64 protein-coding genes (2 of these 64 only partly in view) are annotated in these 56020 nt (G+C 64.5%); 37 read left to right on the top strand and 27 right to left on the bottom strand.

The annotated features are described in order from the left end of the window. The 3 genes from HBA99_RS06565 to HBA99_RS06555 form a co-directional block, all read left to right on the top strand. Window positions 1-406: the final stretch of an MFS transporter gene (locus HBA99_RS06565; RefSeq protein WP_070951364.1), read on the top strand. It extends 803 nt beyond the left edge of the window; the window shows 406 of its 1209 coding nt (coding positions 804-1209); the start codon falls outside the window, past its left edge; it ends in the stop codon at window positions 404-406. 281 nt (window positions 407-687) lie between these two features. After that, window positions 688-1077 (top strand): hypothetical protein, encoded by a 390-nt coding sequence (locus HBA99_RS06560; protein ID WP_070952310.1) that lies wholly within the window; start codon window positions 688-690, stop codon window positions 1075-1077. 89 nt (window positions 1078-1166) lie between these two features. Continuing rightward, on the top strand, window positions 1167-2468 hold the full coding sequence (locus tag HBA99_RS06555; protein ID WP_070951365.1) for an acyltransferase family protein: 1302 nt from the start codon (window positions 1167-1169) through the stop codon (window positions 2466-2468). On the opposite strand, the gene HBA99_RS06550 is transcribed toward HBA99_RS06555, so the two are convergent. After that, window positions 2465-2650, bottom strand: a complete 186-nt coding sequence (locus tag HBA99_RS06550) for a DUF5302 domain-containing protein (RefSeq protein WP_070951366.1) — start codon at window positions 2648-2650, stop codon at window positions 2465-2467. The two genes, HBA99_RS06555 and HBA99_RS06550, sit on opposite strands and share 4 nt — an antisense overlap. A 60-nt stretch (window positions 2651-2710) precedes the next feature. On the opposite strand from HBA99_RS06550, the gene HBA99_RS06545 reads away from it, so the two are divergent. From HBA99_RS06545 to HBA99_RS06535, 3 genes are read left to right on the top strand one after another with little or no spacing between them, the layout of a single operon-like run. After that, complete coding sequence (locus HBA99_RS06545; protein WP_070951367.1) at window positions 2711-3559, top strand: class I SAM-dependent methyltransferase; 849 nt, start codon at window positions 2711-2713, stop codon at window positions 3557-3559. Between the two features lie 2 nt (window positions 3560-3561). Further along, window positions 3562-4083 carry a DUF1697 domain-containing protein gene (locus HBA99_RS06540; RefSeq protein WP_070951368.1) on the top strand — a complete coding sequence of 174 codons (522 nt, stop codon included), beginning with the start codon at window positions 3562-3564 and terminating at the stop codon, window positions 4081-4083. Between the two features lie 13 nt (window positions 4084-4096). Further along, a complete protein-coding gene (locus tag HBA99_RS06535; RefSeq protein ID WP_070951369.1) occupies window positions 4097-4906 on the top strand; it encodes a class I SAM-dependent methyltransferase in 810 nt (269 codons plus the stop codon). A gap of 27 nt (window positions 4907-4933) precedes the next feature. Here HBA99_RS06535 and HBA99_RS06530 read toward each other — a convergent pair whose 3' ends face one another. Further along, window positions 4934-5578: a class I SAM-dependent methyltransferase gene (locus tag HBA99_RS06530; RefSeq protein ID WP_070951370.1), complete on the bottom strand. Its 645-nt coding sequence runs from the start codon at window positions 5576-5578 to the stop codon at window positions 4934-4936. A gap of 57 nt (window positions 5579-5635) precedes the next feature. Between HBA99_RS06530 and tpx the strand changes: the two genes are divergently transcribed. Next, a complete protein-coding gene (tpx, locus tag HBA99_RS06525; protein ID WP_030094739.1) occupies window positions 5636-6130 on the top strand; it encodes a thiol peroxidase in 495 nt (164 codons plus the stop codon). Window positions 6131-6134: 4 nt separating this feature from the next. Then, on the top strand, window positions 6135-6947 hold the full coding sequence (locus tag HBA99_RS06520; protein ID WP_057968177.1) for a nuclear transport factor 2 family protein: 813 nt from the start codon (window positions 6135-6137) through the stop codon (window positions 6945-6947). Here HBA99_RS06520 and HBA99_RS06515 read toward each other — a convergent pair. Both HBA99_RS06515 and HBA99_RS06510 read right to left on the bottom strand, forming a co-directional pair. Beyond that, a complete protein-coding gene (locus tag HBA99_RS06515; protein WP_070917182.1) occupies window positions 6938-7579 on the bottom strand; it encodes a TetR/AcrR family transcriptional regulator in 642 nt (213 codons plus the stop codon). The two genes, HBA99_RS06520 and HBA99_RS06515, sit on opposite strands and share 10 nt — an antisense overlap. Beyond that, window positions 7572-9782, bottom strand: coding sequence for an MMPL family transporter (locus tag HBA99_RS06510; protein ID WP_070951371.1), 2211 nt, complete (start codon window positions 9780-9782; stop codon window positions 7572-7574). The genes HBA99_RS06515 and HBA99_RS06510 overlap by 8 nt, the downstream gene beginning before the upstream one ends. Window positions 9783-10048: 266 nt before the next feature. Between HBA99_RS06510 and HBA99_RS06505 the strand changes: the two genes are divergently transcribed. The 6 genes from HBA99_RS06505 to HBA99_RS06480 all read left to right on the top strand — a co-directional run bounded on the left by HBA99_RS06505 (window position 10049) and on the right by HBA99_RS06480 (window position 16119). Next, window positions 10049-10387: a WXG100 family type VII secretion target gene (locus HBA99_RS06505; RefSeq protein ID WP_064408064.1), complete on the top strand. Its 339-nt coding sequence runs from the start codon at window positions 10049-10051 to the stop codon at window positions 10385-10387. 13 nt (window positions 10388-10400) lie between these two features. Continuing rightward, window positions 10401-12800, top strand: coding sequence for a TPR repeat domain-containing protein (locus tag HBA99_RS06500; protein WP_070951372.1), 2400 nt, complete (start codon window positions 10401-10403; stop codon window positions 12798-12800). 30 nt (window positions 12801-12830) lie between these two features. Then, the gene (locus tag HBA99_RS06495) at window positions 12831-13706 is read left to right on the top strand and encodes a hypothetical protein (RefSeq protein WP_070951373.1); all 876 of its coding nucleotides are present in this window, start codon (window positions 12831-12833) and stop codon (window positions 13704-13706) included. Between the two features lie 108 nt (window positions 13707-13814). Continuing rightward, on the top strand, window positions 13815-14210 hold the full coding sequence (locus HBA99_RS06490; RefSeq protein WP_046252860.1) for a hypothetical protein: 396 nt from the start codon (window positions 13815-13817) through the stop codon (window positions 14208-14210). Window positions 14211-14232: 22 nt separating this feature from the next. After that, window positions 14233-14808, top strand: a complete 576-nt coding sequence (locus tag HBA99_RS06485; protein WP_081347592.1) for a DUF3558 family protein — start codon at window positions 14233-14235, stop codon at window positions 14806-14808. A 27-nt stretch (window positions 14809-14835) separates the two neighbouring features. Further along, window positions 14836-16119, top strand: coding sequence for a hypothetical protein (locus HBA99_RS06480; protein WP_070951374.1), 1284 nt, complete (start codon window positions 14836-14838; stop codon window positions 16117-16119). On the opposite strand, the gene HBA99_RS06475 is transcribed toward HBA99_RS06480, so the two are convergent. Genes HBA99_RS06475 through HBA99_RS06465 form a run of 3 tightly spaced genes read right to left on the bottom strand, consistent with a single transcriptional unit; the run spans window position 16116 to window position 19519 of the window. Continuing rightward, the gene (locus HBA99_RS06475; RefSeq protein WP_070951375.1) at window positions 16116-16604 is read right to left on the bottom strand and encodes a VOC family protein; all 489 of its coding nucleotides are present in this window, start codon (window positions 16602-16604) and stop codon (window positions 16116-16118) included. The genes HBA99_RS06480 and HBA99_RS06475 overlap by 4 nt on opposite strands. Before the next feature lie 30 nt (window positions 16605-16634). After that, on the bottom strand, window positions 16635-18002 hold the full coding sequence (locus HBA99_RS06470; protein WP_081347593.1) for a WS/DGAT domain-containing protein: 1368 nt from the start codon (window positions 18000-18002) through the stop codon (window positions 16635-16637). Beyond that, on the bottom strand, window positions 17975-19519 hold the full coding sequence (locus tag HBA99_RS06465; RefSeq protein WP_070951377.1) for an ArnT family glycosyltransferase: 1545 nt from the start codon (window positions 19517-19519) through the stop codon (window positions 17975-17977). Before HBA99_RS06465 ends, HBA99_RS06470 begins: the two co-directional genes overlap by 28 nt. A gap of 39 nt (window positions 19520-19558) precedes the next feature. Here HBA99_RS06465 and HBA99_RS06460 point away from each other — a divergent pair, with 39 nt between their 5' ends. After that, window positions 19559-20080, top strand: a complete 522-nt coding sequence (locus HBA99_RS06460; protein ID WP_070931017.1) for a DoxX family protein — start codon at window positions 19559-19561, stop codon at window positions 20078-20080. A 118-nt stretch (window positions 20081-20198) separates the two neighbouring features. After that, a complete protein-coding gene (locus HBA99_RS24925) occupies window positions 20199-20324 on the top strand; it encodes a hypothetical protein (RefSeq protein ID WP_044104255.1) in 126 nt (41 codons plus the stop codon). 164 nt (window positions 20325-20488) lie between these two features. On the opposite strand, the gene HBA99_RS06455 is transcribed toward HBA99_RS24925, so the two are convergent. The 6 genes from HBA99_RS06455 to lpqS (HBA99_RS06430) all read right to left on the bottom strand — a co-directional run bounded on the left by HBA99_RS06455 (window position 20489) and on the right by lpqS (HBA99_RS06430) (window position 26012). After that, the gene (locus HBA99_RS06455; protein WP_081347594.1) at window positions 20489-22270 is read right to left on the bottom strand and encodes an ABC-F family ATP-binding cassette domain-containing protein; all 1782 of its coding nucleotides are present in this window, start codon (window positions 22268-22270) and stop codon (window positions 20489-20491) included. Window positions 22271-22277: 7 nt separating this feature from the next. Further along, window positions 22278-23591 (bottom strand): MFS transporter, encoded by a 1314-nt coding sequence (locus tag HBA99_RS06450; RefSeq protein WP_044104251.1) that lies wholly within the window; start codon window positions 23589-23591, stop codon window positions 22278-22280. Further along, window positions 23543-24568: a PLP-dependent cysteine synthase family protein gene (locus HBA99_RS06445; RefSeq protein ID WP_030094724.1), complete on the bottom strand. Its 1026-nt coding sequence runs from the start codon at window positions 24566-24568 to the stop codon at window positions 23543-23545. Before HBA99_RS06445 ends, HBA99_RS06450 begins: the two co-directional genes overlap by 49 nt. A gap of 167 nt (window positions 24569-24735) precedes the next feature. Further along, entirely contained in the window at window positions 24736-25158 is a 423-nt protein-coding gene (lpqS, locus tag HBA99_RS06440) for a putative copper homeostasis (lipo)protein LpqS (RefSeq protein ID WP_109394765.1), read from the bottom strand. A 19-nt stretch (window positions 25159-25177) separates the two neighbouring features. After that, window positions 25178-25600 (bottom strand): hypothetical protein, encoded by a 423-nt coding sequence (locus HBA99_RS06435; RefSeq protein ID WP_081347595.1) that lies wholly within the window; start codon window positions 25598-25600, stop codon window positions 25178-25180. A 46-nt stretch (window positions 25601-25646) separates the two neighbouring features. Then, complete coding sequence (gene lpqS, locus HBA99_RS06430; RefSeq protein WP_030094721.1) at window positions 25647-26012, bottom strand: putative copper homeostasis (lipo)protein LpqS; 366 nt, start codon at window positions 26010-26012, stop codon at window positions 25647-25649. A 179-nt stretch (window positions 26013-26191) separates the two neighbouring features. Here lpqS (HBA99_RS06430) and HBA99_RS06425 point away from each other — a divergent pair, with 179 nt between their 5' ends. The 5 genes from HBA99_RS06425 to HBA99_RS06405 all read left to right on the top strand — a co-directional run bounded on the left by HBA99_RS06425 (window position 26192) and on the right by HBA99_RS06405 (window position 30907). Beyond that, the gene (locus tag HBA99_RS06425; protein WP_070951378.1) at window positions 26192-27715 is read left to right on the top strand and encodes a multicopper oxidase family protein; all 1524 of its coding nucleotides are present in this window, start codon (window positions 26192-26194) and stop codon (window positions 27713-27715) included. Between the two features lie 79 nt (window positions 27716-27794). Beyond that, complete coding sequence (locus HBA99_RS06420) at window positions 27795-28181, top strand: VOC family protein (protein ID WP_070951379.1); 387 nt, start codon at window positions 27795-27797, stop codon at window positions 28179-28181. Continuing rightward, the gene (locus HBA99_RS06415; RefSeq protein ID WP_070951380.1) at window positions 28174-28554 is read left to right on the top strand and encodes a nuclear transport factor 2 family protein; all 381 of its coding nucleotides are present in this window, start codon (window positions 28174-28176) and stop codon (window positions 28552-28554) included. Before HBA99_RS06420 ends, HBA99_RS06415 begins: the two co-directional genes overlap by 8 nt. A 332-nt stretch (window positions 28555-28886) precedes the next feature. Beyond that, window positions 28887-29744 carry a serine/threonine-protein kinase gene (locus HBA99_RS06410; RefSeq protein ID WP_070951381.1) on the top strand — a complete coding sequence of 286 codons (858 nt, stop codon included), beginning with the start codon at window positions 28887-28889 and terminating at the stop codon, window positions 29742-29744. Further along, window positions 29741-30907: a hypothetical protein gene (locus tag HBA99_RS06405; protein WP_131822799.1), complete on the top strand. Its 1167-nt coding sequence runs from the start codon at window positions 29741-29743 to the stop codon at window positions 30905-30907. The genes HBA99_RS06410 and HBA99_RS06405 overlap by 4 nt, the downstream gene beginning before the upstream one ends. 808 nt (window positions 30908-31715) lie before the next feature. Here HBA99_RS06405 and ychF read toward each other — a convergent pair. Next, window positions 31716-32789, bottom strand: coding sequence for a redox-regulated ATPase YchF (gene ychF / locus HBA99_RS06400; RefSeq protein ID WP_070951383.1), 1074 nt, complete (start codon window positions 32787-32789; stop codon window positions 31716-31718). Between the two features lie 3 nt (window positions 32790-32792). Between ychF and HBA99_RS06395 the strand changes: the two genes are divergently transcribed. Continuing rightward, window positions 32793-33179 carry a DUF488 domain-containing protein gene (locus tag HBA99_RS06395; protein WP_064408035.1) on the top strand — a complete coding sequence of 129 codons (387 nt, stop codon included), beginning with the start codon at window positions 32793-32795 and terminating at the stop codon, window positions 33177-33179. Here HBA99_RS06395 and HBA99_RS06390 read toward each other — a convergent pair. The 4 genes from HBA99_RS06390 to HBA99_RS06375 all read right to left on the bottom strand — a co-directional run bounded on the left by HBA99_RS06390 (window position 33169) and on the right by HBA99_RS06375 (window position 34558). Continuing rightward, window positions 33169-33468 (bottom strand): hypothetical protein, encoded by a 300-nt coding sequence (locus tag HBA99_RS06390; RefSeq protein WP_070922653.1) that lies wholly within the window; start codon window positions 33466-33468, stop codon window positions 33169-33171. The two genes, HBA99_RS06395 and HBA99_RS06390, sit on opposite strands and share 11 nt — an antisense overlap. A 66-nt stretch (window positions 33469-33534) precedes the next feature. After that, window positions 33535-33894, bottom strand: a complete 360-nt coding sequence (locus HBA99_RS06385) for a hypothetical protein (protein WP_064408031.1) — start codon at window positions 33892-33894, stop codon at window positions 33535-33537. 88 nt (window positions 33895-33982) lie between these two features. Then, window positions 33983-34204: a PspC domain-containing protein gene (locus HBA99_RS06380; protein ID WP_057969291.1), complete on the bottom strand. Its 222-nt coding sequence runs from the start codon at window positions 34202-34204 to the stop codon at window positions 33983-33985. Window positions 34205-34240: 36 nt separating this feature from the next. Continuing rightward, window positions 34241-34558 carry a hypothetical protein gene (locus HBA99_RS06375; RefSeq protein ID WP_070922654.1) on the bottom strand — a complete coding sequence of 106 codons (318 nt, stop codon included), beginning with the start codon at window positions 34556-34558 and terminating at the stop codon, window positions 34241-34243. A 119-nt stretch (window positions 34559-34677) separates the two neighbouring features. Between HBA99_RS06375 and HBA99_RS06370 the strand changes: the two genes are divergently transcribed. The 3 genes from HBA99_RS06370 to HBA99_RS06360 all read left to right on the top strand — a co-directional run bounded on the left by HBA99_RS06370 (window position 34678) and on the right by HBA99_RS06360 (window position 38119). Then, on the top strand, window positions 34678-36945 hold the full coding sequence (locus HBA99_RS06370; RefSeq protein ID WP_070951384.1) for a carbon starvation CstA family protein: 2268 nt from the start codon (window positions 34678-34680) through the stop codon (window positions 36943-36945). Continuing rightward, window positions 36942-37121, top strand: coding sequence for a YbdD/YjiX family protein (locus tag HBA99_RS06365; protein ID WP_064410186.1), 180 nt, complete (start codon window positions 36942-36944; stop codon window positions 37119-37121). Before HBA99_RS06370 ends, HBA99_RS06365 begins: the two co-directional genes overlap by 4 nt. 62 nt (window positions 37122-37183) lie before the next feature. Then, window positions 37184-38119, top strand: coding sequence for a DMT family transporter (locus tag HBA99_RS06360; protein ID WP_199253011.1), 936 nt, complete (start codon window positions 37184-37186; stop codon window positions 38117-38119). A gap of 6 nt (window positions 38120-38125) precedes the next feature. Here the strand turns inward: HBA99_RS06360 and HBA99_RS06355 are convergent, their stop codons facing one another. Further along, window positions 38126-39124 (bottom strand): 4-hydroxy-3-methylbut-2-enyl diphosphate reductase, encoded by a 999-nt coding sequence (locus HBA99_RS06355; RefSeq protein ID WP_109494146.1) that lies wholly within the window; start codon window positions 39122-39124, stop codon window positions 38126-38128. 60 nt (window positions 39125-39184) lie between these two features. Between HBA99_RS06355 and HBA99_RS06350 the strand changes: the two genes are divergently transcribed. Genes HBA99_RS06350 through HBA99_RS06335 form a run of 4 tightly spaced genes read left to right on the top strand, consistent with a single transcriptional unit; the run spans window position 39185 to window position 42403 of the window. Continuing rightward, entirely contained in the window at window positions 39185-39892 is a 708-nt protein-coding gene (locus HBA99_RS06350) for a lipid droplet-associated protein (RefSeq protein WP_070951386.1), read from the top strand. Beyond that, window positions 39885-41117, top strand: coding sequence for an exodeoxyribonuclease VII large subunit (gene xseA, locus HBA99_RS06345; RefSeq protein ID WP_057969295.1), 1233 nt, complete (start codon window positions 39885-39887; stop codon window positions 41115-41117). The genes HBA99_RS06350 and xseA overlap by 8 nt, the downstream gene beginning before the upstream one ends. Then, window positions 41114-41311 carry an exodeoxyribonuclease VII small subunit gene (locus HBA99_RS06340; RefSeq protein ID WP_070951387.1) on the top strand — a complete coding sequence of 66 codons (198 nt, stop codon included), beginning with the start codon at window positions 41114-41116 and terminating at the stop codon, window positions 41309-41311. The genes xseA and HBA99_RS06340 overlap by 4 nt, the downstream gene beginning before the upstream one ends. A 9-nt stretch (window positions 41312-41320) precedes the next feature. After that, window positions 41321-42403 carry a D-TA family PLP-dependent enzyme gene (locus HBA99_RS06335; RefSeq protein WP_070951388.1) on the top strand — a complete coding sequence of 361 codons (1083 nt, stop codon included), beginning with the start codon at window positions 41321-41323 and terminating at the stop codon, window positions 42401-42403. 11 nt (window positions 42404-42414) lie between these two features. Here HBA99_RS06335 and HBA99_RS06330 read toward each other — a convergent pair whose 3' ends face one another. Continuing rightward, window positions 42415-42987: a DUF4245 domain-containing protein gene (locus tag HBA99_RS06330; protein WP_030094700.1), complete on the bottom strand. Its 573-nt coding sequence runs from the start codon at window positions 42985-42987 to the stop codon at window positions 42415-42417. A 94-nt stretch (window positions 42988-43081) separates the two neighbouring features. Between HBA99_RS06330 and glpX the strand changes: the two genes are divergently transcribed. Next, window positions 43082-44110 (top strand): class II fructose-bisphosphatase, encoded by a 1029-nt coding sequence (glpX, locus tag HBA99_RS06325; protein ID WP_057969321.1) that lies wholly within the window; start codon window positions 43082-43084, stop codon window positions 44108-44110. Between the two features lie 30 nt (window positions 44111-44140). After that, window positions 44141-45535 (top strand): class II fumarate hydratase, encoded by a 1395-nt coding sequence (locus HBA99_RS06320; protein ID WP_030094698.1) that lies wholly within the window; start codon window positions 44141-44143, stop codon window positions 45533-45535. Window positions 45536-45554: 19 nt separating this feature from the next. Here the strand turns inward: HBA99_RS06320 and HBA99_RS06315 are convergent, their stop codons facing one another. Then, complete coding sequence (locus HBA99_RS06315; protein WP_070951389.1) at window positions 45555-46073, bottom strand: hypothetical protein; 519 nt, start codon at window positions 46071-46073, stop codon at window positions 45555-45557. Between the two features lie 71 nt (window positions 46074-46144). After that, window positions 46145-46705: an RNA polymerase sigma factor gene (locus HBA99_RS06310; protein ID WP_081347717.1), complete on the bottom strand. Its 561-nt coding sequence runs from the start codon at window positions 46703-46705 to the stop codon at window positions 46145-46147. Between the two features lie 149 nt (window positions 46706-46854). Between HBA99_RS06310 and HBA99_RS06305 the strand changes: the two genes are divergently transcribed. The 6 genes from HBA99_RS06305 (at window position 46855) to HBA99_RS06280 (ending at window position 49715) form a co-directional block, all read left to right on the top strand. Further along, entirely contained in the window at window positions 46855-47322 is a 468-nt protein-coding gene (locus HBA99_RS06305; protein WP_070951390.1) for an Asp23/Gls24 family envelope stress response protein, read from the top strand. Further along, a complete protein-coding gene (locus HBA99_RS06300; RefSeq protein WP_070951391.1) occupies window positions 47319-47612 on the top strand; it encodes a hypothetical protein in 294 nt (97 codons plus the stop codon). Before HBA99_RS06305 ends, HBA99_RS06300 begins: the two co-directional genes overlap by 4 nt. A gap of 247 nt (window positions 47613-47859) precedes the next feature. Next, window positions 47860-48042, top strand: a complete 183-nt coding sequence (locus HBA99_RS06295; protein WP_070922662.1) for a DUF2273 domain-containing protein — start codon at window positions 47860-47862, stop codon at window positions 48040-48042. A 2-nt stretch (window positions 48043-48044) separates the two neighbouring features. After that, a complete protein-coding gene (locus HBA99_RS06290; protein WP_070951392.1) occupies window positions 48045-48821 on the top strand; it encodes a hypothetical protein in 777 nt (258 codons plus the stop codon). Continuing rightward, window positions 48818-49372 carry a hypothetical protein gene (locus tag HBA99_RS06285; RefSeq protein ID WP_070951393.1) on the top strand — a complete coding sequence of 185 codons (555 nt, stop codon included), beginning with the start codon at window positions 48818-48820 and terminating at the stop codon, window positions 49370-49372. The genes HBA99_RS06290 and HBA99_RS06285 overlap by 4 nt, the downstream gene beginning before the upstream one ends. Before the next feature lie 133 nt (window positions 49373-49505). Continuing rightward, complete coding sequence (locus tag HBA99_RS06280; RefSeq protein WP_070922665.1) at window positions 49506-49715, top strand: CsbD family protein; 210 nt, start codon at window positions 49506-49508, stop codon at window positions 49713-49715. A gap of 51 nt (window positions 49716-49766) precedes the next feature. On the opposite strand, the gene HBA99_RS06275 is transcribed toward HBA99_RS06280, so the two are convergent. The 5 genes from HBA99_RS06275 to HBA99_RS06255 form a co-directional block, all read right to left on the bottom strand. After that, window positions 49767-52124 carry a penicillin acylase family protein gene (locus HBA99_RS06275; RefSeq protein ID WP_081347718.1) on the bottom strand — a complete coding sequence of 786 codons (2358 nt, stop codon included), beginning with the start codon at window positions 52122-52124 and terminating at the stop codon, window positions 49767-49769. Between the two features lie 2 nt (window positions 52125-52126). Next, complete coding sequence (locus tag HBA99_RS06270) at window positions 52127-52993, bottom strand: polysaccharide deacetylase family protein (protein WP_109494150.1); 867 nt, start codon at window positions 52991-52993, stop codon at window positions 52127-52129. Window positions 52994-53015: 22 nt separating this feature from the next. Beyond that, entirely contained in the window at window positions 53016-54371 is a 1356-nt protein-coding gene (locus HBA99_RS06265) for a PhoH family protein (RefSeq protein ID WP_196325608.1), read from the bottom strand. 287 nt (window positions 54372-54658) lie between these two features. Further along, window positions 54659-55465, bottom strand: coding sequence for an acyl-ACP desaturase (locus tag HBA99_RS06260; RefSeq protein WP_070951395.1), 807 nt, complete (start codon window positions 55463-55465; stop codon window positions 54659-54661). A 127-nt stretch (window positions 55466-55592) separates the two neighbouring features. Continuing rightward, window positions 55593-56020, bottom strand: the 3' portion of a protein-coding gene (locus HBA99_RS06255; protein ID WP_109494323.1) for a glycine hydroxymethyltransferase. 1030 nt of this gene lie beyond the right edge of the window; the window shows 428 of its 1458 coding nt (coding positions 1031-1458); its start codon lies off the right edge, out of view — the gene reads right to left on this strand; it ends in the stop codon at window positions 55593-55595.

The following is a 56020-nucleotide window of genomic DNA, read 5'->3' as shown; positions in this document are numbered from 1 at the left end:
ACCGGCCGCCAAAGCGCTGATCCTTGGCTGCGCCATCCTGCTGACCGGGATGCTGCTCGTTGTGGTGGCCCTGCATACCTCGTCACTGCCCTGGTATCTGGCCAGCGCCGTCGTGGTGGGCATCGGACAGGGCATCAGCTTCAGCCGCGGACTCGCCTCCATCGCCGACCGGACCCCCGAGGACAACCGTGCCGAAGTGACCTCCAGCTACTTCGTGGTCGCCTATGTGGGAATCGCGCTACCGGTCATCGGCGAGGGCCTGGCCGCCCAAGCATGGGGACTGCGCACCGCGGGCGTCACGTTCGCACTCGCCGTGGCCGCCCTGGCCGCGCTGTGCCTGATCGCCGTCATCTGGCAAGAACGCCCGCGCCGGGTGGAACCGGACGCACCGGTGAGCACCGGCTAATCAAGATCTGTTGCCCCCACACCCCATGACCACAGCTGTACTGCCGAAAAGGTTGGTAGCACAGCACAGTTCGCACACCCCCGCCTAGACACTCGGATCAGAAATCGTTCATCCGATAGGGGTTGTCCGGGCTGTGGATCGGCGCTAAGTTGTCGGCGACCCCCGCCTACTTCGGGGTCATTACCGGTCTTTTCAGAAGGAGTCGATGGGTCGTGCCTGAAGTCGTGCCGGATGACGGCGAAGCCCCAGTCATTGTCAGCCTCGTCGATGCGGCGGTGCACATGTACGCCTCCGCCATCGACACCCTGCCCGAACCCAACGACGCCGAATACGGCGAACGCGTCGCCGTCGTCCTGAGCGGACTGCGCAAGCTTGAGGGCGCGATCTCGAAGGCCGCCGGCCGCAGCCGCGTGACGCCGTCGGTGATCGTCGCGCTGAGCGGGGTGCGCCATCGCTACGACGATCTGATGAAGGATGCGGCCAACAGCCCCAGCGCAACGCTGGGCCAGCGTCTGTACACCGCACGTCGGCGCGCCCGGCTCACCGCACAGGAAACCGCCAATGGCGCAGGCCTCAAGGTCGGCTTCCTGACGGCGGTCGAGTCCGAGGAGCAGGTCACCGAGGACGAGGCCGCCAAGATCAAGGACCTCATCGCCGCGCTCGGCGGCTAGTCCTACGCGGCGGGCCCAGGGGAAACTACCTAGCGAGATCGCGTAGCGACGCGCTGTGTCGGTGATCGGCACTCGGCGACGCTAGGTGCATGACGATGACTCTGGGCCTGCCCACCGCCGATGAGGTGGGCGCCGCCACGGCGGCAACGCGCGACCGCGCACTCGACGTGATCCGGATCGTGTCGCTGGTCGGCGTGGTCCTCGGGCACACCGTCATGGCGGTGAGCGCCATCGACAACGGCGTGTTGTTGTGGGGCAACCTGCTCAACGGTCGCCCCGTTTTCCAGGCACTCACCTGGGTTTTCCAGATCATGCCGCTGTTCTTCTTCGCCGGGGTTGCCGCGAGCGTGGGCTCCTGGAAGCCCGGAACCAGCTGGGGATCCTGGCTCATGCACCGCTGCACCCGCCTGTACCGCCCGGTGTTCTACTACCTGGGCTTCTGGGCGGTGGCGCTGCTGATTCTCCGGCAGATCCTGCCGCTGCACGTATACGAGCCGGTCGCGGGGGTAAGCACCCAGCTCCTGTGGTTCCTGGGCGCCTACGTGCTGGTGCTAGCGGCGGTTCCGCTGCTTGCCCGCATCACGACCGCGCGGAGCATGCTCGGCGCGCTGGCCGGGATCTATCTGGGTATCGCGGCAGTTGACGTGCTGCGGCTGGGGCTGGGGGCTCCCGCCGGCATCGGATACGTGAACTTCGTGGTGTGGCTGCTGCCGGCGGTTCTAGGCGTGGGGTACCGCCGGCAGCTGATCACCCAGAAGGCGGCGCTGATACTCGCCGCAGCTGTTTTCGCGATCAACATCGCGCTGGTGACATTCGGCCCGTACACCATCAGCCTGGTCGGGGTGGCCGGCCAGAAGGTGCCGAACATGATCCCGCCGTCGCTGGTGTTGGCCGGGCACGCGATCGTCCTGTCGGCATTGGCCATCGCAGCGATGCCTGCCATCAATCGATGGGCTCAGCGCCCACGGGTCTGGTGGGCCGTGGCCATCGGCAACTCGGGCGCGATGACGCTGTACCTCTGGCACATGCCCGCGCTGCTGGGCATGCACCTGGTGTTCGATTTCCTGGGATTCCCCCGATACGACACCACGGCAACGAATTTCGTCTTCTTGTCAGTGCTTCAGGTGGTGACGATGACCATCCTGGTGACGGGCCTCTTCCTGGCCCTGCGGCCGCTGGAGAACAACCCCTTGCCCGGCTGGGACGGCGGCTACGTCGCGCATCCCGGTGTGCGCAGCGCGGCCGTCGGGGTAGCGCTGATGGCCGCCGGCGGGTTCACCCTGGCGTCAGTGGTGTGGGGGCTCAAGGGCTTTGGCCTCGTGTGCTGGGTGGTGGTGCTGGCCGGGCTGATCATCGCCCGGTCACTGGCCAGCCAGAGGCGAGTGGCTTAACCGCTCTTACGGCGGAATTCGCGATGCGAGCCGGCCCGGCCATGTGCATGGGTCGGCTTCCTTGCGGTGTCCTTGTGGTCGGCGGCGGCGTTGGCCTTGTTGTTCTTGCGGTCAAGGGCCTCGCGGAACTTGCGCTTGGCATCATCCGCGGCCGAGTCTCCGCCCGCCTTCGATTCGGTCATACCGGTCAGCCTAACCAAGGGGCAGTCCTATCGTCGCCCCATTTCACTAGCATCAGCGTCATGACCGAGTCTGATGCTCTTCGCCCCAGCGGCTCATCGAGGATCAGCGGAGACAGCCTGGAGGGCGTCTCGGCTACCACCCTGTGGACTCTGCACAACCGCGGAACCGAAGCCAAGCGGCCGGACGGTGTGATCAAGGATCCGCTGGCCGCGGAACTCTTCGATGCCATCGAGTACGACTACCGCAAGTTCGGGCGCCCGTCGCAATCGCACGGGCTGCGGGCACTGGCCTTCGACACGCAGGCACGTGTGTATCTGGCGACGCATCCCCGGGCAGCGATCGTCGCACTTGCCGAGGGCCTGCAGACCAGCTTCTGGCGCCTTGGCGGCGCCGAACCCACAGCCCAATTCACTTGGTACTCAGTTGATCTGCCGCCGGTGATGGAACTGCGCAACAAACTACTGCCGGAGAACCAGCGGATCGTCGGGCTGGCACAGTCGGCCCTGGACCTGAGTTGGATCGATCGGGTCGACGCCTCAGAGGGCGCGTTCATCACAGCCGAGGGCCTACTTATGTACCTGCAGCCGGAGGAATCTCTGGGGCTGATCGAGGCCTGCGCCAAGCGTTTTCCCGGTGGCCAGATGATGTTCGACAACATTCCGCACTGGTTCAGCAGGCGCACCCTGCAGGGGCTCAGGTTGTCGGACCGCTATGTGGCCCCGCCGATGCCGTTCGCGCTGACTCCCGACGAAGGCGAGGCCCTGACGTCAATTCCGGGAGTGGTGGCCGCCGTCGACATACCGCTGCAGCCCGGCCGTGGTCTCTGGAAGTTCGTCAACTCCAAGCGCCTTGATCGTGGATTTCTGCGCCGGACACGTCCCTCCATGACGCTGCTGCAGTTCGGATAGCCGTGACCAGGTACGCCGCCCTGCTGCGCGGAGTGAACGTTGGTGGCATCACCATGAAGATGGCCGATGTCCGCGACGCCCTCACCGCTGATGGATTCGCTGGTGTGACAACAATTCTCGCCAGCGGCAATGTGCTGCTGGACTCTAGCGATACCGCCTCCGCGGTCAAGGAACGGCTACAGCGGGTACTCGGCGATCGCTTCGGTTACGAGGCCTGGGTGCTGGTGTACGACCTGGACACGGTCGGCCGCATCATCGATGCGTTCCCGTGGGAGCCTGATATCGAGGACGTGCACTCCTACGTGATGTTCTGCAGCGACCCTGCGGTGCTCACCGAACTGGCAGCCCTTGGCGGCGAGCTCGATGACAGTGAACGCATCGCCGCCGGTGATGGCGTGCTGTATTGGCAGGTGCCCAAGTCGCAGACCCTGGCCAGCCCCGTCGGTAAGACGATGGGCAAGAAGCGGTACAAGTCGACGACGACCACCCGCAACCTGCGGACGTTGCACAAACTCGTTCGCTAGTACTGTGGCTGGCATGGCTGCCATTGATGCCCGCCACCTCGACGGGGTGTCGGAGACCGCGCTCATCACGCTGAATCAGCGGGCCACCGAGGCGAACCGGCCCGACGGCGTTCTTGAGGACCCGATGGCTATCGTGCTGCGCGACAGCCTCGATTACGACTACCACCACTTTGGTCGCACCCACCAGGGAATCGCGCTGCGGGCGTTGACCTTTGACAACATTTCCAACGACTATCTCGCGGCTCACCCACGTGCCACGGTGGTGGCGCTGGCCGAGGGTCTGCAGACCAGTTTCTGGCGCATCGACAACGGCGAGCTGAACTGGTTGTCCGTCGACCTGGAACCCATCGTGCGGTTGCGTCAGCAGTTGCTTCCGCCCTCTGATCGGCTCCGCTACATCGCGCAGTCCGCACTCGAGCACTCCTGGATGGACCAGGTCGACGACTCCAACGGCGTCCTGATCACCGCCGAGGGGCTGTTTATGTACCTGGAGCGCGATGTGGTGTTCGACCTCATCGCCGCCTGCGCTAAGCGCTTTCCCGGCGGGTGGATGGTCTTCGACACCATCCCCTGGTTGATGAGCGTCTATTCGCAGCGGCGCGGCTGGAAGCTCAGCGAGCACTACACGGTGCCGCCCATGCCGTTCTCCTTCACCGCGCACCAATACGGACAGCTACGGGCCCTTGACGGCGTGCGCACGGTGCGTGAGGTGCGGATGCCTCCCGGACGTGGAAACTTCCTGAAGCTGGCCACGCCCCTGTTCTACGACCTGCCGTTCTCTGACCGGATCAGGCCGGCGATGACGGTCGTCGAATTCGGTTGATCCGCGGGCGCTCCCAGCGCGTCTGCACTACGCGGGTTTGACCGCGCGGCCGATCACGATCGACGAGGACGGCATCGGGATTCCGAATATCTTCAGCCAGTCGTCGCGCCGTTCCTCGATCTGGAACCCGGCCCGCTCGAGCGCTGCCAGCGTGTCGCGGTGCGTATGGCAATTCCCGAACAATCGGGGCCAGAACGTCGCGTCGACCACGCGCTGAGCCACTCCGAGCGCGCCCCCGTGGGCGACGTGCTCAAAGAAACGCACCTCACCGCCGGGCTTGAGCACTTCGAATGCCTGCGCGGCGGCACGATCGGGGTCACCGACCGAACACAACACCAGCGAGCACACCACCGCATCGAATCGGTCCTCGCCGGTGACGGTGAGATCCTCGAACACGCCGGCGGTCACCGTCACCGGGATCGCAGCGGCAGCGGCCGCATCCTCGGCCTGCGGACGCAGCCCGGATTCGGGTTCCAGGGCCGTCACCGACGTCACGGTGTTCGGGTACAGCGAGAAGTTCGAGCCGGTGCCCGCGCCCACCTCCAGGACGCGTCCGGTCAGGCCCCGCAGATTCTCGGCGCGCAGCTCCTTGATCTCTGGAGGTTCGCGCCGCGCGATGGCGGACCACGTTGCCGAGAAGAACCGGTTATCGAAGCTGACGGGCGTCGTCATGCCTCCAACCTAACCCCGCTGATGCAAACAGCACACGAACTCTGGAACACTGGACCCATGGCACAGATCACGTTGCGCGGAAACCCCATCAACACGGTCGGCGAGCTTCCCGCTGTCGGCTCTCCTGCCCCGGCATTTGAGCTGGTAGGCGCCGATCTCGGCCCTGTGACCAGCGATCAGTACCGGGATAAGCCGGTGATCCTCAACATCTTTCCTTCGATCGACACCCCCGTCTGCCAGACCAGCGTGCGGACCTTCAACCAGCGTGCCGCCGAAGCGGGCGCGCCGGTGCTGTGCGTGTCCAAGGACCTGCCGTTTGCCCAGAAGCGTTTCTGCGGCGCCGAGGGCATCGAGAACGTGGGCACCGCCTCGGCATTCCGCAGCGCGTTCGGTGAGGACTTCGGCATCACCATCGCCGACGGCCCGATGACCGGGCTGCTGGGCCGCGCGATCGTCGTGATCGGCGCCGACGGCAACGTCGCCTACACCGAGCTGGTGCCCGAGATCGCGCAGGAGCCCGACTACGACGCGGTGCTCGGGGCACTGTCCTAAACCGGTGTCCAGCGCACCATTCGCCGACGAGCTGCTGGCGACCGTTCAGGCGTCGCCCGCAGCTGTCGGTGCACACGACAAGGACAGCTGGGTCGGCCTCTTCGCCACCTACGGCCAGGTCAACGACCCGGTGGGTTCGCGGCCTCATATCGGTGAGGCCGCGATCAGCAAGTTCTACGACACCTTCATCGCGCCCAACACCATCGTGTTCGAGGTCGAAAACGATGTGGTTGCCGGGATGTCGGTGCTGCGCGATCTGACCATTCACACCACGATGTCGACCGGCGTCACCATGCACATCCCGATGCACCTGCGCTATGACGTGGTGGAGGACGGGCCGGCCGCATCGCTCAAGATCGATCGGTTGTTCGCGTTCTGGGAATTGCGCGCCATGATCGGCCAGCTGTTGGGCGCCGGTAGCGACGGGCTACTGGCGAGCGCGAAGCTGGGACCGCAGCTGCTGAAGAACCAGGGGCTCAACGGGGTACTGGGGTTCATGCGCGGCCTCAAGGGCGTTCGCGAGACAGGCAAGCAGCGCGTCCAGGAACTGGCGGGCGCCCTGGCTGCCCGGGACGTCCCGACGGTCACCCGGCTGCTCTCCCCCGACGCCTCCCTCTCCCTGGACGGCGTTACCGACGCATCGCTGGCCGAGTTTGTCTCGGCAACAAGTTCATTGACCGTTAACAAGCTGCTGGCCGCGGGCTCCTCGGTGTCGGCCACCGTGCATCTGGGTGATCGGCGCGGAGTCGGGCTCTTCGAGTTCTCCAACAACTCGGCGGCACCGGGCACGTTGGCGTCGGTGCGGCTCTACTTCTGACGCGGCAGCACTGCGGTCAGATCGACATCACTGACCGCCTGTCCCAGGCACGCTGCGCGTAAGGCGTTGTCGGCGAACAGTTCCGCATCACCCCACGGCAGATATGGTTTGGTGACCAGCATCGAGGCCACTCCATGCGCCGCCGACCACAGCTGCAGACCCATTGCGACGGTGTCGCCGTCGGGGTAGAAGCCTTCTTCCACGAGTTCTTGAACCCCCTTGTGCAAGTGCGCAAATGCCGCACTCACCAGCGTTTCGTCCAGTTCGCTGTCATCGCGGGGCGGCGCCGAGGTGGCCAGCCGGTACATCAGCGGGGTCGCGACGGCGAAGCGCACGTACGCCATACCTTGCGCGTGCAGGCGCTCCAGCGTGGTCTGCTGATCAACGGCCGCGGCCACCATCTCATCGTCCAGCCGCTGGTAGTACTGCCCGCACACCGCGTCCATCAGCTCATCCTTGTCCGCGAAATGCAGATAGATCGACGGTGGGGTCACACCGATCTTGCGGGCCACCTCACGGATCGACGGCGCACGCAGCTCCTTGGCCTCCAGGACAAGTTCGATTGCGGCGTCGATGATTTCGTCGCGCAGTTGGTCTCCTTCACCGCGCGACGAACGCGGACGCTTAGTCACTGAATCCGATTCGGTCATGGAGTTTGACGAGCGGTTTAGGTGCCCACCAGTTGTAGCGCCCGAGCATTCGCATGAACGAGGGCACCAGCAGCATCCGGATGATGGTGGCGTCGACCACGATCGCGATGGTCAGTCCGGTGCCGAACATGCGCATGAAGGACACCTGCGCGGCTATCAGCGCGGCAAAGGCGATGGTCATGATCATCGCTGCGGCGGTGACGACCCGCCCGGTGCGGGCCACGCCGAGCGCCACGGCCTCGTCGTTGTCGGCGCGGGTGCGTCCGGATGCCATCCAGTACTCACGGATCCGGGAGATGAGGAACACCTCGTAGTCCATCGACAGCCCAAACGCGATACAGAACAACAGCATCGGCATGGTGGCGACGATCGTTCCGGTGACCTCGGTCCCGAATCCGCCCAGGTGCCCCTCCTGGAAAATCCAGATCAGTGCGCCAAAGGTAGCCGTCAGCGACAACACGTTGAGCACAAGTGCCTTCAGGGGCAGTACCACCGAGCCGGTCAACAGGAACAGCAGCGCAAAGGTGACGATCGCGATGATGGCCAGCACCAAGGGCAGCTTGTCCACGATGCCGTCGACGGCGTCACGGTCCAGTTGCGCTCCCCCACCGATCTTCACCGTGGTATCGCCCGGGCCGGGTAGGGCATGGATGGCGTCGAGCTGACGCTCGGCATCTGCCGTGTAGGGCTTGGCACCCGTCTGCACCGTGAAAAGTGCTGTCCCATCTTTGATCCCGGTTGCACCGGAGGGCGGGCCGACCTTCATGCCCCGGATGAAGGCGCCGGTGGGTGCGGCCACCTCCTTGACGTCCTCGATCTTCGACAGGTCCGTCGCGTACTGATCGATTCCCGACGGCGGCACCGCCCCGATGCCCTCGGCGATGACGGACAGGTTGGTGGAGCTGTTGTTGTTGAAGTTCCGGCGCATCTCGTTGCCGACCTGGTGCACCGAGGCCGACGCGGGCAGCACCCGGTCGTCCGGGAACCCGAACTTGCCGTCAAGGAATGGCAGGCCGAGAACCACCAATGCCGTGACGATCACGACGGCGATCGGAACCGCGCGGGCCATAACGCGTTTGGTGTTCCGATACCAGAACGTCTCGGTGACGTCCTTGGCGACAGGTTCTGGCCTGCCCAGGATCTTACGGATGAGACGGCGCACATCGAGCGCATCGATCCGGTCGCCGAGCAGCGTGACCACTGCTGGCACGATGACCAGTGCCGCGATGGCTCCGACGAAGACCACGGCGACACCCGCGTAGCCGAATGACTTGAGGAAGTACATCGGGAACAAGATCAGCGCCACCAGCGCGAGAGCGACCGTCAGCGCCGAGAACAGCACCGTGCGCCCCGCCGTGGTCATGGTGAGCACCAGCGCCTCATCGCGCGGCTTACCGGCGTTCACCTCTTCGCGATAGCGGCTGATGATCAACAGCGAGTAGTCAATAGCAAGCGCCAATCCCATTGCGACGGCGAGGTTCAACGCGAACACCGATACGTCGGTGACGAACGTCAGGCCCCGCAGGATCGACATCGCCCCCACGATCGAGAACACCCCGACCACCAGGGGCAGTAGCGCCGCGTAGAGGCCACCGAAGATCCAGACCAGCACCACGAAGCTGATCGGAATCGCGATCGATTCCATGACCAGCAGGTCCTTCTCGGACTGCGTGACGATCTGGTTGTAGAGGGTGGCGACTCCTCCGGCCTTGATCGAGACGCCGTCGCGATCGACGGCGAGCGACTTAATGAGAGTCGCGGCGTGCTTTTGCGCGTCGTTCTCGCCACCGGTCAGTCCAGCGACGATCAGCCCGGACTTGCCGTCCGTGCCGAAGAGGTCCTCGGCGACGGGCGGCGGCGCCGTCCACGCCGAGGTCAGGTTGAGCACGTCGCCGGATTCTTTGAGCTGGCGCTCCAGATCGCTTGCGACGGCGCGCATCTGCGGGCTCTTCACACCCTGCTCGCTGGTGAGCATGAAGACCAGGGACTGGTCGCTGATGCCGAATTTGTCCGCGAGAACCCGTGTCACATGGGCAGACTCGGAGTTGGGGTCCTGCTGCCCGCCCGCGGCGAGATGCTTGGTGACCGGTACGCCGAAGATGGCGGCCGCTATGGCGATAAGTAGTGCCGCACCGAGTACGAGGCGAGGTGCCGCGATAACCGATCGAGCCAAACGTTCCAGCATCGCAACGCCTTCCTCCAGAGAATAACGGCGTTAAGTTATCAGCGATAAGTTAGGCGGTCAAGGTTCCGAGCGTCCCCGCCGACCGCATACCGCACGCAGGCCTTTCGGGCGTTTCACCTGCGTGCAGTATGCGCTCGGCGAAGGATGGGCCAGGGGTCGCCTTCCGCTCACGCGCGGCTCCCCCGAAAAACATGGAACCAAATCGGGCCTTGCCCCGTCGGATCTCTATATAGGGGCATGTATGCCACAAACGAGGAGAGTCAGACATGTCGAGCGTTTCGGGTTCATCAGGTGACTACCTACATCTGGACCCGGCCGAACTGCAGATTCACGCAGACCAACTCCATACGCACGCCTCCGATCTGAAGGACGCACACGATGCCGCCCACCGGGCATTGACCGATGCACAGGCAGGCTTCGGATCGGGGCGCGCATCCAAGGCGCTGAGTAGCAAGATTTCCGATTGGGAGAAGGAGACTGCTGACCACCACGCGGAGCTCAGCAGTCACGGCGAGAACCACAAGGCGTCCGCGGCTAAATTCGTGACCCGGGATGAGATCAATCGGGCGGGTATCGAGCAAGCGGGACCAAGCAGCACTGTCTGAGGGGGAGTAACTAATGGGGATGACGCTCGACGAATTGCAGCACTGGCCACCACAGATAAAGGCACTCGCGGATGCCGCATCTAAACGGGGTGATGCCAGTCAGCAGGCCGCGGACAAGGTACAGGCCATCATCGATATGTCGACCTGGAAGGGTGATGCCGGCGACGCCGCGAGGGACGCGATGAAGCGCTCAGCCGCCCGCTTCGAGAACTCCGGGTTTGAGGCGATGTATGTGGCGATGCATGCCAACAAGGCCTACGGAGAGTCGCAAGCGCTGGCCGACGACATCGGCTCCTTCTTGGCATACGCTGCCGCGCCCCCGAAGGTGGACATCGATCCCAAGACCAACGCGGTGACACCCCCGGACATCACTGGTTTGAACAAAGACCAATTACAGAAGGTCATCGACAAACTGAAGGAACTTCACCAGCGGGTGACGGGCCTCGTTGCGCGCGGCGAAATGTTGGACGACTCATTGGCTCGCGTACTCGACGAGGGCACCGGCGGTCACACCATGGCCGAGAAACAAATCGCCGAGGGGAGCCCCGAACAAGCCGAACGCGATGTCCACGACGTTCTCGCCGGTACCGCCACGGAAGAGCAGAAGGCGCGCGTCCAGGCGGCATCGATCCTGAGCCCCGAGCAGATCGCGGATCGTGATGCGGGTAGACCGGTGCAGTTGACGCGTTCGCAGCAGCAGGTATTGGGGCAGCTACAGGCGCAGATGAATGGGATGTCCGTAGAGGACATTCACCGGGCCGAGCGACGCTTGGGCAACAACAAGAGCATCATCGGTAACGCGCTGCAGATGATGGGCTCGAATCAGTACGGCTACGCAAAGACCGAATTACGCCCCGGCGCACAAGGTTCCACCACAGAGCTCACGACGGGAGGGTATGACAAGCTGCCCACCTCGGTACAGAACGCGTTGAATGACAAGTCGCCTGGATACAACTACGTCCCGCTCGAACACGGCCAGGGGCGCGGGGTAGTCACCGAGGGGTCAGTGCTCGGCAATCTGGACAGGTTGTCGGACGTCATTAAGGACGGAGACAGCGGTTTCCAGCACGGCACCGAACTGGACCAGAAACTGATGCAACGCGGCGCCGACATCCTGCATTTCGAGAACGAAAACAAGAGCGCACACTTAGGTCCCGCAGACTCGACGATTCAGAACATCTTCTCGGCGGCTGGCCGCGATCACATTGTCGATCACAACATGATGGTCAGCCCTGACGGCAAACGTAACGATCAGTTCCTGGGTGATCTGACACACCATCAGTTCCCTGATGGTGGCACCGCCGCGGGCAGCCTGATGAGCTGGACCCACGACTCTGCTCATGTAGGACCAGGGGTTTCGCTGGAACAAGCACGCATGTCAGGCGAGACAGCCCGTGCATACTCGAGCTACGTAATGGACCACCCTGAGCTGAACTCGCTGCCCTCCTCAGACGACCAAGGATTCGGCAACAGAGGAGTCAAGACATTCGGAGAACTCAGCCCCGGTCTCGCGCGTGGCATGGCCGACGGCTTGGTGCCGTATGCGGGAATAATCGCCGGTGGCGACCACAAAATACTTGGTGACACACCGGGTTTCGACGATGTTCCGGGGGGCGACCAAAAGTTCGATTCCCAAACTGCCGTTGATGACGGCACGATGCCCAGGGCTAAAGCGCTATTCAGGGTGCTCGACACTGACACGGAAGCGGCCAAAACGCTGGGTAGTGCGCTGTACGGCGATTCAATTCTCGCAACCAACCACTACGCCGAGGAAGTCAAACAACACGGAGTCGGACCGGCCGGCGACCTGGACCAAGCCGGCAGGTTCCGCGGCCTGGCGGATGCGGGATTGGCGGCGGCACAAGACGTGAAACATTACGACGCATCCGTCACTGCGGAGCAGAAAGCCAAAGATCTTCAGCAGATGAAAGAAGCGGCGTATGGCGCCATAACGAAGATCCTGCCGGTTCCCGCGGACCTGTCTCCAGGATTCGGAATCATGACCGACGCACTCAAATCGACCATAGTCGGACCTGCTCCCGATCCCAGTCAGCTCACGACCAGCATCGTCCCCGACCTAAGCGAAGCGAGAGCTCAGCAACAACTCGTCAGCGCCTATGTCGCTACGGGGGTGCTCCGAACAGATCAGGTCCCTTCAGATCTACTCATACCCGCTGGTCCGGAAAACCCAGGTGCCATGAAAATTGGCACCTTGGAGGAAGTGAGGAGCATGAAACTTCCTGACGGCACATATCCACACGCTGGACTGCGCGCCGACGACTACCACACCATGGTGGACCGAGCAATCCAACAGGTACCACCAGACGCCCGCAGATGGACGACGATTCAAGACGCGTACAACAGCGCCGCTAAGGATATAAACGCCAAGCCCGCAGGGCCGAAGGGTAGCTAATTGAACCTCATCCAAGTTCCGCGAGAGCCAGTGTTGCGAACATGCACGTTGGCCTTTGTCATCGCCTTGGTGTTAGCGGGATGCACGCCCCACCGCGATGACGCCGACACCACGCTTAACGGCCCGAGTCAGCCACCAATACCGTTCACCGGACTGACGCAGGACATGCGAATCCGGTGGAGCGCGGAACCAGGTATTGACCTGCTGACCGGCCCCGCCGTCATCATTCGCGCCTACCGCGAGTCGTACATACTTGGCGGACTGATGGCCAGCCCCAGCTATTATTACCCGGGCTTCGAACGTGCCGTCCCCCCAAACACTCCCGACTCCAATATGGCGGTTCGCCCACTGATTGCTGGCGATGCAGAGCTAGCGAGCAGTGGGTTCCAGACCACGGCACCCATCGTTGGCACCTGGAGACAACATCTACTGGCTCTGACTGGCGATCCTTCGTCCGGCTACACCGCAATCGTCTGCGATTGGAGCTACGCCACCGCAGTTCAACAACCCGACAACCAGTATCGCTATCCACACCGGCTGCCCCCCGAACCGTTCGATACTGCTACACCAGTAACAGGCACTCTGCCCGTACGAATCACCCTCACACCGCCTCCATCGGCGGAAGCAGGTCACACAGCTATACGCCAACGCGGCGACGCTCCTAGTCCTGCGGCGGACGTTTTCGGCGGGTGGAAGATTCGCAGCGCGATTCACCTACCAACGGAGTTCTACCCAGACGAGCCCAACGACTGGCCGAAAGCACAGTACGGCCGTGATCAGCTCGCCTGCCGTGACAAAGCCCCAGACTCCTACGAAAAGCGCAAGGTCTACCTCACCGGCGAACATCCCAGATCCGACTACCCGACTCTGCCTGCCGACCCCGGCTGGCCAACGGCAGGCACCTGACCACCCGAGTTCCTCGTCATCCGAAAAACATGGAACCAAATCGGGCCAGCTGACGTCAGAGGTATATGTAGGACAAACATGTCTGCTTGACCAGCGAGGGGAGCGTCCATGCCCGGAGAATCAGGGCTCGATATGAACGAACTGCACCTGGCTCCCGGCGCCGCGACGAAGGTGTCGCAGGAGTTCAGCGGCGCCGTGGACAAGCTGGAGAGTCTTCGACTGACTGCGGCAGCGTTCAACGCGGATGTAGGTATGGGTAGTTGCGCAGAGGGCACGTCGTGGAACGATGCTCTAACTGAGTTGGTAACCGGCCCCTCCGAATCGGTCGTCTCGGTCATTGAAGCGCATATCAAAACAGTGAAGACCTGGGCAGAGTGGGCCAAGGTCGCTCAAAACGAGTACGACAACATGGAGCATCGAAACGCCGAATCATTCGAGCAGCTCAGGGGCGACACCATCGACAACAACGGCCTGGGCGTCTACCCGCCGCCCACCACGAGCTGACGAGTCAGGAAGACTCAAGCGCATGAGATGGATCGCCGTGGTTACCGCTTCGACTGCACTTATTGCGGGATGTACGCATGACAGCATCCAGGGGCCACCGACCTCCGGATCGACTTCGTCTCCGATGTCCTCCGCCAGCTCCTCCGCCGCTGCCACAACCACGCAGACAAGCGGTGATCCGGTCAAGGGGACCACTTTCGATGGCTGTGCCGCAGTGACAAGTGACGAGCTAAACAGCTGGGAAGTCGATCCTGCCAGCAAGCAGGATGCTCACACTATCGCTTTTGGTCAAAATGTTCGCGGTTGTATGTGGGTTGGCCCAAAGTGGGGCATCAAGATCTACGCGGTCGATGCCAACTTGGATCAGCTTGGGCAACCGCAAAAGCGATTCGATCGGCAAGAGCGAGTACAGATTGGTTCGCGGTCGGGTTGGCTGGTTCACACTACTAGCGCCATAAGTTGTTCGATCGCCATCCCTTCTCAGCAAGGTGTCGCGTCCGTGCAAGTGGACTTGAAGACCGATCTCACCGAGCAACGCTACGACCAATGCCCCTTGGCCCTGCAGATCATGAAGCAGATCGAGCCGAAAATACCTTAGAGCCAATAGTTTTCAGGAGGAGAAGACATGGGGAAGAAGCAGATCCAGAAAGAACACTGGGAAGGCCACGATCACCAGTCGATCTACAACGCTGCCCAGGCCTTCCAGACCGGTAGCCCGCAGGCAGCCCAGGAATCGATCAATAGCATCGCGGAGCAGCTGGGCGATATCATGCACACGCTCGGCGGCAAGGTGCAGGGCATGCTGGTCGAGGATTGGCGCGGCGCGGCCGCGAAATCCTTGCAGACCAACATGTCCGAGTATTTCCGGGCCTCAGAACGAGGCATCATCAGCATTCGGCACGTCGCGGACAGGATGCCACCACTTGCCGACGCGATGAGCGCCGCCAAGTCGAGTATCGAGCCGCCGATGTCCGATGCCGAGGTCGCACAGAAGAAGAAGTCTGGATCGTCGGATGCCGAGATACAGCAGCTGAAGAACCAAGAACAGTTCTTCGCGCGCCTTCAGATGGTCGGACTGTTCAGCGAGCCCGTGGTTCGCGAGGGCGACAACGTCACCGACGTCCAGCCACCGAAAGGCAACAACCCCGGCAACATCACGCTTCAGCAGCCCACCAACGGAACCGAAACCGGTACCGGCGGTGGCGGTGGTCAGAACGGCGGCGGTGGCAGCCAAAACCCAAGCTCCTCAAACAATCTGGCCAACAGCCTCGCCGATAAGAACACCAAGCCTGCCTTCAGCGACGGCTCGGGTAGCCAGAGCGGACAAGGCCAGGGCGCGGGTTCAGGCGGCGGCAGTGGCGCGGGCGGTGGCAGCCCCCAAAGCGGCTCCGGCGGTTCGGGTAGCGGCCTGGGCAATGCACTCAGTGGCCTCGCGGGCGGCCTAGGCAAGGACGGCGCCGGCCTGGCACCGGGCAACACGACCGCAGCAGGCTTCGGCTCTCCCTCGGGCTCCGGCTCAGGCTCGGGCACCGGAACCCTCGGCGGCCCAGGAGCATTGCGCGGTGGCGCGGGCGTTCCCGGACCAGGCGGCGCCGGAACCAACGCTGCCGGCATCGGCGGTGCCGGGGTCCGTGGTGGCGCAATGGGCATGGGTGGCATGGGCATGGCCCCCATGGGCGGCGCCCACGGCCGCGGCGGCAAGGGCGAAGACGACGACGAACACCAGACCCCGGAGTTCCTCATCAACTGGGACAACGGCAACGAGCTGTTCGGCGATCTACCAAAAGCATCCCCCGGCGTCATCGGCGACTGGTCCGAGCACGAACGTGCCGAGAAGCAGCGCCGCGAGTCGGAAAAACGCCGCTACAAGTCCATGGGCTGGAACGTCGACTTCGGAGACGACGACTAAGACCCGGACTGCGCTGCGGCCACCGCCTCCTTGGCGACGGCCACATCGAGCTTGCGCATGGTCATCATGGCCTGCATCGCCGCGTTACCGGTCACCGGATCGGAGTGGAAAATCAGGTCGATCAGCTCGCGCGAGACCACCTGCCAGGACACCCCGAATTTGTCCTTGAGCCAACCGCATTGGGACTCTTCTCCCCCGTTAGCCGTGAGCGCCTCCCAGTAGCGATCGACCTCGTCTTGAGACCCGCAGTCGATCTGAAATGAGATCGACTCATCGAACGTGAACTGGGGTCCACCGTTAAGCGCGGTGTACCGCTGCCCGTCGAGCTCGAATTCGACGGTGAGCACCGTGCCCTCCGGCATGGGAGTGTTCGGTCCGTAGTGGGTGACCTCGAGAATCCGGGAGTTCGGAAACACGGACACATAGAAGTTGGCGGCCTCTTCGGCGCGAGTATCGAACCAGAGGCATGGAGTAATCGTCGGCATACCTGTATCGACCCGCGCCGATCAGAAAACTCATCGCAGCCGGGCAGATACCTCGGTAAGCGCGTCGGCCAGCAGGTCTTCGTAGTGATCGGCATCGGGCATCACTGCCGCGCTGGTGTGCACGCTCACCGTCACGGTGTCACCGATCCCGTGCACCCCATGGGTCAGGCCCATCACCGGCGACAGCGCGGGGAACCCGGCCGTGAACACCACCCGTCCACCGCCCAACATCAGATCGGCAGCACCGCGCACCACGCTCGACACCACGGTGTTACCCGCGACGGTGGGCGGCATCAGATCGGTGTTGAAGGCGTTGACACCCGCCCACATCATCGGCGCGGGCAGCGCCGCGCCTCCAGCACGTTGCGCGACCAGCACCGGGTGCACGGCGCGACGGCGCCTGCTCTCGATACCGTCCGCGATCTTCCGCGCCCGGGCGCGTAGATCCGTCTCACCCCAGCACAGGTCGACGCCAACATTCCGGAAATTATTGCGCGCCAATGATTCACCGGCGGATGCGACGGTTAACTCCGCGCCCAGACGTTCGGGAACCCACTGTCCGTGGTCGCGCAGATACTGCGGCAGCGCGATGCCGATCGCGGTGAGGACCGCGACGGTCACGCTGACGTCGTCGGCGCGAAGCTCATCGCGTGGCCGCACGATCATCCGGATCTCCCGATGCTCATCGGGCCGCGCATTCAGTGAAATCAGTGGGAATCCCTGCGGTTCCGGCTCCAGCTCACCCGCCGCGACAAGCTCCTGCTGCTGACGGTAGGCCCGATAGCCATCGCGGCTCGCACTCAGCAGCCGACCCAGCTTCACCGGAAAGCCTGCCAGCCCCCGCAGTGCGGCATAACCGGGTACCTCCGGCAGCGGCCCGGCCTCCCCCGCCGCATCGCCGAACAATGCCCGCGCGGCCGCGGTGGCCCGCTGACCATCAGCCAATGCGTGCGATACCTGCAATACCGCGACAAGCGCCGGACCCGATGACCTCGGTGCGCCGTGCACTCCCGGGAAAAGGTGAAGATGCCAAGGGCTTTCGCGGATGTCGACGGTGCTCGTGAGCAGTGCGGCGATCGCGGATCGGCACTGCATCCAGCCGGAATCCGGCAGCGAGTGCACCGTCAGGGGCACCCGGGATTCGTCACGCGGCGCCCAGTACGGGTAATCGAGGTGTCCGGCGACGTCGACGGCCCGCACCCGCAGATCCGCGATGCGCGACGCGCGCGCGGCGAGCGTGTTCCGCAGGGTGGCGACATCCTGCGTCGGCGAATCGAAGCAGAACAGCAGGAACTGATCGTTCGGGATTCTGGTCGACATCCAGTACATCTGGGCGTCGCGGGGTGCCATCTGTTCGACGGATGAGCCGCCTACTTGTAGGTGCGCCACTGGTCCCATAGCTGTTGCCACGGCGCAATTCTGCCGTAGTAGCGGTAGACCTGTGTCTCGTCCTCGCCGGAGGCGTGCAGCAGCTCGATTCGCTGCACCCCGCGAAACCCTTGGGCAAGTGCGGAATCCGGAGCATCGACGCCGATGTACATCATGTCCGTCATCGATTCCGGCGGCGCCCCGAAGTAGTAGTAGCCGCGGTGGAAGCTGTAGGCACGGGAAACGCCCTCGCGCCCGGCCTCGACGTCATAGGCGGCGGCCATGGGATAGATCTGCAGCACCAGAGCCGTACGGGCACGTACCTCGGGCGGCATCGAATCGTAGGTGTCGCGCGCAACCTGGCGCAGGCCCTCCGTGGAGTGATCGCCACCGGCAAGCATGGTGGGCCCCATCTCGCCCGCCCAGGAAAACCAGCGTGCGGCAGCTGTTTCGGACACGATGGGCAGCCTGACGATCGCCATGATCACCGATGCGGCCGTCACCACCCCTATGAGCCCGTAGACCACGCCCCGTACCGCGGCCCGGGAAGGGCGCCACCAGGAAAGTCCCACCGCGCCCGCGGCGATCAGCAAGGCGTACAACCCCATGGCGTAATAGGCACGTCCATGAGAGGCGAACATGAACGCTCCCACCAGCACCGCGGCCACGCCCAGGTATCGGTAGGCGCGCAGTGACGGCGCTGCCAGCAGCGCCACAACCCCGGCCAGCAGCAGCACCAGTCCGATGAACACCGAACCGATGAGCATGCCCGCCAACAACGCCGCCCCGCGTTCGGACTCCGCGGCCACGATCCCGGCCATCCGCAGGTATGGCCAGCCGCGGGTGCCCTGCCAGAGGAGGGTCGGGATGGTGGCCACGAGGGTGAAACCCGCCCCGATCCACAATTGCCGGCGGCGCAGCAACACCCGCGGGCCGAGGACCGCCGCACTCACCAGTACCGCAAGCCACAGCGCCGGGATCAGGAATTTGGTCTGCATGCTGATCGCGGTGACGACTCCCGCCCACAGCAGCAGCCGATCGTCGGGCAGTCGTTCCCGGAGACTGCGAGTCCAGCGCACCAACAGCCAGCACACCACCGACCACAGCGCCGGATCGATGGCCGGTGTCTGCAGCCAGTGGGCCAGGATCTGGAACATCGCGGTGGCGTACGCGATGGCCGCGAGGGATTGCGTAAGGCGGCCGCCGCCGAACTCAGCGGCGATCAGCCCGCACATCAACGTGCCAATTACCACCGCAGCGGTCGCCGCCAGGCGCAGCACCCAGAGGGAGCCGGGCGCGATGTTGTCGGCGAGGCCCGCAATGAAGGGCACCAACGGGGGCTGGTCAAAGTATCCCCACGACAAATGGTCGCGGCCCGCGACAACGAAGTAGGCCTCGTCGAAGAAGTACCCGTACCCCCTGCTGGCCCACCCGAATACGAGAGCGGTGATCGCGGTGATCGCTGTCAGTTCGGCGCGCGCCACCCGCACTGACGGTATGCCGGGGATGTCGTTGCCGTCGTCATACCGGGAATGGACCGCCGCCATAGCGAATTCACCATAGCCCTCATGCCATAGACTTCCGGCGTGCCGAGCACCAAGCAGTACAGCGATCCGTTGACCCGCAACGATATTGGACTCTTGGTCCTGCGTGTCGCGGTGGGAGTGACGCTGTGCTGGAGTGGGCTGAACATCGTGTTCGCCTCCGAGCAGTTCGCACACCTGGGCTCCTCGCCGATCCTGGCGCATCCCGATACGGCGGCTCGTGTGCTCGCGGGTGTCTACAGCATCGGGGGCGCCATGCTGGTCGCCGGACTTCTCACTCCCTTTGGCGCCAGTGCCGTGCTGGGTTCGATGCTTTACGTCGCAACCCAGACCTATGTGGCGCGAAACGACCTGCTGCAATCGGGCCCGGCCGTGCAGTTCCCCCTTGTGCTCGGCGCCGCAGCCATGGCGCTGCTGCTGTTGGGTCCGGGACGCATCTCTGTGGACGGGCGATTTGGCCGCGACGAGTGGCCTTCCGCGGTCTCATCGGTGCTGCTCATCGCCGGAATCGGGGGCGCGATCGCCGCGTGGGTGCTCATTAAGGGCACGAACCCGTTTTCTTAAGAGTTCAGCAAGGTCGCTCATGGTCTATGACCTGCGCCGATGCGTCTAGCGAAAATTGCCAGACTTTTCCGATTCGTAACTCAATGATTTCTTAATAGTGACCCCTACTGTTCAGTACATGACGAACGAGGAATTCGGTGCCACGGTCATCGAGATCGACTTCGAAGCCATCTACAGCGGCGAGATGCTGGTTGAGGGCGACAACTCGGAGCAGACCGATGAGTGGTTCCCGCTAGCCGTATAACGGCAGGTAGGCGAACCCCATAGGGGGGACGCATCGGCGAGGCGCGTAGCGCATCGCATGCCGGGCCAAGTCCCGGATGTTTCTCACTCACCCATTCAGTTCTAGAGCGAGGGCAGTCACACCGACTGCCCTCGCTTTTTTATTGAGGATCACGCCCGCGTGGGCTACTCAAGCTCTTCGGCGAGTTCCATCCACTGCACCTCGGCCGCGTCCTTCTCGGCGACGACGGCATTGAGTTCGGCGGTCAGCGTCACCACCCGGTCCGGGTCGGTGGCATGTTCGGCGAGCCGTTCATGCAACACGGCCTCTCGCTCCCCCAGCTTGGCAACGGACCGTTCGAGTCGTCCGAGCTCTTTGTGCGCGGCGCGCAATGCCGCACCATCGCGGCCACGATCGGGTGCCGGTTTGGTGGGGGCCGCGGTGGGTTGGACGTGCCGGCGCAGATACTCCTCGATGCCACCGGGCAGATTGGTCAGCTTGCCGTCACCGAACAGCGCCCACGTCGAATCGCACACCCGCTCGATGAGATACCGGTCGTGGCTGACCACAACCAGGGTGCCCGCCCAGCCGTCCAGCAGATCCTCGACCTGCTGCAGGGTTTCGATGTCCAGGTCGTTGGTGGGCTCGTCGAGAAGAAGCACGTTCGGCTCGGCCATCAGCACCCGGGTCAGCTGCAGCCGGCGACGCTCTCCACCGGAGAGGTCGGCGACCGGCGTGCGTTGACGTGCCGGGCTGAACCCCAGCATCTCGGCAACCTGTGAGGCAGAAAGCTCTTTGTCGCCCAGCGTGATCCGCAATGCGATCGACTCGATCGCATCGAGCACCCGGATGTCACCGGGCAGGTCGTCGAGTTCCTGGCGCAGCCAGCCGATGCTGACCGTCTTGCCTTCCTTGCGGTGTCCGGCCGCCAACGGCACCGCACCGGCAAGCACGCGCAGCAGGGTCGTCTTTCCGGATCCGTTGACGCCAACCAGGCCAATGCGCTCGCCCGGAGCCAGGCGCCAGGTCAGATCGCGCACCAGTTCCTCACCGGCGGGTGTCGTCACCGTCGCGTCTTCAAGCTCGATGACGATACGGCCCAGGCGGCGACGCGCAAATGCGCTCAGCGCCACCGAGTCTCGCGGCGGCGGCACATCGGCGATCAGGGCCTCGGCCGCCTCGATCCGGTATCGCGGTTTGGACGTGCGCGCGGGTGGACCGCGCCGCAACCAGGCCAGCTCCTTGCGTGCGAGATTGCGGCGGCGCGCCTCCGCGGCATCGGCCTGCCGCCCTCGTTCGGCACAGGCGAACGTCCAGTCGGCATAACCGCCTTCATACGATTCGACGCTGCCGTCGACGACCTCCCAGGTGCGGGTGGCCACGGTGTCCAGGAACCACCGATCGTGGGTCACGACGACCAGCGCGGTGCGCCGCGCCAGCAGATGCTCGGCCAGCCACTGAACGCCTTCGACATCCAGGTGGTTCGTCGGCTCGTCGAGAATGAGCAGGTCCAGATCGCGAACAAGTGCGGCGGCGAGCCCCACGCGCCGCCGCTGACCTCCGGACAGCTCATCCACGCGCCGGTCGAGGCCGAGGGCCGCCACTCCAAGCCCTTCGAGGATCGAACGGATGCGCGCATCCCCGGCCCATTCGTGTTCGGCGACGCCCAGGGGCGCGATCACGACGTCGAATACCGTCTCGCCTTCAAGATCGTCGCGCTGGGTGACGACGGCTTGGCGCAGGTCACCGGTCCGGCTCACTCTGCCCTGATCCGCCGGTTCGACACCGGCGAGCACCTCCAGCAGCGTGGTCTTGCCGCCACCGTTGAGGCCCACCACCCCGATGCGGTCTCCCGCTTGCACCCCCAGGCTGACGTTCGAGAGCAGCGGCTTGACGCCGTATGACTTCGAAACACTCTCGAGGTTGACGAGGTTGATGGGTTTAGCGGGGCTGGTCATGGCCTCCACAAACTACTCAGGCATTGGCAGCCCGCGCCACTTCCCTGCCCTGGTCCAGCAGACCTGCCCGCCGCAACGCGAACAGCGCCGCGGCACACACCAGCCCGATCCCGGTCAGCGACACCCATAACAAGGCCGGCTTACCGTGCTGCTGGGTGTAGCCGAATATCGAGCCGGTCAGCAGGTTCCCGGCCAAGATGCCGACGCCGACAATCGTGTTGTACAGCCCATAGTGGGTGGCCACCAACCTGTTGCGCGCCAACCTGACCACGGTGTCCATCTCGAAGGGGAACGTCGCGATGGTGCCCACGGCCAGCAGGGCCGCCGCCAGCAGCAGCGCACCGACGGCAGCGAGTTGCCCTGCCGACGCCGCTGTCGGTAGCAGCATCAGCGGCACAAAGGCTGCCGCGATGACCAGCATTCCGAACACCAGGCTGCGGCTGGGGCCGAATCGCGCGGAAAGCCACCCGGTGAGTCGCACCTGCCCGGCGATAGCGACCAATCCGGACACCACGAAGATGCTTGTCACCAATACCGTTTCAGACTTCTTGTCGCCGGTCAGCAGAGCCGCCTGGAACGGCAGCGCGAGGTAGACCTGGAACGTCAGCACGTAGGACCCGATCATGGCGCCGGAGAACAACAGGAAGGCCCTGTTGGACACCACCGAACGCCAGTCGGCGAGCACCGGCTGGCGTTCCGCTTCCTGCTCTGCGCGGTTCGGCGGCAGCGCCATCAACTGGATCACCGTCAGGACCGCGAAGACCGCTGCGGCGACGGCGCAGGTGATCCGGAAGTCCCATGCCGTCAATGCGAGTCCAACAATCGGCCCGAAAAGGATTCCCGCCTGGTAGAAGACGTTGAAGACGGCGAAGGCCTCCACCCGACGTTCCCCGGAATCTGCTGCCAGGTAGGCGCGCACCGCGGGGTTGAACAGAGCACCCGCGAAACCCGTTGCCGCCGAGGCGATCAGTATCGCCGGCAGGGAGCCGACGAAGGCCAACATCAGGAATCCGCCGGTACGCAACAGACATCCCGCCACAATCAGTGGTTTGTATCCGAACCTGTCGGCCAGCGTGCCGCCGACCAGAAACATGCCCTGCTGAGAGAAGTTCCGGACACCCAGCACCAGCCCCACCATCCATGCGGCCAAGCCCAACGGCCCGGCCAGGTATCCGGCGAGGTAGGGCATCAGCATGTAGAAGCCGACGTTGATGGCGAACTGATTCACCATCAGAATCTGGCTGGGCCGATCGAAAGACCGGAACTGACGGAAGGTTTCGATCACGCCATTCTCCCGATTGGGTCGATCACGCGGGTCAGCCTGGTCCATCGGTCCACTACCCGATCCGACGGATCGTCGATCACGTCAGGATCCTGCGCCGGTGGACGGTCCAACAGATCGTGGCTGCGGCAGTAATCGTCATCGTAGATGGTGCCGTGGTAGCGCATCGGACCGTCGGGGAAGATCGCCGCGACACGGGATCCGGGAGCCGATGTCCGTGCCACCCACCCCGCGACCAATGCCACTGCCCCGACGCTCCACCCGCCGCTGGCGTGGTACGCAGCGGCCAGCGTCCGGGCCGCCCAGACGGCCTCATTCGGTGCCACCCAATGCGCTTCGTCGAATGCGGCGTAGTCGACATTGCCCGGATAGATGCTCGACCCGAGACCGCGCATCAGGCGTGAGCTGGCGGGCTGCCCGAAAATCGTGGAGCCGATGGTGTCGACCCCTACCAGTCGCAGGTCCGGATTATGTTCCCGCAGTACACGTCCCACACCCGAGGAATGTCCGCCGGTTCCCACCGAGCAGACCAGGGTATCCACTGTTCCGAGCTGGTCGATCAGTTCTTCCGCGAGCCCGCGGTAGGCATCGACATTGTCGGGGTTCTGATACTGATCGGGGCACCACGAATCCGTTTCGGCGGCAAGTATTTCTGCGACACGATCCTTACGCGCCTGCTGCCATCCTCCGATCGGATGTGGTTCTGTGACGATCTCGACCCGAGCGCCGTAGGCGGTCAACATGCTGCGCACGATGGGCTCCAGGCCCGGATCGGTGACGAGGGTGACCGGGTGCCGGTAGATGATTCCGGCCAGCGCCAGTCCCAGCCCCAGCGTCCCGCTGGTTGATTCGACGATCATGGCACCGGGCTTGAGTTCTCCGCGCGCCCTGGCCTGTTCGATCATGTGCAGCGCGGGCCGGTCTTTCATGCCGTTGGGGTTATGACCTTCGAGCTTGGCCCAGAAGCCGGTGCCCGGCGTCGCGAACGGCTCCGATACCCACAGCACCGGGGTGTTGCCCACCAGCGTGTTGGGGTCGTGGAACTTAGGCCCTAGGTGTGTGCAGCTACGACGAGATGACAGAGCAATGCTGTTGTTCATTGAGAATCCCTGCGTGGGGGCCGCACGGCGCGGCCGGGAAGCTGATGACGGCGTGCGGGCATGGCGGAACTCCGCTTTGCCCGAGGGGCCGATCAGCGCCGAATGACGCAGAGTTTGGTGAGAATGTCGCGGCCCGTTCGGGCCCCGTGATAACCGATAGCACGTGGTGGACCGCGCGAGAGTTGGGCAGCCACGGGCTGGAACACCAACATGGCGAGAGCAAACGCGGCCAGCACGAAGAGAATCCGCAGTGGATTGAAACCCCGGGCCAGTGCGACCAGCCCGTCCGCGGTCTGACATGCCATCTCGTGGACCGCGTTGTCGAGGTGCGCATGGGTAGCCGATGGCCCGTGCCCCTGGAGTGCGGCGTGCGTCGCCTTATGGTGCGGCGCCTCGCCGCCACCATGACCGACGGAGACACAGTGCAAGACCGGCAGGGTCGCGACCGTTGCGACGAGGACCGCGACCAGCCACAGCCGCCCACGGCGACTCGTGCGGCGCGCTCCGGTCAGCATGACGCGAGGTTAGCACGATTTAACATACCCTCATGGGGTATGTGACCTGATCGCTATCTAACTGTGGCCAGCACTCAACGCTGACATGCATGACCCGGTAGTCCAGCACCTGGACCAGCGGACTGGTGGGATCGGCCACACGGATGCGCTGCCAGCGGTACTCCGACCGCCCCTCGCGCACGGAGGTCGCAACGCACTCGCTCAGCGGTGCGCTGCCGCGCCGATTGATGACGACCTTGTCTCCCCGGGCCTTCAGGGACGTGATGACAACGTCGGCGTTCCCATGGTTCTTGGGACCGGCGTCGGCACGCGGCGTGCCAACAGCCATGAGTGCACCAGCAGCGGCCGCGGCCACACAGAGGCCGCCGAGGCGGTGGAAGATGAGGCGTCCGTACATAACGATTCCCAACGTCTGCGCCACTTCGGTGTGGCGAGTCTTCACTGACAGCCGTATGCGGCAGCAGGACATATCCGCCGCAAGGGATTCATCAGCGCCGACTCACGCAGATCTGATGCAGACGGGCCCTGCCGCCAACGACCGTGACACACGCAGGACGACGCGGCGGCGCGCGTGTGACCACCACCCGCAAAGGGAGCAGCGAAACAGCCAGGGTCACGACCAGCGCCGCCGCCCATAGCATTCGGAATGCGTTACCGGATCGGACTTTTCCGGCGATCACATCGAAGATCTGGCTGGTGAAGTCCTGGGAGGCCCGGCCGATGTGCTGGCCCACACCCTCAACCGCGTCAGACGCGGACGCAGCGAGCTGGTGCGAAGCGACCGGGAGCGCCGCATCGGCCATCACCGTGCAATGCAGTACCGGCAGTGCGGCGATCACGCCTGCGACAAACACGGCTATCCATCGAGATCCCGACGAACCCCTGATTTTCACCACGTCGCCTCGGCCAGGACACGGGCACCCGACACGACGCGGACCCGCCACACCGGTTGCAGTTCACCACTGGACGGCAACACACCCCGACCGTAGCACGCGATTCGCTTTAAATACCCCTACGGGGTATACATAGCATCATGACAACGGGCAATTCACCACTGCTTGGCCGCCGCGAGCTCCTCCGTCTGGGCATGACCGTGGCCGCAGCCGGGTTTCTCGCGTCCTGCACCAGGAGCCCCTCCGGAACCGCGACACCACAACGCGTTACACCTGATTCAGCCCGAGTCGCCGCAGTAGAAGCGGCCCGGCGACCCCAAGGGGCCGCGATCAGACAGTTCGCTCTGAACGCCGGGCCCACTCAGCTCGACCTCGCCGGCACCCAGGTGCAGACGTGGGCATACGGAGGGCGGGTACCCGGCCAGGAGATCCGTGTTCGAAAGGGTGAAATCCTGCGGGTGCAAACTGTCAACAATCTCCCGGCGCCCACCACCGTGCACTGGCACGGGCTCGCCCTGCGCAACGATATGGACGGCGTGCCCGGCCTCACCCAGCCGGAAATACCGCCCACCGGAGTGTTCGATTATGAGTTCGCGGTGCCTCACGCGGGGACGTACTGGTTCCACCCCCATGTCGGTACACAGATCGATCGCGGACTGTACGCGCCGCTGATCATCGAGGACCCCGATGAGCGCACCGAGTACGACGAGGAGTTGGTGGTGGCGCTCGATGACTGGATCGACGGCACCGGTACCGATCCCGACCAGGTGCTCGAAGGGCTACGCGCCAAGGGCATGCCCCCGATGGATCATTCGATGATGGGAGGCATGGGATCTGACCCGACCGCGCCGCTGGGGATGGACGCCGGCGATGTGAAGTACCCCCACTATCTGATCAATGGGCGGGTGGCTGCCGATCCGCAGGCCACTACGTATCCCGCCGGACAGCGGGTGCGGTTGCGCATCGTCAACGCCGGCGGCGATACGGCGTTCCGGGTCAGCATTCCCGGCGTGCCGATGACGGTTACCCACACCGACGGCTTCCCGGTGCAGCCCTTCCAGGCCGACACCATCCTGGTGACCATGGGCGAGCGAGTCGATGCCGTCGTCACCATCCCGGGTTCGTCGGTGCCGCTCGTGGCAGTGCCGGAAGGGAAAGATGGCTTCGCCCAACTGATTCTGCGTTCCGGAGATACCGCGGTGCGCGGGCGCGCCGAAGATGCCGCGATGCTGATGAAGTCCCAGGTGCCACTGGACACCGCGACACTCAGCGCTGCCCCCGAGGTTCAACTGAGCCAGCGCAACACGGACATCGTTCACGATGTGCGGTTGGCCGGTCCCGTCGGCAAGTACACCTGGACCATCAACGGCAAGACCTACGATCCACGCGACGGGCTGCCCGTACGTGAGGGCCAACGGGCACGGCTACGTTTCGTCAATGACTCGATGATGTTCCACCCCATGCATCTCCACGGGCACACCTTCTCGGTCCGAGATGCGAAGGGGACGTACCGCGCCCGCAAAGACACGGTCCTCGTCGCCCCCATGAAGACCGTCGAGGTGGACTTCGATGCCGACAATCCCGGGCAGTGGCTTACCCACTGCCACAACATCTATCACGGCGAAGCCGGAATGATGGCGGTCGTGTCCTACGTGCAGGACTAACGCGCGGCAGATTGTCCGACACACCACGAAGTGCCCGGGTTTATGCGACAACTCCGGTTGGTCGGTCAACAATGGGCTGGTGACGAATCGTTGGATGGGGCTCACGATCGACTGTGCGGACCCTGCGCGGCTCTCGTCGTTCTGGGGTGCACTCCTGGCCCTCGCACCCACCGCCGAGCACGGTGACGATCCGGGATGGGCCACGCTGGGCACACGCACCGGCAATCAACCGCGACTCACCTTTCAGCGTGTACCGGAGGCGAAGACCTCGAAGGTGCGGCTTCATCTCGACGTTGAAGTCGACGACATCGATGCTGCGCGCACTCAAGTCGAGCGCCTCGGCGGGGCGTGGTCCGGCGAGCGTCATGACTATGACGAGGGCGTGACGCTCATGATGCTCGATCCCGAAGGAAATGAGTTCTGCCTCGTCCAGTTCTACGATTCAGAGAAGGGCCTCCATGACTGACACGGATCCGCGAGGTGCGCTGGAAGCCCACTGGGCAGCCTCCGACGCGAACGACTTCGACGCGGAGCATCGTGTCTATCGAGATGATGCGGTTCTCGAGTACCCGCAGTCTGGTGAGCGAATTCGTGGCCGCGCCAACATTCAAGCCTCGCGTGAAGCTCAACCGAACAGGAAACGGTTCACTGTGCGACGGATAACCGGTGGTGGCGATCTGTGGGTCAGCGAGCTAGTCGCGACGTACGACGCACAGCCCTTTCATGTTGTGAGCATCATGGAGTTCGAAGACGGCGAGGTGATCCGCGAAACGCAGTACTTCGGCGAACCCTTCGAAGCCGGACCATCCCGCACTCAGTGGATCGAACCCATCGGGTGATCAGATGCTGTCGGCACTAGATTCCGCCTCGGTTGTCACAAATCTCTACGGTGACCATGAATCACTACATGTTGACATCAGTGCTATCGGGGACAATCGAAATGAGAGTCGAGCCGCTTTCATCCACGTGGCTCGCGAGGTGAACGCAGTTCACCAACACGGGTGACAGCGATGGACGAGCACTTGCACCGGCGCCTCCTGGACGACAGCCGGGCCGCTGGCGAACCGTCAGGCCGACGCATCACGCAGGTTCCCCCCTACGGTGATCCGCGCCCGATATGATTCGCTGGTCGATACTTTGCCGGGTTCACATTGCCCGGGCGGGAGGGTATATGGGGGAGATCATGTCGGCACGCGAACTCATCACCGATGCTGCTGACCGCCTCGGACTGGAGGACGTAAAACCGCTGACTACAGGCGGCCAGAAGATCGTTTTGAGCGGCACACTCGCAGGCGCCCCCGCTGTCGCGAAGATTGTGATCGTGCCCGACGGTCCTAGCGGCCTCGAAGTGATCAGACGTGCTGTTCGCGAAGTTGACCTGTTGGGCGCGGTTGACTCACCTCACGTTGTACGAGTACTTACCGACGCCGTTGAAGTTGGTAACAAGCCAGATGCCATCTGCTGGGCAGAAGAACGGCTGTCTGGAAGTGACCTGTCGGCTAATCTCGACCCACCCTGGACTGAGGACCGAGCGTGGCAGCTCCTCACCGATGGCGCACTCGGCCTGAGCGCCTGCCACGAACTGTCGGTCGTACACCGAGACCTTTCTCCGGGTAACGTCCGGCTGACCGATGAAGACCGTTTCGTACTCATGGACCCTGGTCTGGCGCGGCATCTCGAGAAGACCGCACTAACGGGTGTCTTCCAACCGGGCACTGCGGGGTTCATGTCACCCGAGCACGTACCAGGAGGAAAACCCCTCCCTGCGAGTGATGTTTTCGTGCTTGGCGTGTTGACATTCAGAGCCCTCACGGGCGTCCTACCAATCCAGGTCGGTGCGAGTGGCGACGAGTACTTCAACCGGTTGCGCGACCAGTCCTGCCCTGATCTTCACGACCACCGGGCCGACCTGTCAAACGACCTCCGACGAGTCGTCAATGAGTGCCTCAACAAGCAGCCTGCCAGGCGATACCTTGATGGCACGGAGCTGTTCGGAGAAATTCGCAGGATTCGGGGGGACAACTCATGAGCGGCGTACTTATCCATGACAGTCGGGTAGTCGGACACAGAAAATGGGCAACGACGGCGGTGTCGTCGGGCTTCGCCGATGGCATCATCGCTACCCCGTTCTCAACGCCGCGCATCGCAGAAGATCGACACCCGAACGCCGCCACGCTTGCTGACGACATGCAAGACCTCAGTAGCACTTTCGTGTTCGACCCCATGACACACGCAAGGCTGTTACCGAGCACGAACAAACTAGAGTTCTACGACCAGTGGGACCTGTGGCCAACTGGCGACATGGACCTTTCGAAGGTGAGCACGCGCACAGCCCACGTCGAGCGCGTGTTTCAGGTTCAGGCAAGCCTGCAAGCGCCGTCGTTAGCCCCGACCGTTCAGCTTTCAACTCCTGTGTCGTCCGAGGCCACCATCGCTCTCGACATAGGGCGAATTGCTAGTGGCCTCGCGCCAGGCACGTGGCAGTCGCTGGTCGGTACGAGACAGTTTTGGGCGTCCGGCCCCGATCTCGATGGATACGTTGGCAGCCTCGCAACCCTGCGTGCCAAAGTATGGGTGGTCACCGTCGCCAATGAAGTCGTCATTGACTCCGAGCCCGACCTCACGGATGTCGCGGCCTTCGTTGGGCTTTGCCGCACTGTGCGCTCCCTGTCTCGGCGATCTCGAGTAATCGTCGGCTACTCCGACTATGCCGGGCTTCCGGCGGTCGCAGCAGGCGCCGATACCGTCGGCACTGGGTGGCACCGCGCCCAAAAGACCTTCGACCCGAAAGCGAGCTCGTTTCACATCGACTCTGATCCGGGCATCCGACGCCAAGCCGAGTACGTCACCCAGGGAAATATCCATGCGATTCTTCGCCGCGACACCGCCGACCAGATCGTCAAATGGAACAGCGCGCAGGCCGATGTGATTCGCGGCGGCCCGCTCCCCCCATCTGCAAATCTCGAACGAATGCATCACCTAAACCAGCTGCAAAAAGTCGTCCACGATATCAATGCTTGCAACCCCGGACGAGATCGCTACGTCGCACTTCGCGATCGGTACGCCGTCGCCGACACACATTTCAATGCGTTGATCTCAGGCGTGCCAGCAGTGAGGAGACACGACAAGGAGGTGTGGCGCGATGCCATGTCGGACGTACTAGAGGCGTATGCCGCTGGGGAAGGCTTCTGAGTTCAACCGGCTAACCTCCGAAGCCAAACGTTCTGATGCCTCCAGCCTCAACGAACGATGTGGCCTCCCTATGCGGGGCCTCCGTACCCAGGTGTCGCGAATAGCCAAACCAACATTCAACGCCTCGCACCGACGCTCTAGCTCGTCAGTATCACGCGGCGCCCGAAGCAGCACTAACACGGACGCATCAGCCCACGAAGAGTAGGTCAGCGCCTGACTCAACCCACGGCGCCAGTCTGAGACTTTCGCCTCGAAGGCATACGTTCGGCCAATTGGCTCGACACTTGGATGCCGCCGGTACCCTGCCCCCTGCGGAACGGTGGCACCGGTCAGTGCGAGGGCTCGAAGCCTCCGCTCGACCTGGCCGATACTCATGCCGGATGCTGCGGCCACACTCGCCGCAGTCCGAGTACGGTTCAAGCTAAGTTCTGCCACGACCGCACAATCGGCCGGGCTGTCGATGTACGGAACGTCTGCGGACAAGCGCTGCCCCAACGCCTCAAACCCGCGTGAAACGACGAGCAGATCGGGCACGCCACGCGGTCCCGGAAACTCGACCACAGCCATGAGTCCGTCATCGGCACCTGGCAAACGCTCCGCCAACGACCGAAGATCGGCATCCAGTTCACGCTCTATGGTCGGCTGGAACCGCTGGCCACGCCCTGCATACGCCTCGAACTCAGTCACGAACTTTCTGTGAGGAGCGAGGGATGCCATGAACGGAGCCTATCGCTCGGCTAGATCCTGCGACCTTACGCGTCACGATCAAGCGGGTGCACGCATCTGCGACACGTCAGTCACCAGGTGATCAGACGTTGAAACGGAATTCGACCACGTCGCCGTCGACCATGACGTACTCCTTGCCTTCCATCCGGACCTTCCCGGCCGCCTTCGCCGCGGCCATCGAACCGGCTTCGACGAGATCCTCGTAGGACACCACCTCGGCCTTGATGAAGCCCTTCTCGAAGTCGGTGTGGATGACCCCGGCCGCCTTGGGCGCGGTGTCTCCTTGGTGAATCGTCCACGCCCGCGCCTCTTTTGGCCCGGCGGTCAGGTAGGTCTGCAGCTTGAGCGTGTGGAATCCCGCATGCGCCAACGCATCCAGGCCCCGTTCGCTCTGCCCGATCGACTCCAGCAGCTCCGCAGCGGACTCCTCGTCGAGCTCCTGCAGCTCGGACTCGATCTTCGCGTCCAGGAACACCGCATCGGCGGGGGCCACCAGCTCCCGCAGCTGAGCGACCCGCGCCTCGTCACCGAGCACCGATTCATCGGCGTTGAACACGTACAGGAAGGGCTTGGTGGTCATCAGGTTCAGCTCCCGCACCACCGACCAGTCCTGCCCCGTCGAGAACAGCGTCTTGCCGCTGTCGAGGACCTCCTGAGCGGCCTTGGCAGCGTCAGCGAGCGGCTGACGGTCCTTCTTGGTCTTGGCTTCCTTCTCCAGCCGCGGCACCGCCTTCTCCAGCGTCTGCATATCGGCGAGAATCAGCTCGGTCTCGATCACCTCGATATCGGCGGCCGGATCGACGCGGCCGTCCACGTGCACGACGTCGTCATCGGCGAACACCCGCACCACCTGACAGATGGCATCGCATTCACGGATGTTGGCCAGGAACTTGTTCCCCAGCCCGGCCCCCTCGGAGGCACCCTTGACGATTCCGGCGATGTCCACGAACGTCACGGTCGCGGGCAGGGTCCGCGCCGAGCCGAATACCTCCGCCAGCTTGTCCAGGCGCGGGTCCGGCAGCGGCACCACGCCCTCGTTCGGTTCGATGGTCGCAAACGGGTAGTTGGCCGCCAGCACGTTGTTGCGCGTTAGCGCGTTGAACAGCGTCGACTTTCCGACGTTCGGCAGACCAACGATTCCCAAGTTCAGGCTCACGAGATGGTGAGTCTACGGACCCCGGCAGATAAGAATGCTCAGGTGACCTTTTCCACCAAGCGGATCTACGAGACTCCCGACCCCTCGGACGGTTATCGCGTGCTGGTCGACCGGCTGTGGCCGCGCGGCGTGAGCAAGGCTGCCGCGCAGGTCGACCTCTGGTTCAAGGACATCGCACCGAGCCCCGACCTGCGGGTCCGCTGGCATCACGCCCCTGCTGAGGAGTGGGCCACCTACGCCGACGAGTACCGCGCCGAGCTGGCCACCAATCCGGCGGTGGACACCGCTCACGAGCTTGAACGCGAACACGGCACCGTCACACTGCTCTACGCCGCCAAGGACCCGGAGCACAATCACGCGATCGTGCTGCGGGATTTCCTCAGCACTTGATGTCGACGTGCATCACGCGATGAGTCGACAGGATCGATCCACCCCAGCTAGTCCCCGGCGCATTGATCGACGCCCCCGGCGCCAATAACCTGCCGGGCCGCACGGCGGTCGCCTTGCAGTCCGCCATGGGCCCACTGCCCACACGGTTGATCACGACGACGTTCCCGCGCGCCTCCAAGTCGGCGATGACGTCGGCAGCAGGATCGCCATCGGGACCGGCCTGCGCCGTCGGCGCAGTGAGAAGTGTCGCTGCTACCGCCAGCGTGGATACCGCAAAACGAGAAATCATGGATGCTCCTGTGTAGAACCGCGTTATCGCGGCATGACTGATATGGGGTCGGGTTAACCGACCCCATCAGCACCGATTCACACAGCCTTTGAGCAGCACCATCCGGCCTGATTGGCCGGTAATTCTTTGCAGCACAGGCGATCCCCGTGTCGCGGTGAGCAGCACGTAGCGCACCACGAACCCGAGCACCAGCAGCATCGCCCCTGCGAGAACCCCGCGGCACATCTTGGCGATCTGCACCACCTGCGCGAAGGCATCGACCTGAGGTGCATCCGCCGGCGCCGCACTCGCACCGTCCGGGTCGACGGCGTGCGTCATCGCCGTTGCCTGGCCCATGACACTTCCGGGATTCACTCCGACGAAGCACACCACACCCAAGACAACGGCTAATGCGATAACCCTTAGGGGGTAATCGTATGACCGCATGCCCCGCACACTAGCTCATGATTTGCCCCCGTGCCGAGATCTATACACCCGGTGGTTACGAGAAATTAACTTAACGCCCGCCGTCGGGCTATTGCTCCCGCGGAATAAGAGCCCACAACACCAGGTAGGCCAGCACCTGCGGCCCGGGAAGCAGGATCGACGCGACCGTGAGCACCCGGACGATCGTCACGTCCCATCCGAAGCGCTGCGCGATTGCCGCGCACACCCCGCCGATCATCTTCCCCGCGCGGGGCCGTCGCAGTGCAGTAGTCATAAATTCACCGTAGACGGCCGAAACGTCCAGGCGCATCAGGGAAGCCCCTGATCTTTCCCTGGTCTTCGCGGCTCAGCATGCCAGGTCCACGTAGTAGGTTCCGTGGTCCAGCACCTTCTGAACCGACTTGCGGTGGGCGCCGACAGGATGCTCTTCTCGGTACACCGAGGTGCCCTGCCGCACCCCAGTTACCACGCAGTCCTCCAATGGCCACGTACCCGTTCGATTCAGCATGACGTAATTTCCTTGTTCTTCAAGGGAACTGATCACGGTCTCGGGGTCGCCATAGTCCTGCGGGCGCGCCTGCGCGACGGCCGCCAGTGCCACCGCCGCAATCGGCAACACCATGACGGCACCCAAAGACCTTGTAAACCACTCTGTTTTGGTCATACCCAACGCTATGAACCAAGATCACGAGCCACATCAGGGATGGCCCCGATCTTTCCCTGAACTTGAGCAGACACTCGATGTACGACAGGGCGCCACAGCGGGGACCTAAGGTAACGCGCATGGCCACCGCCGCAGAGCCCCAGGACCTGACTCCCCCACCCGGCGTCGAACTGCTGCGGACCGACCCCGACCTTCCACCCGTCGGCGTCATCGACAACCGGGCACCCTCACCCACGTCGCGCGTGGTGCTGGTGTTGGTGGCATTACTGGGAGCCTTCGCCTGGACGATGATCGCGCTGCTGCGCGGGGAACACGTCAACGCGGTCTGGTTCGTCGTCGCCGCGATCTGCACCTACCTCATCGCCTACCGGTTCTACGCCAAGCTGATTGAACGCAAGCTCGTCAGACCGCGTGATGACCGCGCCACCCCGGCCGAGACGCTCGACAACGGCAAGGACTTCGTCCCCACCGACCGGCGGGTGCTGTTCGGTCACCACTTCGCCGCCATCGCCGGAGCGGGCCCGCTTGTCGGCCCGGTACTGGCCGCGCAAATGGGGTACCTGCCCGGAATCATCTGGATTGTCGTCGGCGTCGTACTGGCCGGGGCCGTCCAGGACTACCTGGTGCTGGTGATATCAACCCGGCGCGGTGGCCGCAGTCTGGGCCAGATGGCCCGCGACGAGATGGGCACCGTCGGCGGTGTCGCCGCGATGGTGGCCATCTTCGTCATCATGATCATCCTGATCGCGGTGCTGGGCTTGGTCGTCGTCAACGCCCTCGGCGAAAGCCCCTGGGGCGTGTTCTCCATCGCGATGACCATCCCCATCGCGCTGTTCATGGGCGTGTATCTGCGTTACCTGCGGCCGGGCAAGGTCAGTGAGGTGACCGTCATCGGTGTCGCACTGCTGCTCGCCGCGATCATCTCTGGCCGCTGGGTTGCCAAATCAGGCTGGGGTGAAACACTGTTCAGCCTCGACAAAACCACCATCGCCTGGCTGATGATGTTCTACGGGTTCGCCGCCTCGGTGCTGCCGGTATGGCTGCTGCTCGCGCCCCGCGACTACCTGTCGACCTTCATGAAGGTCGGGACCATCGCGATGCTGGCCCTGGGCATCCTGATCGCCCGGCCAGTGGCGCAGCTGCCGGCGGTCAGCGAGTTCGCCTTCAATACCTCGGGCCCGGCCTTCGCCGGATCGCTGTTCCCGTTCCTGTTCATCACCATCGCCTGCGGGGCACTCTCGGGCTTTCATTCGCTGATCGCCTCGGGGACCACACCCAAACTGCTGGAGAAGGAGAGCCAGGCCCGCTTCATCGGATACGGCGGCATGCTCACCGAGTCCTTCGTGGCCGTCATGGCGCTGGTCACCGCGGCGATCCTCAACCAGCACTTGTACTTTGCGATCAACGCACCCACCGCAGCCACAGGCGGCACCGCCGAAACCGCGGCCGCCTACGTCAACGCATTGCCGATCGGCGGGCCCGACATCACCGGTGCGCAGCTGACCCAAACCGCCAAGGACATCGGCGAGACCTCGATCGTCTCGCGCACCGGCGGCGCCCCCACTCTGGCCATCGGGATCTCGCACGTCATGTCGGATGTATTCGGTGGCAGCGGGTTCAAGGCGTTCTGGTACCACTTCGCGATCATGTTCGAGGCGCTGTTCATCCTCACCACCGTCGACGCCGGCACCCGAGTTGCCCGGTTCATGCTGTCGGATTCCCTGGGGAACCTGGGCGGCCCGCTGCGCCGCTTCAAGGACGCCTCCTGGCGGCCTGGGGCGTGGATCTGCTCGGCGGTCGTCGTCGGCGGCTGGGGCTCGATCCTGCTCATGGGCGTCACCGACCCCCTGGGCGGTATCAACACCCTGTTCCCATTGTTCGGCATCGCCAACCAGCTGTTGGCTGCGATCGCTTTGACGGTGGTGCTGACGGTCGTCGTCAAACAGCGGCTCTACAAGTGGGCCTGGATTCCCGCTGTCCCACTGGCTTGGGACCTGATTGTCACCATGACCGCGTCCTGGCAGAAGATCTTCTCGTCGGATCCCGCGGTGGGCTACTGGAAGCAGCACCAGCTGTACGCGGACGCCCGCGACGCGGGTTTGACGACGTTCAAGACCGCCAAGACGCCCGAGGCCATCGACGCCGTGATCCGAAACACGTTTGTGCAGGGAACGCTGTCGATTGTCTTCGCCTCGTTGGTGTTGGTGGTCGTGGCGGCCGCCGCCTGGACGTGTCTGCGCGCGGTGCGGGCCGGAGGTCTGCCAACCACCGAGGACGACGATGTTCCGTCCCGGCTTTTCGCACCCAGCGGCTTCCTGCCCACCGATGTGGAGAAGGAAGTCGAGAAGCAATGGGCAGCACGTGAACTCGCCGGGACCCGGACATGAAGCTGATCAAGGGGCTGGTGTGGTGGTTCACCTCCGTCATGGGCGACCACGACTACCAGCGGTATGTCGAGCACCTACGGCGCCGCCATCCGGGCGCTCCGGTGCCCACCGAGGCCGAATTTTGGCGCGCGCGGTACGCCGATGCGGACGCGAATCCGTCGGCGCGATGCTGCTGACACAAGCACGCTGACGGGCACCGTTACCGAATATCCGGCTCGGCACCGGTACCTTTCAACATGTGACAGGTCAACGCGCCCGCTCATCGGTGGAAGCCGATCACCGGTCGGCGCACCCCGATATCCCGGGTGTGCCATGGTGGGGCGCAATCCTGATCGCGGTCGCTGGCACCGCGCTCGGTTTCGCAATTGACGCGATGGCCAATGGTGAGAAGCTGACCGGCGCGTTCGCCGGCTGCTACGCGGCGGGATGCGTCCTGGCGGTTTTCGCGGTGCGGTATTCATCGATCTTCACCGCCATCGTGCAGCCGCCGCTGATCCTGTTCGCGAGCATCCCGATGGCCTACATGATCATGTCGAAGGGACCGGCCGATGGCATCAGGAACATGGCCATCACCACCGGGTACCCGCTGATCGAACGCTTCCCGCTGATGATCAGCACCGCGTTGGGCGTGCTGATCATCGGAGTGGTGCGCTGGTACTGGGGAATGTTCACCAGTAAGCCCGCCAAAGAAAAGACGGCCAAGCCCAAGGCCGCGAAGACCACCAAGGCCGCCAAGCCGAGGACGTCGTCACGGACCCGGGTACAGGCGCTGGTGGATGCCGAGGCCGACACCACGGGCAGGAACGCGGGAACAACCACGCGGACCCGCCGCCCCCGCCCCGATGAGGCCGCCGCGCGGACACGCCACGGACGGCACGAGTCCGGCACGCGGCGCCGTCCCGCCCCCGATTCCGAACCCGTCTCGCGGCGGGCATCGGCGGTCGGCACTCCTTGGGAAGACGAGCGCCCGATGCGGACCGAACGCCGTCCCGCGCGTCGGGCCCGCGACGAATACGACGACTACGGGTATGAACCGCGGCCCCGCTACCGGGAGCCCCGCGCAGAACCCACGCGTGAGCCGCACCGCCCCGCGGTCAGGTACAGAGATGAGCGTCCACCGGCCCCACGGCGCCGTCCAGAGCGATACGACGACGCCTGGGACTACGACCGCTAGCGGGACCTAGCGCCGCGAGGCCCGCAGCTCGCGCGGCAGCGCGAACACCAGCGTCTCGTTCGCGGTGGTGACCGGCTGCACCTGGCCGTATCCGTGCTCCGCGAGCCGTTCCAAGACCCCGCGCACCAGCACCTCCGGCACCGAAGCACCCGAGGTGACGCCAACCGTCGTCACGCCCTCAAGCCAGGCCGGGTCGATGTCCTCGGCGTAATCGACCAGGTAGGACGCGTTGGAGCCCGCGCCGAGCGCGACCTCAACCAACCGCACCGAGTTCGACGAGTTGCGCGAGCCGACGACAATCACCAGTTCACATTCGGGAGCCATCGCCTTCACCGCCACCTGGCGGTTCTGCGTGGCGTAGCAGATGTCATCGCTGGGCGGGTCCTGCAGCGTCGGGAAACGCTCGCGCAGGCGCTGGACCGTCTCCATGGTCTCGTCGACGCTCAGCGTCGTCTGAGACAGCCAGATGACCTTGTTCTCGTCACGCACGGTGACGTTATCCACCGAGCTGGGGCCGTCGACCAACTGCACGTGATCAGGGGCCTCACCGGCGGTGCCGATGACTTCCTCATGGCCCTCGTGACCGATCAGCAGGATGTCGAAGTCGTCGCGGGCGAACCGCTTGGCCTCCTGATGCACCTTGGTGACCAGCGGGCAGGTGGCATCGATGGTCTTCAGATTGCGCGCGGCGGCGTCCTGGTGCACGGTCGGCGCGACGCCGTGCGCAGAGAACACGACGATCGCGCCCTCGGGCACCTCGTCGGTCTCATCGACGAAGATCGCACCCGCCTCGGCCAGCGTGTCCACCACATATCGGTTGTGCACGATCTCGTGCCGCACGTAGACGGGGGCGCCATGCTTCTCCAGCGCCCGCTCGACGGTCTCCACCGCACGATCGACCCCAGCGCAGTAGCCGCGCGGCTCAGCCAGCAGCACGCGCTTGCTCGTCGCCGGGCCGACGACGGTGCTCACCATCCCCGGAGTGCCCATATCGACTGCAGCCATAGTCACCAGCTTACGGCCCAGCCTTTCGCTGCACGACCGACGTAAGGCAAGCTTGGACCTATGATTCGTCCTCCGTTCGGCGTCCGGTTGCTTCTTGGGGTCGCCGCCACCGTTCTTGAAGAGACCCGCAAGCTGCCGCAGGCGGTGCTGACCTATCCCATGACGGCTGCCAGCCAGACCGTGCAGAACTTCATGCGGTTCCAGCAGACCGTCACGGAATTGGCCATCAAGGGCGACGAGACCTGGGAAAACATCTTCCCACCCACCGAGGAGCAGCCGGAGTGGGCGACCTTCGACGAGGACATCGACGAGCTCGATGCACCCGAACCCGACGAGACGCAAGCCAACGCCGTCTACGAGGACGCGGCCGAGCGGATGACCCAGGGCCGGTTTGCGCTGTACTCCTCCGAACCCGCAGCGCCGTCGGATTCCGAACCCGAGGTAACCGCACCGGCCCCCGAGGCCGCGCCGGTAGCCGCGAAGGCCGCACCGCGTAAGGCGCCTGCGAAGAAGGCTGCCGCCAAGAAGGCCCCGGCCAAAAAGGCAGCCCCGGCGGCACCGTCCGAGGCGGCGGACCCGAATGCTCCCGATGTCGTCGTCGAGCTCGGCTATCACGACCTGACGCTGGCGCAGCTGCGGGCGCGGTTGCAGTCGCTGTCCGTGAGCGAGCTCGAAGAACTGCTGACCTACGAAGACGCTCACAAGGCACGCGCGCCGTATCAGACCTTGCTCGCGAACAGGATCACCCGCGCCGCTGCCCGTGGCTGATCCGGGGACAAGCCCCGAGAACCCGTGGCCGGTCCGGGCCGTTGCCACCCGGGTGGCCAAGTGGATCGACCGCCTGGGCCAGGTGTGGGTGGAAGGTCAGCTGACGCAGATCGATGTGCGGCCCGGCAGCAAGACCGTGTTCATGGTGCTGCGCGACCCGGCCGCCGACATGTCGCTGACCGTGACCTGCCCTCCCGACATGGTGCGCAACGCCCCGGTGAAGCTGACCGAAGGCACCCAGGTGGTGGTGTGCGGTAAACCCACCTTCTACACGGTGCGCGGCTCGTTTTCTTTGCGGCTCAGCGAGATCCGTGCGGTAGGTATCGGTGAGCTGCTGGCCCGGATCGAGCGGCTGCGTCAGCTGCTGGCCGCCGAGGGACTGTTCGACGCGCGACTCAAGCGCCCGGTCCCGTTCCTGCCGTCCCGCATCGGCCTAATCACGGGCCGGGCCAGCGCCGCCGAGCACGATGTGACCTCGGTGGCCTTGTCACGTTGGCCCGCAGTGCAATTCGCGGTACGCAACACCCCTGTGCAGGGCCCACACGCGGTGGCCGAGATCGTGGCCGCGCTACAGGCACTGGACGCCGACCCCGCGGTGGACGTGATCGTGCTGGCCCGCGGCGGTGGCAGCGTGGAGGATCTGCTGCCGTTCTCCGACGAGACCCTGTGCCGCGCGATTTCGGCGTGCCGCACCCCGGTGGTCAGCGCCGTCGGGCATGAGCCGGACAACCCGCTCTCCGATCTGGTGGCGGACCTGCGCGCGGCGACGCCCACGGATGCGGCCAAGAAACTGGTACCCGACGCCGCGGCCGAACAGGCGTTGATTCTGGACCTGCGGCGCCGTTCGGCTCAGGCATTGCGCAACTGGGTGCAGCGCGAGCAGCGCGGGCTGGATCAGGTACGCAGCCGGCCGGTGCTGGCCGATCCGCTCCGGATGGTTACCGTGCGCCAGGATGAAATCGCCGTCGCGCGAACGGCATTGCGCCGCGACATGAAGCGGCTGGTGGAATCCGAATCGCAACGGGTGGGCCACTTATCGGCACAGCTGGCCACGCTGGGACCGGCCGCTACCCTGGCCCGCGGCTACTCGGTGGTGCAGCGGGTGCGCGACGATGGCACGGTGGAGGTGCTGCGGACGGTGACCGATGCACCCGCAGGGGCATCGCTGCGGGTGCGCGTTTCCGATGGTGCCGTGACTGCAACCGTGACAGGAGAATCGTCATGACCAATCCCGCCGAACTCGGTTACGAGCAGGCGCGCGCCGAGCTCATCGAGGTCGTGCAGCAGCTCGAACAGGGCGGCCTGGATCTGGACACCTCGCTGGCGCTCTGGGAACGCGGTGAGGCACTGGCCAAACGCTGCGAGGAGCACCTGGCGGGCGCACGCAAGCGCATCGAGGACGTGCTGGACTCCGAATAGTGTCAAGACATGTCTGACACGACGCAACCTTGTGGTCTGGACGATATCGACACCCCTTTCCTGGCCATCGATCTGGCGGTGATGGACCGCAACATCGAACGGCTGGCCGGGCGCCTACGCGGCACCGGGGTCCAGCTGCGGCCACATGCCAAGAGCCACAAGTGCGTTGAGATAGCACAACGCCAGATCGACAGCGGAGCCATTGGCCTCACCGTCGCCACCATCGGCGAGGCCGAGGTGTTCGCCGACGCAGGATTCACCGACCTTTTCATCGCCTACCCGCTGTGGCTGACTCCGCAGAAGGCCGACCGGATACGGAAGGTGACCGCCCGCGCGCAACTGCGGGTCGGGGTCGATTCCATCGCGGGTGCCCGGCAGTTGGCCGAGTATCTCGCCGATCTACCCATCACCGTCGTCATCGAGGTCGACTCCGGCCATCACCGCACCGGGGTCGATCCCGCCGAGGCCGGTGACGTTGCGGCAGCAGCGCGCGCCGCCGGACTGAATGTCGTGGGTGTCTTCACATTTCCGGGCCACGGCTACACACCGGGCCACCGCGCAGAGGTCGCCGCCCAGGAATCGCACGCGCTTGGAGCGGCCGCAGAAAGCCTGCGCGCACAGGGGATCGAGCCGTCGGTGATCAGCGGCGGCTCCACCCCCACCGTCGATGCCGCCGACAACACGGTGCTGACCGAGGTGCGACCCGGTGTCTACCCGTTCAACGATGCCCAGCAGTTCGAGTTGGAGGTCTGCACGCTCGACGACATCGCTCTCAGTGCCGTCACCACCGTGGTGCACACCCGCGACCGGACCGCCGTCGTGGACGCGGGCAGCAAGATCCTGGGCGCCGACCGGCCGGGCTGGGCCACCGGTTTCGGACGGGTAATCAGCGAACCGGATGCGCGCATCGTCGCGCTGTCCGAGCATCACGCAACCATCGAGTTTCCCGGGGCGGCACCGGATGCCGGCACCCGTCTGCGGATCGCGCCGAACCATCTCTGCAATGCCGTGAACCTGGTCGACACGCTGGTGGTGGATGCCTCGGGCGGCCCGCGCCGCTGGGCGGTGGCCGCACGGGGCGCCAACACCTAGATGCGCGCCTCCTAGCGCGGCAGCGGCTTAGCGGTTTGTACCGCCCGCGCGACGGTCCGGAAGTCTTCGGTGTTTCCGGACCCGGTGAGCGCGACGGTCACCGAGTTGTCCAGCCGCGTGGCCCACAGCGGCTCCGCACCCTCACCACCCTCGTACGCCACCCAGCTCACGCCGTCGACATTCTCCGGCCCGCGGGGCACCAGCCCACTGTTGAGCTTCGGGACCAACTTCTCCTCGGGGGCACCGCTCTGCACCACCGCCATGTACGTACCGGTCGGGCTCAGGTAGCCCACCTTGGACAGCGGCATCCCCTCGACGCTGTCGCGCCCGCCGGAGTTGGCCCGCCAGCCCGCGGGCAGCGACGGCTCCCGGACCGGAAACGAGAACTGCCGGGCATCGGCCTGCAGCGCGGCGTGCGCGTCATACGAGGGCGGCTCACCGACCGTCGGCCCATTCGGCGTGAAGGAACACATCCCCAGCAATCCGGCCAGCACGATGCACGCGACTACCAGCGGAGCCATCGACCAGAACATGTCCCGGCCGTCCTGAAACAACCGCGGCTTGGCCGGACGGGGTGCGGGCACGGCGATGCGATCGTCGGGTCCGGAATCTTGGTCCGGATCAGGTGCGCCTCCCACGCCCCCATCCTTGCAGGCGCGCATGAAACAATCACAACCCATGAGCCCGTCGCGCAGAGAAGCCCCGGACCGCAACCTGGCGTTAGAGCTGGTCAGAGTGACCGAGGCGGGTGCCATGGCCGCAGGTCGATGGGTCGGCCGCGGTGAAAAGGAGAAGGGCGACGGCGCCGCCGTCGACGCCATGCGCGAGCTGGTCAACTCCGTTTCCATGCGCGGTGTGGTCGTCATCGGAGAAGGCGAGAAGGACAACGCCCCGATGCTCTACAACGGCGAGGAAGTCGGCAACGGCGACGGCCCGGACTGCGATTTCGCCGTGGACCCGGTAGACGGAACCACCCTGATGAGCAAGGGCATGCCCAACGCGATCTCGGTGCTCGCGGTCTCCGAGCGCGGCACCATGTTCGACCCCTCAGCCGTCTTCTACATGGAGAAGATCGCTGTCGGCCCGGACGCCGCCGATGTCATCGACGTCACTGCACCCGTCTCGGAGAACATCAAGCGCGTCGCCAAGGTGCGTAACTGTTCGGTGTCCGATATCACCGTGTGCATCCTGGACCGGCCCCGCCACGGCGAGCTGATCCAGAACGTGCGAGACACGGGTGCCCGCATCCGTCTGATTTCCGACGGCGACGTGGCCGGCGCCATCTCGACGGCCCGTCCGAACTCGGGCACCGACATGCTGCTGGGCATCGGCGGTACTCCCGAGGGCATCATCGCCGCGGCTGCCATGCGGTGCATGGGCGGCGCCATCCACGGCAAGCTCGCCCCGCGCGACGACGAGGAGCGCCAGAAGGCCATCGACGCCGGGTACGACCTGGACCGGATCCTCACCACCGAGGACTTGGTGTCCGGCGAGAACGTCTTCTTCTGCGCGACCGGTGTCACCGACGGTGATCTGCTGCAGGGTGTCCGGTACTTCGGCGGCGGCTGCACCACGCAGTCCATCGTGATGCGCTCCAAGTCCGGCACCGTCCGGATGATCGAGGCGTACCACCGCCTCACCAAGCTCCGCGAGTACTCCGCGGTCGACTTCACCGGCGACGACGACGCCACGCACCCCCTCCCCTAATTCCATCATCGACGACGAGAAGGAAGACCATTGTCTGAACAGCAGTACCGCATCGAACACGACACCATGGGCGAGGTTCGCGTACCCGTTGAAGCACTGTGGCGCGCGCAGACTCAGCGCGCCGTCGAGAACTTCCCCATCTCGGGGCGCGGCCTAGAGCGCACACAGATCCGTGCACTCGGCCTCCTCAAGGGCGCCTGTGCGCAGGTGAACAAGGACCTGGGTCTGCTGGACCCGGCCAAGGCCGACGCCATCATCGCCGCCGCCGCCGAGATCGCCGACGGCAAGCACGACGACCAGTTCCCCATCGACGTGTTCCAGACCGGCTCGGGCACCAGCTCGAACATGAACGCCAACGAGGTGATCGCCTCGATCGCTGCCAACAACGGCGTGACGGTGCACCCGAACGACGACGTGAACATGTCGCAGTCCTCCAACGACACCTTCCCGACGGCCACTCACCTGGCCGCGACGGAAGCCGCTGTGCGCGACCTGATTCCCGCGCTGGATTACCTGCAGCAGGCGCTGGCCACCAAGGCCAAGGCCTGGAAGACCGTGGTCAAGTCGGGCCGCACCCACCTCATGGATGCGGTGCCGGTGACCCTGGGCCAGGAATTCGGGGGCTACGCCCGCCAGATCGAAGCCGGCGCGGAGCGCGTGAAGGCGACGCTCCCCCGTCTCGGTGAGCTGCCCATCGGCGGTACCGCCGTCGGCACCGGCCTCAACGCCCCTGACGGCTTCGGCGCCAAGGTGGTCGAGGAACTCAAGAAGTCGACGGGCCTGTCGGAGCTGAAGACCGCCGCCGACTCGTTCGAGGCGCAGGCCGCTCGTGACGGACTGGTCGAGGCGTCGGGCGCGCTGAAGACCATCGCCGCGTCATTGACCAAGATTGCCAACGACATTCGGTGGATGGGCTCCGGGCCGCTGACCGGCCTGGGCGAGATCCAGCTTCCCGACCTGCAGCCCGGCAGCTCGATCATGCCCGGCAAGGTCAACCCGGTGCTGCCCGAGGCCGTGACCCAGGTGGCCGCACAGGTCATCGGCAACGACGCCGCCATCACCGTCGGCGGACTGTCCGGCGCCTTCGAACTCAACGTGTACATCCCGGTGATGGCGCGCAACCTGCTGGAGTCGTTCACGTTGCTGGCCAACGTGTCTCGCCTCTTCGTCGACAAGTGCGTGGACGGCCTGGTGGCCAACGAGGAGCACCTGAAGACGCTGGCCGAGTCCTCCCCGTCGATCGTCACCCCGCTGAACTCGGCCATCGGCTACGAGGAAGCGGCCGCCGTCGCGAAGGAAGCGCTCAAGGAGCGCAAGACCATTCGCCAGACCGTCATCGATCGCGGCCTCATCGGCGACAAACTGAGCGTCGAGGAGCTGGACAAGCGCCTGGACGTGCTCGCCATGGCGAAGGTGAAGGACTAAGACCCGTCGCCGTGGGTGCCTAGTGCGACGGCAGGACGATGTCCTCCCAGGTGACGGTTATGTTCGTGGGCTCGATACCGATGATGTCGTTGACCACTGAGGCAGCTCGCTTCCTCAGTGCGTCACCGTAGTCGAGGTAGGTACGGTCACGATCGGCAGTACCGATGGCCACCAGGTTGATGCGTAATGCCGTCACCGCCTGCCCGTCTACGTTCACGTCCACGGCAGCAATCGCCGCTGAGGCCTCGGCGGCGAACTCGGCCAGGCTTGATGTCAGCGCTTTCGTCAACGCCAGATGACTGACGGTGATCCCCGGGATGGCCGTCCTGATCGGCTTGCCCCTGCGTGGCAGTGCGGCGATCCGGTGTGCGACGGCGGCGCGCAGCTGCTCCAGGGTGGTTTCACCCTCATTCCACGATGCGGGCGATACACGATCATCGGCGCCGCCGTCGAGTTCGGCCAATCGGCGGGTGGCATCGGCGATCCACGCCGTGGCGTCAACGACGGCATCATGGTTGTCCCCGGTTCTCGCATCCATCAGTTCTCCAGTGTTACGCCATATGCCCGGAGCTGTACAGCTGGCGGACGGAATATGGTTTCCGCGTTCACTCATGGGCGGAAGCCATTCAGCGTTTCCGCTAGCCGCTTGCGAGTGCGCTGCAAGTTGCCGCGGACTGATCCCTCGGTGGTCCGAAGAACAGTCGCTATCTCGGCCAGCGGTAAGTCATAGACCTCACGAAGCCACCAGGCCGTACGCGCCGCATAGGGCAACTGCGATAGCTCACGGCTCAAGGCCGCAAGGAAATCGCCATCCAGTGCTCGTTCACTGGGCCCAGCGCTGATATCTGCGACTTCGGGCACGTCGTCGATATCGAAATCGCGACGGCGCCGCCGCATTGCGTCAACGGTCTTCCGGGACGCGAGTGAGTACAACCAGGTGCGGAACTGTGACCGGAAAGCAAACGACGGCAGCGCTTTCCAGGCGGCGATGAAGGTCTCCTGGACGATGTCGTCATACTCGGCCTGCTCCGGATACGTGCGGGCAACGAATCTCAGCAGTGCCGGACCATGTCGGACCACCAGAACATCGAATGCCTCAGAATCTCCTTGCTGAGCGCGGCGGGCAAGCATCTCGTCCGACAGCGACGCCAGCAGTTCGCCCCGCGCCAAGAGCGGCAGCACCACTGTGTCCCCTGTCGTCGTGAGCACAAAAATGTGCGTTGGATCTCATCGGCGTGCGCAATACCCACCGTTGCCCGACGAACTCATTGTGCCGGACGGAAGTGTCCGGAAGCTGAGACAAGTCGAAGGAGAAGCTGATGACCACGGCAACCCAAACCCCCGAAGTGCGTTCGTCGAAGCAGGTAGACAAGTCCAGTAATGCCGTCGAGAAAGTCGCGAACCACGGCGTCACCACCATCGCCGACGTGGTGGTCTCCAAGATCGCTGGCATCGCGACGCGCGAGGTCGATGGCGTCTACGACCTGGGAGGCCAAGCTGCCCGTGTCGTGGGCAAGTTGCGCGAGACGCTGCCGGGTTCACCCAGCCTGACCCAGGGCGTGAGCGTCGAGGTTGGCGAACGTCAGGCGGCCATCGACATCGGGATCGTCGCTGACTACGGGATCGCCATCCACGACCTGGCCGAGGGAATTCGCAGCAACGTCATCTCCTCTGTCGAGAACATGACCGGGCTCGAGGTCACCGAGGTCAACGTGACGGTGCACGACGTGCATTTCGCCGACAGTGACGACGATGCGTCCGACGCCGGAGAGCCCCGAGTCCAGTGACGGACGCGACCGGCGAGCGGGTCGATCGTGTGGTCGCGGCGGTGACTGCCGTCGACGGCGTCATCGGCCTGTACTCCGGAGGGATAGGAGTCCCCGCCACACACCTGCCCGGTCGGACGGTGCGCGGTGTGCGGTTGGGGGCCGACGGCGGCGAGGTTCACGTGGTGCTCGACCTGCGGACGGGTCTACTCGACGTGGCGGCTCGGGTGCGCCGGGCCGCCAGCGCGGCAGCGGGCGTCCCGGTTGTCGTGGTGGTCGACGACGTGGCAGTGGCCGAAGCGCAGGCGTGAACGCCGTGCTCAATGTTGATCGGCAGGCACGCCGCGAGGCCATAAGAAGGCATCACCCGGATGCGGGGGGATCGGCGGAGGAGCTCATCGAAGCGCTGCAGACTCTGGCCGATGACCGGGGGCCGCGCCGTGCCACGGTTCGAGTACAGCGGACCTGGCGCGGCCGGTTTACGACGCTTGCGAGCACCGCACGGCGTCGGCGCATCCGGCGACAACGCATTAAACATCTCGATAGGAGCTGACGAGAATGAATGGAAATTACACAGTAATCGGCCTGTTCGCGGGTCTGCTGCTGGCAATTGCGGTCGTTACTGGTGGGCTTGTCGGATTCCTCCTTGCCGTGGTTTTGGCGGGGGCCGGGGGCGCACTCGGCGCACATCTCGACGGCAGGATCGATCTCACCGCGCTCGGTCGCCGCGACCGGAGCTGACGGTGGTGACCACGACTGGGTTGGTGCCGGTGCGCGGTGCCACGCGCGTTCACGAACGAGTGCGCCATCGTTTGATCGAGCATGCCGTGCTGTCGGTGCCGGGGGTGGTTCGCCACGGGAGCATCGCTCCCGGTCGAGCGTTGCCGTCGATCGCCATCGTCGACGGCGCCCGCCCAACGGTAAACGTCAAGATCGCAGCTACCTGGCCCACTAACGGTGCGCGCGTTGTCGATGCAGTCCGGGCAGCGGTGACCCAAGAACTGCACAAATCGCTCGGCGAAGAACCAGCAGGCATCAACGTGGACATTGCGCGGATCGAAAGCAATCGCACACCGGCCGAAGTGGCCGACGCTTACACCGCGGGAGCCAGTACCCCGGAAGAGACCGATACGACGTCAGAGGTAAGCAGTAAATACCGAGGACCGCACCGTATAGCCGGGTCCACTATCACCGGCATCCTCATCGCCCTGGGACTGGTTACCGCAGGCGTGATCGTGCTGCGCGACGCAGCGATAAACATCGGGTGGGCAAGCGGTTCGACGTGGACAGCCGCAACCACCCGGTGGGCGCAGCACGCGCATTGGATGTGGTGGACCTGGCCCGCAGCTGTGGTGGCGGGGATCGTGGGATTGGCTCTGCTCGTCCTCACGGTGAAGCCACGACGCCGCACTCATATCGCGGTGGGCGATGGAATCTTGGTACCTCATGCGTCAGCTCACCGATGGCGCGACGAGTATCGCGGCCCACTTGAGGAGAACAAGGAGGGGACCAATCAGTGACACGCACAACGCAATTCATCGACAGGCTGCTAACGGCTCTGCTGGGCGTCGTCTTGCTGACAAGCGCGGTCTGGCTGATCGGCTACGGCACCAATTCCCGCCTGGCTCGGCGGGCCGCCGCAGCCATCGACCCGCAAGCGCCGGCCCGCGCGCTCGAATGGCCGTGGCTGACCGGCGCCCTTGCCGGAGCCGGCGTGGCCGCGTTCCTCGTCGGTCTCTGGTTGTTACTCGTCCACGTACGCCCGACGTCAGTCCGCAGTCTCGGCGACTCCGAAGGGAAGATCGACCTCTCCCGGTTGGCCGACGCGGCCGCGGATGATCTGGCGCGTCACCCCTCCGTGCAGACTGCCCGCGCAGTGACCTTGCGCGAGAAGGGACGACCGGTAGTAAGGGTCACCGTCGGCGTCTCACCGCACACCTCAACCTCCGAGATTCGCCACTTGGCCCGACAATGCGGCGCCGATGTTCGGCGTGCGGCCAACAGTGACCTGGACTTCCAGCTCTTGGTCAAGGACATACCTCCGGAGAAGGTTCTCCCTCAGGTCGTATGAGCACGCGATGCCCGATGCACTTACCCATCGATGCGGCCTGAAGTAGATGAAAAGACTTGGGTGCAAACGTGAATGGACGGATGCCCCAGGAGTAGGTAACGATCGAACACCGCCAAACGGAAAGGGTTCCAGAATGGGAATAACCGACGACGCAAAGAACAAGGCCGAGGATCTGAAGGGTCGCGCGAAGGAGGCCTTTGGAGCCGCAACCGATAACGATGACCTTAAGGCCGAGGGGCAAGCGGATCAGGGAATTGCCTCCGCCAAGCAGGCGATCTCTGATGCCGCAGACAAAGTGAAAGAAGGCGTCGAAGCGGTCAAAGATAAGTTGACCGGCAAGTAATCACGCCACGGTGTCAGGACCGGCATGCGCACCATGCCGGTCCCGACACCGTTAGCGCGGCCTCGATATCGTCACCGTGGACACCGCTTCCTTGGCGACGTCGGCGGCGCTGAAGGCCAATGGGCGCAGCTGTTCGGCACTGAATGCCTGGGCGCCCGCGTAGTAGGCGGGATTCCTGGAATCGTCCGGGTTGCCGTAGACCAGAAGGCCTTTCGCATCCGGCCCGTCGGGACCGTATTGCAACGCCATGATGAAGCTGTCGCCTTCCTGGATGGGGTACCCGTTGAGCACCCCCGATGGGCCCGGGATGGCGCGCAGCTCCGTGCCGGGTTCCAGGCGTTCACCGGGACTGGGCTGCGGCTCGGAGCTGGTGCCCCAGGAGCAGCAGTCCACGATGTTGACGGCGCCTTCGATATCGGTTCCGCCGCCGATCGGCAGCAGCCGTCCGGTGTGCACCTCGCGTTGCAGGTCCCCCAAGGGCGCATCGACCGGAATGCCGGCGCGCTGCAGCAGCCGCACGGCGGCCGCCAGTTCGGTGAGCCACGGCCCGACGTCGGCGGCCGGAACCGAGGGCGAGCCAATAGGATTGGCAGGGCTGAATCCGTCGGCGAAAAGCCTGCCGCGGTCCTTTCGCTCCTCGGGGGTAAAGCGGGAGAGCCATTCGCGGAACACGGCGGCACCGCGGGCGGTCTTGGTGAATCTGCCGTCCCAGGCGGCCAGCGCCGAGCATGCCGGGGCCAGGTCCACACCGTCGACGACCTTGGTCGCCGTGCATGCCCGCACCAGCGGTATACGCAGCTGGTCGGCGAGGATCGCGCGGTCGGAGAACAACGCGGCACCCACATCGTCGATCGTCCACTTACCGCTGTTCTCGGCGAGGAGTCGCGCGTTGGTCTTGGTGCGGGGCGTCAGCATCCACCCCTCGCCACCTTGTTGTGGCTGATGGCCGGTGAGCAGCTGATCCGGATGAGCAAGCCACATACTGTCATTGGCGTTGAAGACATAATCTCGCCGCTCGAGCTGGGGCATGTGGTCGTACCCGATGAGCCCGGGCGCCGCGGCGTTGTCATCATCGGCCCAGTCGAAGAGCGACCGGGAGCCATTGAGCACCACCATGCCCGCGGAGCGATACGCATCCCTGATCAGGCCCGGCTTTTCGCGATCCACCGCCCACGCGGCGAGCGCCTCCCTGGACAGATTGGGGGTGGCGGAGCTGTCGACAATCCAGGCACGTCCGTCGGCGCTCGTCGAGACGGTGTTCATCCATGGCACACCCCGATTGGCCCGGAAAACATCCTGGAAATCATCCATTGATTTCGCGGTGGCCATGCCCAGATACTGGGTCAGCGTGGTGTTGGTATCGGCGTTGGCGTCGGCCATCGCGATGGCCTGCGCCCGTGTCCAGCCCACGGTGTCCACGTCGGCCACCGGTCCGTGCTTGGTGGAGTAGAGGGTGCGGCTCATCGGCGAGATGCCCTGTTCGCCCGCCACTTCGATGGTGATGGGGTCGGGCGTCATCACCTCGCGCCGTCCGTCCACGTAGTACGCGGTGGGGTCGGACGCATCCAGGTCGTAGCGATACAGCGCGAAGCGGCGCCCGGCTGCCACGGTGGCCGTCCACGCCACCGCATCGGTGAATCCGAGCTGCACCAAAGGCATTCCGGACAATCCGACGCCGTAGACGTTGAGCTGTCCGGGAATGCTCTGATGCGCCTCCCAGAGGCGGTTCTCGCCCGTCCAGGGGTAATGCGGGTTGGCCAATAACAGGCCGCCGCCGGTGCTGGAGCGTTCCGATCCCAACGCCCAGCCGTTACTTCCCATCTGCGGCCGGGCGGGCAGCGCACCCGGGTGCGGCGCCGATGTGCCTGAAGGCGGCTGTGCCCTACCGATTTCGGTGATCATGGAGATGCTGGACACCGTCATCACGACATCGGAGAAATGCGCGTACAAGTCCTGCGACGTGATCGGGCCGACCCAACCGGCACCGTCGCACCAGCCACCGTTCACGCCGTTGAGCGCCAGGGATTCGTTGAACCCGGCTACGTACCCGTCGACGAGCTCACGCACTCTGACCGGCTGATCGGCCCAGCGTTTGGGGGCGTTCTCCCACAGTTTCAGGTGGCGGTAACCGAAGTCCATATCGATGTTCCGATTGCCGGCGCCGGGCCCCAGCCACTTGCTGCGCTCGCCGCGGACCTTGATGATCTGGTCGATCAGAGTGCAGGCACGGTCCTCTGCGAACGCATACCCGGTGCCGTAACCCAATGAGCCCCAATCGTCCGCGCTGACATGCGGGACACCGCGTTCGTCTCGGCTGATCGTCGCGACGTAGCGCTGAGGAGCGGGAAGTACGACGCTGGCGGGCCCGACAAGCAGTGCCGTGATCAACACCAAGGCGACGAGTCGCACCACTACTGCCCGACGGCCGGTCCACCCGCACCCTGATTGGGCAGGTCGGTGATGGGGATGTTCGTCGCGGGCAGCGGCGACGGAGTGTTCGGCAGCGGCGGAATCTCCGACTCCGGAATATCTTTCAGCAGGTTCACAGGTGGCCCGTTATCGCGGCTGCCGTAACTGCTACCGGGTTCACGCGGACCGAGCAGCTTCGTGACGGTGACCGCGTGGTATCCGTTGTCCCTGAGCACCGGGAGGAACTGCTCCACCAGATCCACTGTGCTGGAGTAAGTGTCGTGGAACAGCACCACAGATCCCGGCTTGATCTGTGACATCAGGATGGCTCGGGTGGCGTCGGTGTTCGAATCGTTGGCCCAGTCGAACGGGATCACATCCCAGTTGATATCGGCCAGCCCCTGTTTCTTGGCCTCGGCCAGCACCTGGTCGTTGATCAGGCCGCCAGCGGTTCGGAACAGCTTGGGGCGCTTGCCCGTGGCCGCTTCGATCGCATCGCTGGCCTTACTCAGCTGGCTGGCGATCGCCTCCGGCGGGATCGTCGTCATGTTCGGGTGTTCCCAGGTGTGGCTGCCGAGTTCCATCCCGGCATCGACCACTCGTTTGGCGCCCGCCGGATCGCGCTGAACCTTGTTGCCGATTTCGAAGAAGGTCGAGTGCGCGCCGTTGGCTCGCAGGATATCCAGCAGCCGGTCGGTGAACGGGCTGGGCCCGTCGTCGAATGTCAGCGCGACGCACTTCTCACGTTGGCAGTCCACCGGCTCGGCGAGAGCGCGCTGCTTGTCGGTGACGACGATCGCGGCCGCGATCAAACTTCCCACAGCGGCCGCGACCATCGTCCACCGAAAGACATCACGCTTGGATAGCACGCCCCACAGCGTAACCGTCAGTTCAGGAAGAGAGCCCGGGGCCGAACTCCTCCAGCATCTCCGTGACCAGCGCGGCGATGGGCGAACGCTCGCTGCGCACCAGCGTGACGTGCGCGAACAGCGGATGACCCTTGAGCTTCTCGATCACCGCAGCGACACCGTCGTGACGACCGACACGCAGGTTGTCGCGCTGTGCGACATCGTGGGTGAGCACCACCCGCGAGCCGGTGCCCAGCCGCGACAGCACCGTCAGCAGCACGTTGCGCTCCAGGGACTGCGCCTCGTCGACGATCACAAAGGAGTCGTGCAGGGACCGCCCGCGGATGTGCGTGAGTGGGAGCACCTCGAGCATGCCGCGCGACAGCACTTCTTCGATGACTGCTGGCGACGCCAGACCTTCGAGGGTGTCGAAGACGGCCTGCGCCCACGGGCCCATCTTCTCGCTCTCACTGCCCGGCAGATAGCCCAGTTCCTGACCGCCTACCGCATACAGCGGCCGGAACACCACGACCTTGCGGTGACTGCGGCGCTCCAGCACCGCTTCCAGTCCGGCGCACAACGCCAGCGCCGACTTACCGGTGCCTGCCTTGCCACCCAGGGAAACGATGCCTACCGACTCATCGAGCAGGATGTCCAGTGCCACACGCTGTTCCGCGGAGCGCCCACGCAGTCCGAAGACCTCGCGGTCACCGCGCACCAACTGCACCCGCTTCTCCGCGTTGACTCGGCCAAGAGCGCTCGAGGTACCGCCGAGTAACCGAACTCCGGTGTGGCACGGAAGATCTCGCGCCGCCTCCAGATCAGCCTCGCCTGACTCGAAGAGCGAGTCGATGACCTCGGCAGTGGTGTCCAGTTCGGTCATGCCTGTCCAGCCCGAATTCACCACGTCCTGGGCCCGGTACTCGTCGGCGGCCAAGCCCACCGCACCGGCCTTGACACGCAGCGGGATGTCCTTGCTCACCAACGTAACCAGCTTGCCCTCGGCGGCGAGGTTGAGTGCGCACGCCAGAATCCGAGAGTCGTTGGAGTCGGTGCGGAAGCCCACGGGCAGCACCGAAGGGTCGGTGTGGTTCAGCTCGACGTGCAGCGAACCACCCTGTGTCCCTACAGGAATGGACTGATCAAGGCGGCCATACTCCAACCGCAGATCATCCAGCATCCGCAACGCAGTACGGGCGAACCAACCCAACTCGTGATGGTGACGCTTGCCTTCCAGCTCGCTGATCACCACCAACGGGATCACTACCTCGTGTTCGGCGAATCGGTTTGTGGCCCAAGGGTCGGACAACAACACCGAGGTGTCGAGCACATAGGTACGGATTGTCCCAGGGTTCTTTGAAGCAGTCACCGAGCGCTCCTGACATCCGTGCGGCACCACACGCGATCTGTCGTGGACGCGGTCGGTACCGTGCGTGGACGCCTCGTGAGACCGTCCACATCAGGACCGGGGCCGGTCCTGTCGTTTTCGCCACGATCAGTACCTCCCGGATAGCAAAGCATGTCGCTAGCCATCGCTTTTGACGCTACTCGCACCTACGCGCAGATGCCGCGCACCGAATCGAGCGTGTTGACTAACTCCGGGTTAACGCACATTTCGCGCGAGTGTCGAGTTGTCACACAGAAAACGCGAGTGTCCCCCGCGACAGGTCGACACTCGGCGAAAGATCAGAGCCGCTCGGTGACGCCCCACTTGTCGGTGAGTTCGCGGACCACGTCCTGCACGGTGACCTCGTCGATGATTCCGGCGTCGGCCACCGAGGCGACCTTGTCCTCGTAACCGTCGATATCGGCACCGATGACCTTCAGTTCCGCAGCGCGCGCCTTGATGGCGGCAATGGTGTCCTCGGGGTGCAGACGCAGGCATTCGAGCACGATGTTGCTGTAGATCTGCTCGTGGCGACGCTCGTCCTTCTCGATGTTCGCGAGCAGGCCCTTGAGCACGGCGTCGTCGGTCTGCGCGGCCAGGTTCTGCACGAATACCGCGTGCATCTGCTCGAAGAACGCGTTGAACACCAGTGTCTCGATCTGGTTGTACGTGTCGGCCCGGTAGCCCTTCATGACGTGAGCCAGTCGGGTGTCCTCGTCGCCGTTGGGGTCGGCGTTACGGGTCACCACGAGGTACTCGCGCAGCGCGATGGCGTGCAGGTTCTCCTCGGCGGTCCAGCGACCGATGAAGTCGGCCCACGGGATGATCTCCAGCGAGAAATGCTCGACCATCTCGCGGTGGTAGCCCGCCAGGTTGTCCTTGGTGATCAGCAGGATCTGGATGGCGTCGACGACGGCCTTGGGCAACTTGACATCAGAGGGCTCCCAGTCGCGTCCGCCCAGGAAGGCGAAGTTCTCGCCCTCGTCGTAGGGGACGTGCTCATGGGCGTACCAAAGCTCCGCGGTGTCGCGGTGGCGATCGATGTTCTCGGCGACGACATCCGTCAGCTCAAGAGTCAACGCATTGGGTACAGGTTTCTGTGCCATGCGGTAACGGTAACCGGACGAATAAGAAATGGGAAATCGCCGCGCGGCCCTTCGCGCGGAGACACTTAGTACCGCAAAACCCCAGTAAGGGCGGGTACTAAGCGTCCGCTCGTGGTGACCAAAGACCCTAGAGAGTGAGGCCCGGATATAGGGGGTTGGCGGCCAGCAGTTCGGCCGACGCGGCCTTCACGCGATCCGCGACACCATCGGCAAGGGTGTACTTCGCCTTCGAGGTGCCATCGGCTTCGGTGTTGGACAGTACGTCGACCACAAGCTCGGCGACCTTGTCGAACTCGTCGGCGTCGAAACCGCGGCTGGTGAGCGCCGGAGTGCCGAACCGAATGCCGCTGGTGTACCAGGCACCATTGGGGTCTGCCGGGATGGCGTTGCGGTTGGTGACCACGCCGGCATCGAGCAGGGCCGACTCGGCCTGCCGCCCGGTAAGCCCGAAGGACTGCACGTCGAGCAGCACCAGATGGTTGTCGGTTCCGCCGGTGACCAGGCGTGCGCCCCGCTTCAGGAATCCCTCGGCCAGCGACTTGGCGTTGTCGGCAA

It is taken from the genome of Mycobacteroides chelonae, from assembly GCF_016767715.1.
Classification (GTDB): domain Bacteria; phylum Actinomycetota; class Actinomycetes; order Mycobacteriales; family Mycobacteriaceae; genus Mycobacterium; species Mycobacterium gwanakae.
The sequence above is the reverse complement of the archived record's forward strand: the minus strand, read 5'-3'. Positions and strand labels throughout refer to the sequence as shown.

Bases quoted from the DNA above. Each gene is read 5' to 3' on its own strand.
- HBA99_RS06475 (WP_070951375.1), bottom strand. From the start codon at position 16,604: ATGCCGACGATTACTCCATGCCTCTGGTTCGATACTCGCGCCGAAGAG.
- HBA99_RS06295 (WP_070922662.1), top strand. From the start codon at position 47,860: ATGAATGGAAATTACACAGTAATCGGCCTGTTCGCGGGTCTGCTGCTG.
- HBA99_RS06380 (WP_057969291.1), bottom strand. From the start codon at position 34,204: ATGCGCCTGGACGTTTCGGCCGTCTACGGTGAATTTATGACTACTGCA.
- HBA99_RS06535 (WP_070951369.1), top strand. From the start codon at position 4,097: ATGGCTGCCATTGATGCCCGCCACCTCGACGGGGTGTCGGAGACCGCG.
- HBA99_RS06260 (WP_070951395.1), bottom strand. From the start codon at position 55,465: ATGGCACAGAAACCTGTACCCAATGCGTTGACTCTTGAGCTGACGGAT.
- glpX (WP_057969321.1), top strand. From the start codon at position 43,082: ATGAGCCCGTCGCGCAGAGAAGCCCCGGACCGCAACCTGGCGTTAGAG.
- tpx (WP_030094739.1), top strand. From the start codon at position 5,636: ATGGCACAGATCACGTTGCGCGGAAACCCCATCAACACGGTCGGCGAG.
- HBA99_RS24925 (WP_044104255.1), top strand. From the start codon at position 20,199: ATGACGAACGAGGAATTCGGTGCCACGGTCATCGAGATCGACTTCGAA.
- HBA99_RS06510 (WP_070951371.1), bottom strand. From the start codon at position 9,782: ATGCTGGAACGTTTGGCTCGATCGGTTATCGCGGCACCTCGCCTCGTA.
- HBA99_RS06385 (WP_064408031.1), bottom strand. From the start codon at position 33,894: ATGCGGTCATACGATTACCCCCTAAGGGTTATCGCATTAGCCGTTGTC.
- HBA99_RS06375 (WP_070922654.1), bottom strand. From the start codon at position 34,558: ATGACCAAAACAGAGTGGTTTACAAGGTCTTTGGGTGCCGTCATGGTG.
- HBA99_RS06350 (WP_070951386.1), top strand. From the start codon at position 39,185: ATGATTCGTCCTCCGTTCGGCGTCCGGTTGCTTCTTGGGGTCGCCGCC.
- HBA99_RS06315 (WP_070951389.1), bottom strand. From the start codon at position 46,073: ATGGATGCGAGAACCGGGGACAACCATGATGCCGTCGTTGACGCCACG.
- HBA99_RS06405 (WP_131822799.1), top strand. From the start codon at position 29,741: ATGAGCGGCGTACTTATCCATGACAGTCGGGTAGTCGGACACAGAAAA.
- HBA99_RS06550 (WP_070951366.1), bottom strand. From the start codon at position 2,650: ATGACCGAATCGAAGGCGGGCGGAGACTCGGCCGCGGATGATGCCAAG.
- lpqS (WP_109394765.1), bottom strand. From the start codon at position 25,158: ATGCTGACCGGAGCGCGCCGCACGAGTCGCCGTGGGCGGCTGTGGCTG.
- HBA99_RS06500 (WP_070951372.1), top strand. From the start codon at position 10,401: ATGGGGATGACGCTCGACGAATTGCAGCACTGGCCACCACAGATAAAG.
- HBA99_RS06490 (WP_046252860.1), top strand. From the start codon at position 13,815: ATGCCCGGAGAATCAGGGCTCGATATGAACGAACTGCACCTGGCTCCC.
- HBA99_RS06410 (WP_070951381.1), top strand. From the start codon at position 28,887: ATGGGGGAGATCATGTCGGCACGCGAACTCATCACCGATGCTGCTGAC.
- HBA99_RS06395 (WP_064408035.1), top strand. From the start codon at position 32,793: ATGGTGAGTCTACGGACCCCGGCAGATAAGAATGCTCAGGTGACCTTT.
- HBA99_RS06370 (WP_070951384.1), top strand. From the start codon at position 34,678: ATGGCCACCGCCGCAGAGCCCCAGGACCTGACTCCCCCACCCGGCGTC.
- HBA99_RS06545 (WP_070951367.1), top strand. From the start codon at position 2,711: ATGACCGAGTCTGATGCTCTTCGCCCCAGCGGCTCATCGAGGATCAGC.
- HBA99_RS06450 (WP_044104251.1), bottom strand. From the start codon at position 23,591: ATGGACCAGGCTGACCCGCGTGATCGACCCAATCGGGAGAATGGCGTG.
- HBA99_RS06425 (WP_070951378.1), top strand. From the start codon at position 26,192: ATGACAACGGGCAATTCACCACTGCTTGGCCGCCGCGAGCTCCTCCGT.
- HBA99_RS06340 (WP_070951387.1), top strand. From the start codon at position 41,114: ATGACCAATCCCGCCGAACTCGGTTACGAGCAGGCGCGCGCCGAGCTC.
- HBA99_RS06555 (WP_070951365.1), top strand. From the start codon at position 1,167: ATGACGATGACTCTGGGCCTGCCCACCGCCGATGAGGTGGGCGCCGCC.
- HBA99_RS06415 (WP_070951380.1), top strand. From the start codon at position 28,174: ATGACTGACACGGATCCGCGAGGTGCGCTGGAAGCCCACTGGGCAGCC.
- HBA99_RS06480 (WP_070951374.1), top strand. From the start codon at position 14,836: ATGGGGAAGAAGCAGATCCAGAAAGAACACTGGGAAGGCCACGATCAC.
- HBA99_RS06530 (WP_070951370.1), bottom strand. From the start codon at position 5,578: ATGACGACGCCCGTCAGCTTCGATAACCGGTTCTTCTCGGCAACGTGG.
- HBA99_RS06280 (WP_070922665.1), top strand. From the start codon at position 49,506: ATGGGAATAACCGACGACGCAAAGAACAAGGCCGAGGATCTGAAGGGT.
- HBA99_RS06335 (WP_070951388.1), top strand. From the start codon at position 41,321: ATGTCTGACACGACGCAACCTTGTGGTCTGGACGATATCGACACCCCT.
- HBA99_RS06465 (WP_070951377.1), bottom strand. From the start codon at position 19,519: ATGGCGGCGGTCCATTCCCGGTATGACGACGGCAACGACATCCCCGGC.
- HBA99_RS06365 (WP_064410186.1), top strand. From the start codon at position 36,942: ATGAAGCTGATCAAGGGGCTGGTGTGGTGGTTCACCTCCGTCATGGGC.
- HBA99_RS06390 (WP_070922653.1), bottom strand. From the start codon at position 33,468: ATGATTTCTCGTTTTGCGGTATCCACGCTGGCGGTAGCAGCGACACTT.
- HBA99_RS06355 (WP_109494146.1), bottom strand. From the start codon at position 39,124: ATGGCTGCAGTCGATATGGGCACTCCGGGGATGGTGAGCACCGTCGTC.
- HBA99_RS06560 (WP_070952310.1), top strand. From the start codon at position 688: ATGTACGCCTCCGCCATCGACACCCTGCCCGAACCCAACGACGCCGAA.
- HBA99_RS06485 (WP_081347592.1), top strand. From the start codon at position 14,233: ATGAGATGGATCGCCGTGGTTACCGCTTCGACTGCACTTATTGCGGGA.
- HBA99_RS06305 (WP_070951390.1), top strand. From the start codon at position 46,855: ATGACCACGGCAACCCAAACCCCCGAAGTGCGTTCGTCGAAGCAGGTA.
- HBA99_RS06505 (WP_064408064.1), top strand. From the start codon at position 10,049: ATGTCGAGCGTTTCGGGTTCATCAGGTGACTACCTACATCTGGACCCG.
- HBA99_RS06470 (WP_081347593.1), bottom strand. From the start codon at position 18,002: ATGGGACCAGTGGCGCACCTACAAGTAGGCGGCTCATCCGTCGAACAG.